This is a genomic window from Nonomuraea zeae, assembly GCF_005889725.1.
In the GTDB taxonomy this organism is placed as follows: Bacteria; Actinomycetota; Actinomycetes; order Streptosporangiales; family Streptosporangiaceae; genus Nonomuraea; species Nonomuraea zeae.
Window position 1 is genome coordinate 1 of the sequence record NZ_VCKX01000080.1, and the last position, 44,464, is coordinate 44,464.

At 70.7% G+C, this 44,464-nt stretch carries 50 protein-coding genes, 1 pseudogene and 1 riboswitch; of the genes and pseudogenes, 30 read left to right on the top strand and 21 right to left on the bottom strand.

Going from position 1 to position 44,464, the window contains the following annotated elements; all coding sequences use genetic code 11:
- Positions 1-1,330 (bottom strand): serine/threonine-protein kinase (locus ETD85_RS24995; protein WP_138692217.1); only part of this gene is annotated, 1,330 nt, incomplete at its 3' end.
- A gap of 134 nt (positions 1,331-1,464) precedes the next feature.
- On the opposite strand from ETD85_RS24995, the gene ETD85_RS25000 reads away from it, so the two are divergent.
- The 3 genes from ETD85_RS25000 (at position 1,465) to ETD85_RS25010 (ending at position 4,778) form a co-directional block, all read left to right on the top strand.
- Positions 1,465-2,193: a class I SAM-dependent methyltransferase gene (locus ETD85_RS25000; RefSeq protein WP_240779402.1), complete on the top strand. Its 729-nt coding sequence runs from the start codon at positions 1,465-1,467 to the stop codon at positions 2,191-2,193.
- A 542-nt stretch (positions 2,194-2,735) separates the two neighbouring features.
- Entirely contained in the window at positions 2,736-4,154 is a 1,419-nt protein-coding gene (locus ETD85_RS25005; protein ID WP_138692218.1) for an MFS transporter, read from the top strand.
- Between the two features lie 216 nt (positions 4,155-4,370).
- A complete protein-coding gene (locus tag ETD85_RS25010) occupies positions 4,371-4,778 on the top strand; it encodes a DUF7144 family membrane protein (RefSeq protein ID WP_138692219.1) in 408 nt (135 codons plus the stop codon).
- 50 nt (positions 4,779-4,828) lie between these two features.
- Here the strand turns inward: ETD85_RS25010 and ETD85_RS25015 are convergent, their stop codons facing one another.
- The 3 genes from ETD85_RS25015 to ETD85_RS25025 form a co-directional block, all read right to left on the bottom strand.
- Positions 4,829-5,662: an NAD(P)H-binding protein gene (locus tag ETD85_RS25015; RefSeq protein ID WP_138692220.1), complete on the bottom strand. Its 834-nt coding sequence runs from the start codon at positions 5,660-5,662 to the stop codon at positions 4,829-4,831.
- Between the two features lie 192 nt (positions 5,663-5,854).
- The gene (locus ETD85_RS25020; protein WP_138692221.1) at positions 5,855-6,517 is read right to left on the bottom strand and encodes a Pr6Pr family membrane protein; all 663 of its coding nucleotides are present in this window, start codon (positions 6,515-6,517) and stop codon (positions 5,855-5,857) included.
- Between the two features lie 44 nt (positions 6,518-6,561).
- Entirely contained in the window at positions 6,562-7,473 is a 912-nt protein-coding gene (locus ETD85_RS25025; RefSeq protein WP_138692222.1) for a LysR family transcriptional regulator, read from the bottom strand.
- A 99-nt stretch (positions 7,474-7,572) separates the two neighbouring features.
- On the opposite strand from ETD85_RS25025, the gene ETD85_RS25030 reads away from it, so the two are divergent.
- Complete coding sequence (locus ETD85_RS25030; RefSeq protein ID WP_138692223.1) at positions 7,573-8,403, top strand: isocitrate lyase/PEP mutase family protein; 831 nt, start codon at positions 7,573-7,575, stop codon at positions 8,401-8,403.
- 67 nt (positions 8,404-8,470) lie between these two features.
- Here the strand turns inward: ETD85_RS25030 and ETD85_RS25035 are convergent, their stop codons facing one another.
- Positions 8,471-9,697 carry a sensor histidine kinase gene (locus ETD85_RS25035; protein ID WP_138692224.1) on the bottom strand — a complete coding sequence of 409 codons (1,227 nt, stop codon included), beginning with the start codon at positions 9,695-9,697 and terminating at the stop codon, positions 8,471-8,473.
- A complete protein-coding gene (locus ETD85_RS25040; RefSeq protein ID WP_138692225.1) occupies positions 9,694-10,350 on the bottom strand; it encodes a response regulator transcription factor in 657 nt (218 codons plus the stop codon). Before ETD85_RS25040 ends, ETD85_RS25035 begins: the two co-directional genes overlap by 4 nt.
- A 151-nt stretch (positions 10,351-10,501) precedes the next feature.
- On the opposite strand from ETD85_RS25040, the gene ETD85_RS25045 reads away from it, so the two are divergent.
- Genes ETD85_RS25045 through ETD85_RS25060 form a run of 4 tightly spaced genes read left to right on the top strand, consistent with a single transcriptional unit; the run spans position 10,502 to position 14,095 of the window.
- Complete coding sequence (locus ETD85_RS25045) at positions 10,502-11,026, top strand: hypothetical protein (protein WP_138692226.1); 525 nt, start codon at positions 10,502-10,504, stop codon at positions 11,024-11,026.
- Positions 11,026-12,156 carry an efflux RND transporter periplasmic adaptor subunit gene (locus ETD85_RS25050; protein ID WP_138692227.1) on the top strand — a complete coding sequence of 377 codons (1,131 nt, stop codon included), beginning with the start codon at positions 11,026-11,028 and terminating at the stop codon, positions 12,154-12,156. The genes ETD85_RS25045 and ETD85_RS25050 overlap by 1 nt, the downstream gene beginning before the upstream one ends.
- On the top strand, positions 12,153-12,875 hold the full coding sequence (locus ETD85_RS25055) for an ABC transporter ATP-binding protein (protein WP_276617273.1): 723 nt from the start codon (positions 12,153-12,155) through the stop codon (positions 12,873-12,875). Before ETD85_RS25050 ends, ETD85_RS25055 begins: the two co-directional genes overlap by 4 nt.
- Positions 12,872-14,095: an ABC transporter permease gene (locus tag ETD85_RS25060; protein ID WP_240779403.1), complete on the top strand. Its 1,224-nt coding sequence runs from the start codon at positions 12,872-12,874 to the stop codon at positions 14,093-14,095. The genes ETD85_RS25055 and ETD85_RS25060 overlap by 4 nt, the downstream gene beginning before the upstream one ends.
- Before the next feature lie 105 nt (positions 14,096-14,200).
- On the opposite strand, the gene ETD85_RS25065 is transcribed toward ETD85_RS25060, so the two are convergent.
- Entirely contained in the window at positions 14,201-14,632 is a 432-nt protein-coding gene (locus tag ETD85_RS25065) for a hypothetical protein (RefSeq protein ID WP_138692228.1), read from the bottom strand.
- 169 nt (positions 14,633-14,801) lie between these two features.
- On the opposite strand from ETD85_RS25065, the gene ETD85_RS25070 reads away from it, so the two are divergent.
- Positions 14,802-15,218 carry an ester cyclase gene (locus ETD85_RS25070; protein ID WP_138692229.1) on the top strand — a complete coding sequence of 139 codons (417 nt, stop codon included), beginning with the start codon at positions 14,802-14,804 and terminating at the stop codon, positions 15,216-15,218.
- Positions 15,219-15,237: 19 nt separating this feature from the next.
- On the opposite strand, the gene ETD85_RS25075 is transcribed toward ETD85_RS25070, so the two are convergent.
- The gene (locus tag ETD85_RS25075; protein ID WP_240779404.1) at positions 15,238-15,882 is read right to left on the bottom strand and encodes a DUF421 domain-containing protein; all 645 of its coding nucleotides are present in this window, start codon (positions 15,880-15,882) and stop codon (positions 15,238-15,240) included.
- Positions 15,879-16,865, bottom strand: a complete 987-nt coding sequence (locus ETD85_RS25080) for a rod shape-determining protein (protein ID WP_138692230.1) — start codon at positions 16,863-16,865, stop codon at positions 15,879-15,881. The genes ETD85_RS25075 and ETD85_RS25080 overlap by 4 nt, the downstream gene beginning before the upstream one ends.
- 325 nt (positions 16,866-17,190) lie before the next feature.
- On the opposite strand from ETD85_RS25080, the gene ETD85_RS64785 reads away from it, so the two are divergent.
- The gene (locus ETD85_RS64785) at positions 17,191-17,346 is read left to right on the top strand and encodes a hypothetical protein (protein ID WP_338087176.1); all 156 of its coding nucleotides are present in this window, start codon (positions 17,191-17,193) and stop codon (positions 17,344-17,346) included.
- On the opposite strand, the gene ETD85_RS25090 is transcribed toward ETD85_RS64785, so the two are convergent.
- Positions 17,333-17,827: a PadR family transcriptional regulator gene (locus ETD85_RS25090; protein ID WP_138692231.1), complete on the bottom strand. Its 495-nt coding sequence runs from the start codon at positions 17,825-17,827 to the stop codon at positions 17,333-17,335. The two genes, ETD85_RS64785 and ETD85_RS25090, sit on opposite strands and share 14 nt — an antisense overlap.
- A 56-nt stretch (positions 17,828-17,883) precedes the next feature.
- Here ETD85_RS25090 and ETD85_RS25095 point away from each other — a divergent pair, with 56 nt between their 5' ends.
- The 4 genes from ETD85_RS25095 (at position 17,884) to ETD85_RS25110 (ending at position 21,783) form a co-directional block, all read left to right on the top strand.
- Complete coding sequence (locus ETD85_RS25095) at positions 17,884-19,338, top strand: MDR family MFS transporter (protein ID WP_240779405.1); 1,455 nt, start codon at positions 17,884-17,886, stop codon at positions 19,336-19,338.
- Between the two features lie 48 nt (positions 19,339-19,386).
- Positions 19,387-19,587 (top strand): DUF5302 domain-containing protein, encoded by a 201-nt coding sequence (locus tag ETD85_RS25100; protein ID WP_138692232.1) that lies wholly within the window; start codon positions 19,387-19,389, stop codon positions 19,585-19,587.
- Between the two features lie 165 nt (positions 19,588-19,752).
- Positions 19,753-19,888, top strand: a riboswitch (cyclic di-AMP (ydaO/yuaA leader).
- Between the two features lie 187 nt (positions 19,889-20,075).
- Entirely contained in the window at positions 20,076-20,834 is a 759-nt protein-coding gene (locus ETD85_RS67315) for a hypothetical protein (RefSeq protein WP_338087175.1), read from the top strand.
- Between the two features lie 103 nt (positions 20,835-20,937).
- The gene (locus ETD85_RS25110; RefSeq protein WP_138692233.1) at positions 20,938-21,783 is read left to right on the top strand and encodes an alpha/beta fold hydrolase; all 846 of its coding nucleotides are present in this window, start codon (positions 20,938-20,940) and stop codon (positions 21,781-21,783) included.
- A 61-nt stretch (positions 21,784-21,844) separates the two neighbouring features.
- Here the strand turns inward: ETD85_RS25110 and ETD85_RS25115 are convergent, their stop codons facing one another.
- The 5 genes from ETD85_RS25115 to ETD85_RS25135 form a co-directional block, all read right to left on the bottom strand.
- On the bottom strand, positions 21,845-22,216 hold the full coding sequence (locus ETD85_RS25115) for a hypothetical protein (RefSeq protein WP_138692234.1): 372 nt from the start codon (positions 22,214-22,216) through the stop codon (positions 21,845-21,847).
- A gap of 27 nt (positions 22,217-22,243) precedes the next feature.
- Complete coding sequence (locus tag ETD85_RS25120) at positions 22,244-22,615, bottom strand: roadblock/LC7 domain-containing protein (protein WP_138692235.1); 372 nt, start codon at positions 22,613-22,615, stop codon at positions 22,244-22,246.
- Positions 22,616-22,647: 32 nt separating this feature from the next.
- On the bottom strand, positions 22,648-23,505 hold the full coding sequence (locus ETD85_RS25125; RefSeq protein ID WP_138692236.1) for a hypothetical protein: 858 nt from the start codon (positions 23,503-23,505) through the stop codon (positions 22,648-22,650).
- Positions 23,506-23,508: 3 nt separating this feature from the next.
- Entirely contained in the window at positions 23,509-23,883 is a 375-nt protein-coding gene (locus ETD85_RS25130; protein ID WP_138692237.1) for a roadblock/LC7 domain-containing protein, read from the bottom strand.
- Between the two features lie 137 nt (positions 23,884-24,020).
- Entirely contained in the window at positions 24,021-24,371 is a 351-nt protein-coding gene (locus ETD85_RS25135) for a winged helix-turn-helix transcriptional regulator (protein WP_240779406.1), read from the bottom strand.
- Positions 24,372-24,425: 54 nt separating this feature from the next.
- On the opposite strand from ETD85_RS25135, the gene ETD85_RS25140 reads away from it, so the two are divergent.
- Positions 24,426-25,028 carry an NAD(P)-dependent oxidoreductase gene (locus ETD85_RS25140; protein ID WP_138692239.1) on the top strand — a complete coding sequence of 201 codons (603 nt, stop codon included), beginning with the start codon at positions 24,426-24,428 and terminating at the stop codon, positions 25,026-25,028.
- Here ETD85_RS25140 and ETD85_RS25145 read toward each other — a convergent pair.
- Positions 25,022-26,278: a DUF4032 domain-containing protein gene (locus ETD85_RS25145; protein ID WP_138692240.1), complete on the bottom strand. Its 1,257-nt coding sequence runs from the start codon at positions 26,276-26,278 to the stop codon at positions 25,022-25,024. The genes ETD85_RS25140 and ETD85_RS25145 overlap by 7 nt on opposite strands.
- A 22-nt stretch (positions 26,279-26,300) precedes the next feature.
- On the opposite strand from ETD85_RS25145, the gene ETD85_RS25150 reads away from it, so the two are divergent.
- Complete coding sequence (locus ETD85_RS25150) at positions 26,301-27,869, top strand: DUF885 domain-containing protein (RefSeq protein WP_138692241.1); 1,569 nt, start codon at positions 26,301-26,303, stop codon at positions 27,867-27,869.
- Here the strand turns inward: ETD85_RS25150 and ETD85_RS25155 are convergent.
- Together ETD85_RS25155 and ETD85_RS25160 are read right to left on the bottom strand one after the other, a co-directional pair.
- Positions 27,866-28,501, bottom strand: coding sequence for a class II aldolase/adducin family protein (locus tag ETD85_RS25155; protein ID WP_138692242.1), 636 nt, complete (start codon positions 28,499-28,501; stop codon positions 27,866-27,868). The two genes, ETD85_RS25150 and ETD85_RS25155, sit on opposite strands and share 4 nt — an antisense overlap.
- Before the next feature lie 37 nt (positions 28,502-28,538).
- On the bottom strand, positions 28,539-29,123 hold the full coding sequence (locus ETD85_RS25160; RefSeq protein WP_138692243.1) for a TetR/AcrR family transcriptional regulator: 585 nt from the start codon (positions 29,121-29,123) through the stop codon (positions 28,539-28,541).
- Between the two features lie 54 nt (positions 29,124-29,177).
- Here ETD85_RS25160 and ETD85_RS25165 point away from each other — a divergent pair, with 54 nt between their 5' ends.
- The 5 genes and pseudogenes from ETD85_RS25165 (at position 29,178) to ETD85_RS25180 (ending at position 32,658) form a co-directional block, all read left to right on the top strand.
- Complete coding sequence (locus ETD85_RS25165) at positions 29,178-30,092, top strand: carbohydrate kinase family protein (protein ID WP_138692244.1); 915 nt, start codon at positions 29,178-29,180, stop codon at positions 30,090-30,092.
- Between the two features lie 12 nt (positions 30,093-30,104).
- Positions 30,105-31,319: an aminotransferase class III-fold pyridoxal phosphate-dependent enzyme gene (locus ETD85_RS25170; protein WP_138692245.1), complete on the top strand. Its 1,215-nt coding sequence runs from the start codon at positions 30,105-30,107 to the stop codon at positions 31,317-31,319.
- A gap of 63 nt (positions 31,320-31,382) precedes the next feature.
- Positions 31,383-31,478 (top strand): annotated as a pseudogene (locus ETD85_RS67900) (RNA polymerase subunit sigma-24); the annotation flags it as partial.
- 59 nt (positions 31,479-31,537) lie between these two features.
- Entirely contained in the window at positions 31,538-31,750 is a 213-nt protein-coding gene (locus tag ETD85_RS67555) for an RNA polymerase sigma factor (RefSeq protein WP_379507973.1), read from the top strand.
- Positions 31,747-32,658, top strand: coding sequence for a hypothetical protein (locus ETD85_RS25180; protein WP_138692246.1), 912 nt, complete (start codon positions 31,747-31,749; stop codon positions 32,656-32,658). Before ETD85_RS67555 ends, ETD85_RS25180 begins: the two co-directional genes overlap by 4 nt.
- Before the next feature lie 2 nt (positions 32,659-32,660).
- Here ETD85_RS25180 and ETD85_RS25185 read toward each other — a convergent pair whose 3' ends face one another.
- Positions 32,661-33,893, bottom strand: coding sequence for an alkyl sulfatase dimerization domain-containing protein (locus tag ETD85_RS25185; RefSeq protein WP_170246827.1), 1,233 nt, complete (start codon positions 33,891-33,893; stop codon positions 32,661-32,663).
- Between the two features lie 148 nt (positions 33,894-34,041).
- Between ETD85_RS25185 and ngcE the strand changes: the two genes are divergently transcribed.
- From ngcE to ETD85_RS25220, 7 genes are all read left to right on the top strand, one after another.
- On the top strand, positions 34,042-35,487 hold the full coding sequence (gene ngcE / locus ETD85_RS25190; protein ID WP_138692248.1) for an N-acetylglucosamine/diacetylchitobiose ABC transporter substrate-binding protein: 1,446 nt from the start codon (positions 34,042-34,044) through the stop codon (positions 35,485-35,487).
- 4 nt (positions 35,488-35,491) lie between these two features.
- Positions 35,492-36,406, top strand: a complete 915-nt coding sequence (locus tag ETD85_RS25195) for a carbohydrate ABC transporter permease (RefSeq protein ID WP_138692249.1) — start codon at positions 35,492-35,494, stop codon at positions 36,404-36,406.
- A gap of 2 nt (positions 36,407-36,408) precedes the next feature.
- Positions 36,409-37,263 (top strand): carbohydrate ABC transporter permease, encoded by an 855-nt coding sequence (locus ETD85_RS25200; RefSeq protein WP_138692250.1) that lies wholly within the window; start codon positions 36,409-36,411, stop codon positions 37,261-37,263.
- Between the two features lie 33 nt (positions 37,264-37,296).
- Positions 37,297-37,572: a 4a-hydroxytetrahydrobiopterin dehydratase gene (locus tag ETD85_RS25205; RefSeq protein WP_138692251.1), complete on the top strand. Its 276-nt coding sequence runs from the start codon at positions 37,297-37,299 to the stop codon at positions 37,570-37,572.
- A gap of 123 nt (positions 37,573-37,695) precedes the next feature.
- Positions 37,696-38,340 (top strand): superoxide dismutase family protein, encoded by a 645-nt coding sequence (locus ETD85_RS25210; RefSeq protein ID WP_138692252.1) that lies wholly within the window; start codon positions 37,696-37,698, stop codon positions 38,338-38,340.
- Positions 38,341-38,392: 52 nt separating this feature from the next.
- Positions 38,393-39,499 carry a low temperature requirement protein A gene (locus ETD85_RS25215; protein WP_138692253.1) on the top strand — a complete coding sequence of 369 codons (1,107 nt, stop codon included), beginning with the start codon at positions 38,393-38,395 and terminating at the stop codon, positions 39,497-39,499.
- A gap of 49 nt (positions 39,500-39,548) precedes the next feature.
- Positions 39,549-39,878, top strand: a complete 330-nt coding sequence (locus ETD85_RS25220; protein WP_138692254.1) for a nuclear transport factor 2 family protein — start codon at positions 39,549-39,551, stop codon at positions 39,876-39,878.
- 23 nt (positions 39,879-39,901) lie between these two features.
- Here ETD85_RS25220 and ETD85_RS25225 read toward each other — a convergent pair whose 3' ends face one another.
- A complete protein-coding gene (locus tag ETD85_RS25225) occupies positions 39,902-40,867 on the bottom strand; it encodes a pirin family protein (protein WP_138692255.1) in 966 nt (321 codons plus the stop codon).
- A 123-nt stretch (positions 40,868-40,990) separates the two neighbouring features.
- Complete coding sequence (locus ETD85_RS25230) at positions 40,991-42,328, bottom strand: serine hydrolase (RefSeq protein WP_170246828.1); 1,338 nt, start codon at positions 42,326-42,328, stop codon at positions 40,991-40,993.
- A gap of 161 nt (positions 42,329-42,489) precedes the next feature.
- Between ETD85_RS25230 and ETD85_RS25235 the strand changes: the two genes are divergently transcribed.
- A complete protein-coding gene (locus ETD85_RS25235; protein WP_138692257.1) occupies positions 42,490-44,226 on the top strand; it encodes a sensor histidine kinase in 1,737 nt (578 codons plus the stop codon).
- A gap of 49 nt (positions 44,227-44,275) precedes the next feature.
- Positions 44,276-44,464, top strand: a 189-nt coding sequence (locus tag ETD85_RS25240) for a response regulator (RefSeq protein WP_170246829.1), incomplete at its 3' end; no start/stop codon positions are given.

The window sequence follows — 44,464 nt, forward strand, 5'->3', positions numbered from 1 at the left end:
CTCGTGGGCTCGGAGATGTGTATAAGACACAGGAGCGGGTGGGGGCGGGCGAGGACGTGGTTTCCTGCGTGGGCTTGGGCGTGGACTTCCGCGTGGGTTTGCCGGTGGGCTTGTGGGTGGGCTTGCGCGCGGTCGACGTCGTGGTCGGCCGCTGCGTGACCTGCGCGGACGGGCTGGGGGAGAGGGCGGCCAGCGAGGCCGAGGTCGGATCGTCGGACCAGGGGGCGAGCCAGACGACACCTCCGACGAGGGCCGCCACGACGACGCCCGCCACACCGGCGGCTACGGGCACGCCGATCGACCCGGACCCGTTCGCCCTCGCCCCAGGCACTGCCCCAGGACCAGGCACCGGCCCCGGCCACTGACCGGGCACGGGCGCCCCGTGAGGGGGCCCACCGCGGACCGGCATCGGCGGCGCCCCCTGCCCAATGCCGTGGGGAGCCCCTTGCCCAGCCCCGTGTCCTGCCCACTGCCCAGCCTCGTATCGCGCCCCTGGGCCGGCACCCATCTGCGGGGCCTGCGGTGCTTGCGATGCCTGCGGTGCCGGACCCGCTCCCCCCAGCAGCCGCAGGAGCACGTCGCGCATCGACGGCCGGGCACGAGGATCCTTGGCCAGGCACGCGTACACGATCGACCGCAACGGATGCGGTAGATCCCCAAGCTGTGGCTCGTTGTGCAGGATGCGGTTGATGATCGCCGGCAACGTGTCGTGCCCGAACGGCGGCGTCTCCGTACCGGCCCACACCATGACCGAGGCCCAGGCGAACACATCCGCCGCCGGCCCCACGGCCTCCCCGGCCAGTTGCTCGGGGGCCATGTAAGCAGGCGTGCCGACGATGCTGCTCGTCACCGTGGCAGCCGCGTCCGCAGCCCTGGCGATGCCGAAGTCGATCACGCGGGGCCCGCCGGGGCCGAGCAGGACGTTCGCGGGCTTGAAGTCCCGGTGCACGACCCCCGCCTGATGGATGGCGGCCAGCGCGGTGGCGGTGGCGACGGCCAGCCGCTGCAGGTCAGCTCCCGTGTGGCGGCCCGCCTGCTGCAGCGAGGGCCCCTCGACGTACTCGGTCACGATGTACGGCTGCCGCCCGAGCGACGCGTCCAGCACCTGTGCGATGCAGAACGGCTCCACCCGCCGAGCCGCCTCGATCTCCTTCGCGAACCGGTCGTCGAACCCCGCGCTGTCCCGCAGCACCTTGACCGCGACCGGCCGCCCGTCGGGCCCCTGCCCGAGATAGACGATCCCTTGGCCGCCCGCGCCGAGACGGCCGAGCAAGCGATATGCCCCTACCGTCGCCGGATCGTCCTCCCGCAGCGGTTCGACATGCGCCATGAGAGAGTGACTCCTGAGACGGGTGCGACGGATCTTTACGTACGATAGCGACTCATTTCCGCATTTGTAGTGAAGTTACCTAGCCGTAGGAAACCTTCCGCCGCTCGCCCCGGCAGGCCGGAAAGGACGAGACCGTGCCCCTGACCACGGATGACGAGCTGGAAGAGTCCTCCGTCGTGGCCAACCGCCTCATGAACCGCGAACGCCGCCTCCCCAGCTACGACCGCGAGCTCGGCATCGACATCGTCGGTCGGCTCCGCGCCGCCGCCGCCCCGCACCGGCCGGCCCGCTGGCTGGACCTGTGCTGCGGCACGGCCAACGCCCTCAACGAGGCCACCACCCTGCTGGGTGACGACGCCGAGATCGTCGGCGTGGACCTGGTCGACTTCTTCGCCTGCCCGCCGAGACCGCCGCGCCTCAGCCTGTTCACCGGCTCGGTCACCACCTGGGCTCCCGAGCACGCGGGCTTCGACCTCATCACCTGCGTGCACGGCCTGCACTACGTGGGCGACAAGCTGGGCGTCCTGGCGAGGATCGCCGGCTGGCTCGCGGCAGGCGGCCTCTTCGTCGCGAACTTCGACGTCCGCAGCATCCGCCTGGAGAACGGCGGTCCGGCGGGCCGCCCCCTGACGGCCGCCCTGCGTGCCCAGGGCCTGGCGTACGACGGACGTACCCGCAGGATCAGCCGGGTGGGCGGGGGCGCCGTCGATCTCCCGTACCGCTATCTCGGCGCGAACGACCAGGCCGGGCCCAACTACACCGGACAGGACGCGGTCGACTCCCACTACACGCGGACGGCCACAGAGCCACGCGCGGGGGCCGGAAAACCGATCGCGCGGCCGATCGGACACCCTCTAACCTGAGCCGGTTGACCACGGACCCGAGGAGGCCCGCCATGGACCGCGACGAGATGTCCTTTTGAGCCGACCAGCAAACGCCGCCGGGGGTTCCCTCTAGCGAGACGCACGTCAAGCGCGGCGACCGGCACGTCGGGCAGGACAAGGAGCTGATCGAGAAGCTCGGCGGCGACGACCCGTGCCCCTGCGGCTCTGGACGGCGCTTTCCGCCGCTGCTGCCGCCGAACCGGCCGGTACGACGACACCCTCGGCCACTACTACGTCCGCGACCGCTGACCACCCACCCCCGGGCCGAACCCCCACAAGGGCTCAGCCCCGGTGGGCGTCGTCTTCGGGTGGGCGTCGCCTCCAGATGGACGTCGCCTCCGGACAGACGCCGTCTTCAGGCGGACCTGCCCCTGAGCGGACCTGCCCCCGAGTGGACGCCGCTCGGGGGTGGCCGGGGGACCGTCAGCCCGACCGGGCTGCGGCAGATTGTCGGTGGGGCCTGGCAAGGTAGCCACGGATCACCCCACCACCCAGCCAGTCGGCGGAAGGCGGCCCGGCCTGTGAGCTCGATCGCGACGATGTTCTCGCCACTGACGGTCCGAGACTTCCGCCGCTACTACGTGGGCCAGACCGCATCCGCGTTCGGAGACTCCCTCACACCCCTCGCGATGGCCTTCGCCGTCCTGCACCTGACGGGATCGCCGATCGACCTTGGGATCGTGGTGCTGAGCACCCGCCTGCCCGTCATCGCGCTGACCCTCCTCGGCGGCGCGATCGGCGACCGCTTCTCGCGCCGGACCGTCATGCTGCTCGCCGACATCGCCCGGTTCCTGGCCCACGGCATCACGGCGGCGCTGCTGCTCACGGGCACCGCACAGGTCTGGATGCTGGTGCTTCTCCAACTCGCCGCCGGAGCGGGGTCCGCCTTCTTCAATCCGGCCGCAACGGGGTTGATCGCCTCGCTGGCCGGCCGGGGGCGTCTGCAAGCGGCCAACTCCCTCGTCTCCATCTCGCGGAGTACCGCGTCGATGCTGGCCCTGGGCGCGGCCGGGGCACTGGTGGCCTTGGTCGGCCCGGGCTGGGCCGTGCTGATCGACGCGCTGACGTTCCTCGTGAGCGCGGCCTTCCTCTACCGGCTACCCCGAGCAGTCGCAGTGGAGCGGCCGCAGTCGGGCAGCGGGCTCCTGGCGAGCATCGGCGGCGGGCTGGCGGAGGTGCGCAGGCGCTCCTGGTTGTGGATCTGGACCATCCATGCCGCAGGCGTGAACCTGCTCGTGGTCTCCCCGATGCTGGTCCTGGGCCCCTATGTCGCGGACCAGCACCTCGGCGGCGCTCCAGCCTGGTCGGCCATCGGCATCTCCTACGCCGTCGGCGGTCTCGCCGGGGGCTTCGTCAGCGCTCGCTGGCGGCCCTCCCGCCCGATGGCCGCAGCAGTGGCGTTCGCGTTCCTGACCGTCCCGCTGCCTGCTCTGCTCGCGCTGCCTGCCGGCGTCTGGCAGCTGATCCCGGCGGGGGTGGCGGCCGGCCTGCAACTGGTCGTCTACAACGTGCTCCAGACCACAGCCGTCCAGCGAAATCTGCCCGAGAGCTTCGTCGCCCGTGCGACGTCCGTGACCACGATCGGCGCGCTCGTGGCAGCACCGCTCGGCATGGGGCTGGCCGGTCCGGCGGCGGCCGCGTTCGGCACCGGCCCCGTGCTGGCCGCCAGCGCCGTGGTGGCGGTGCTCATCGGCGCCGCCACCCTCTTACTGCCCCCGGTATGGCACCTCCACGACGCCCCTTCCACCGGATACGCCGTCCCCGTCCCGGGCTCCGTCCCCGTCCCGGGCTCCGTCCCCGTTCCCGTCCCCGGACCAGACGCCGACGCCGACGCCGACGCCGACGCCGGAGAAGCCAAGGACGCCGCCGACGCCGCTGCCGCCGAGGATGTCGTCGGCGTGAGCGATGCCCTCAACGCCCTCCGGGGAGTGCGACGCTGAGCCGGTGAGCGCCCCCGCGCCAGGGGTCCAAAGCGTCCGGATATCCCGGCCCTCGGGAAGGTTTTGGGCTTTTGTGGCATTGGCGTGGCCCGTGCGAGGGAAGTGCCGTTTTATGGCAGATCTTTCCTTTCTGGGACGCAATGATCTTGATGGCGGTCCCTGAAGGAGATCGGCCCTTCACGGGTCCGTCCGTGAAGTGAAGGAGGGGGTTCGAGCATGGCTTATCAGACCAAGCACGTGACGGGCTGGGTCGGCTGGGTGTGGTTCGCCGGCCTGCTCATGATCATGTCCGGCGTGTTCAACGTCATCAGCGGCCTGTACGCGGTTCTCAACAGCGACATATACGTCCGGATGCCGAACCGGCTGCTGTTCTTCGACGTGGGGGGATGGGGCTGGGCCCATCTGGTGTTCGGCATCGTGCTGTTCGTCGCCGGATTCGCGGTGAGCGTCGGCCAGGCCTGGGCCAGGGTGGTCGCGGTCATCCTGGTGATGCTCAACGCGATGACGCAGCTCACCTGGATCTCGGTCAACCCGTGGTGGTCGCTGGCGGTCATCGCCGTCGACGTGCTCATCCTGTACGCCCTGATCGTCCACGGACGGGAGGCCAAGGTTCTCAGCAGCTGATCGACAAATCGCGACAAGCCCGCGCCCTCGGAGGACGACACGGGAGCGGGTCAGGGAGTCCAGACGCCGCTGGCGGCCGTGGCCCTGACGTAGTCGGTGAAGTCGCGCGGCTCGCGGCCCAGGACGCGTCGCACGCCGTCGGACAGGTGGGCGTTGTGCCCGTCCCTGATCCAGCCGAACAACGTGTTCAGCAGCTCCACGTGCTCGCCCTCCTCCCCGCGCCCGGCCAGGTGGGCGGCGTACTCGTCCGGGGAGACGGGGAGGTAGGCGATGTCGCGCCCGCTGGCGCGAGCGATCTCGGCCACCGCCGTGCCGAAGGACAGCAGCCGTGGCCCCGACAGCTCGTAGATCTGCTCCGCGTGGCCGGGCTCGACGAGCGTGGCCACCGCGACGTCGGCGATGTCCTCGGCGTCGATGAACGGCTCGACCCCGTCACCGGTGGGCAGCACGACCTCGCCCGCCATGATGGGGTCGGACAGGAGCGGGTCCTCGCTGAAGTTCTGGCCGAACCAGGTGGGCCGGAGGATCGTCCACCCCGCGCCGGACTCCTGGACGGCGCGCTCGCTGGCGAGGGACTCCTCTCCGCCGGAGGTCGCCCAGTCGCGGGACGACAGCAGCACCAGCCGCCGCACTCCATGGGCCGAGGCGACCTCGCCGAACGCGCGCAACTGGGCCGGCGCGTCGGCGCCCTGGGAGTCGATCAGGAAGGCGGCCGACGCCCCGCTGACGGCCGGGGCCCACGTGGCGGGGTCGTACCAGTCGAAGCGCGTCGGGCCCCTGCGCGAGGCCGGGCGGACGTCCAGGCCGCGCTCCCGCAGCCTGGTGGTGATCCGCCGGCCGACCTTGCCCGTCGCGCCCACCACCACGATCGGCTCCGCCGTCATCCGCCGCTCCTCATCCGTGTGCCGCGTCCAAGAGTCCGTACCGTATGAGCCGGACTCGACTCCGTAACCCATCGCCGGTCCCGTCCAGGGCTGGCAAGCCCCCATGCCGGGAAGCCCCCATGCCGGGAAGCCCGGCGCCGGGGGCCTGGCGCCCGTATGCCGACCGTACCGCGCCGATCGCCGGCGTGATCCTCAGCCGGAAGAGGCGGTCGCCGGGGCCGCGGCGCGGGGGCGCAGGGACGCCAGGCGGTCCAGGCCGATGACCAGCGCGCCCAGCGCGGCGAAGCCGAGGCCGAGCAGGACGAGCCACAGCGCGACCCACCCGTAGCCGTGCTCGGTCGGGTCGAGGAAGAAGTACGGGTACCGGTTCGGGACCTCGGGGAACGCGATCGCCCGCGCCACGGAGGACAACCCGTACCCGAGGGGAAAGCACAGCCATAACGGCAGATCGCGCCAGCGCACCACGCGGTGCGGCCCGAACGCGAGCCAGTCCACCAGCGCCATCACCGGCACCACGTAGTGGAGCAGGAAGGTCGATCGATTGGCGAGCAGGGCCGCCGGATCGCCGTCCAGCAGGCCGGGCAGCGGATTCTCGCCATGGTTGGTCACGAAATGCGCGACCAGCCCCGTGATCAGGATCCACAGGGTGACCGCTCCGCGCAGGCGTGGCGCGGCGGGGTCGGTCGTGCCGCGCCGGACCATCCAGTACAGGACGCCCGCGTAGTAACCGAGCACGATGATGTTGCTCTGGCTCGTGTAGAAGACGATGCGATGGCTGCCGGTGAGCAGTCCCAGCACGCCGACGGCGACCATGGCGGCCCGCCACCAGAGCTGGGGCCGCGTGTAGACGTTCATCGCTCTCCTCCACCATGCACATCGCTCGCTAGAAGGACCTTAAATCAGCCGCGCAGGCCGGGCGTGTGCTCCTTCAGCATTGTCAGGAAGGCCGTCGCCGGCCGGCTCTGGTATCCGCGCCGCCGGCGGACGGCGACCACGGGCAGGCCCGCGTCCAGGCTCTCGACCTCGATCGCCCGCAGGCTGCCGATGCGCAGCTCCTCGCGGACGCTGCTGGCAGGCATGAGCGCGACGCCGAGACCGGCCTCGACCAGCCTCTTCTGCGCGGTGAGGCTGTCGATCCGGGTGATCGCGGGACCGCCCGCGGGCAGCTCGCGTTCGAGCAGGAGACTGAGGGAGCCGGACTGGCCCCGCTGGTGCGGGAAGGCGAGCCACCGCTCGTCCCGCAGCGCACGCAGGTCCGGCAGGCGGCGGGCGGAGACCGGGTGCGCGGCGGGCACCACGACCAGGAGCCGCTCGGTGCCGAGCGGGATCGACTCCAGCTTGGGGTCGTCGTCGGGGAAGTAGCGAAGGCCCAGGGATGCCTCGCCGCCGCGCACGAGCGCGCTCACCTCACGGCTCGTCGCGGTCCGCAGCTCGACGGAGACCTCCGGGAGCTCCGACTCGAACCTGCGCAGCGCGCCGACGAGATGCGAGTCGGCCAGGGTGCCGACGATGGCGACGCTGAGCGTCCGCGCGCCGCCGGGCTCGTTCGACAGGTCTCGTACGGCCCGCTCGCCGTCGCGGATCGTCGCGAGGACGGCCTCCGCGTACGGCAGGAGCGTCCGGCCCGCCTCGGTCAGCGTCACCCGGCGTCCGGCCCGCTCGAACAGCGGCGCGCCCAGCGACCGCTCCAGCTCGCGGATCCGGCGGCTGATCGCGGGCTGGGACCGGTTCAGTCTCCTGGACGCCTCCGTGAACCCGCCCAGCTGGGCGATGCAGACGAACGCCTCGACCTCCTCGACCGTCACATCCATCAGTATTCCTGATGCGGCTCATCCCATCTATGCATTTGACTGATTACCGAGAGTGCGGCCAAGGTCGAGGGGACATCACGCCGACGAGCGGAGCGCATCATGACGGATCAGCCGGCCAAGGCGGCTCGCTTCCGCGCCCTTCACGAGCGGCCGGAGCCCTTCCTGCTGCCCAACCCCTGGGACGCGGGCACGGCACGGCTGCTGGCCGGCCTCGGTTTCGAGGCCCTCGCCACCACCAGTCTCGGCGTCGCCAACGTCCTCGGCCGCACGCGGGCCGGCCGGCAGGACGTCCTCGACAACTGCCGCGTCATCAGCGAGGCGACGGAGCTCCCCGTCAACGCCGATCTGGAGAACGGCTTCGCCCACGAGCCCGCGGAAGCGGCCAAGATGATCGAGGACGCCTGCGCGTGCGGCGTGGCCGGGGCGTCCATCGAGGACGCCTCCGGCGACCCCCGCACGCCGATCTACGACTTCGGGCTCGCGGTCGAGCGGGTGCACGCCGCCGTCGAGGCGACGCGCGGGCTGCCCGTCCCGCTCGTGCTGACCGCCAGGGCCGAGAACCTCCTGTACGGCGTGGCCGGCCTCGACGACACCATCAGGCGGCTGCAGGCGTTCGAGGCCGCAGGCGCGGACGTCCTGTACGCCCCCGGGCTGCGCACCCTCGACCAGATGCGCGCGGTCGTCTCGTCCGTCGGCAGGCCGGTCAACGTCGTGATGGGCTTCGCGGACCCGGCGATCACGCTGGAGCAGCTGGCCGAGATCGGCGTGCGCCGGGTGAGCATCGGAGGCGCGCTGTCCCGGCTGGCGCTGCGCTCGTTCCTGGACGGCGCCCGGCAGATGCGGGCGGGCCGGTTCGGGTTCGTCACAGAGATGGCCGCGCTCGCCGAGCTCCATGAGGCATTCGAGCCCGGTGGCGCCACACCCCGGTAGATCCGGTGGCGCCACGCCACACCCCGCTGGATATGCGGTGCCACACCCCTATATATAGGGAGCGGCCTCAAAGCGGCAGGGGCCGGTCGTCGAAGCGGTCCCGGTCGCGCGGCAGCGAGGCCGTCACGACCAGCCCGCCGCCCTCACGCGGCCGCGCCCGGACGGTGCCGCCGTGCGCGATCGCCACCGACTGCACGATCGACAGGCCGAGGCCCGCGCTGCTGGCCGTGACCACGCGTACGGCCGCGTGCCGGTGGAAGGGCTTGAAGAGCATCGGGACGTCGTACGGCGGCACGACCGGCCCGGTGTTGCTGACCTCCACCTCGACCTTCCCCTCCGACACGGTACGGCTGACGACCCGCACCCACCCGGTGCCGTCGTCGAGGTTGTAGCGGATGCCGTTCTCCACCAGGTTGTGCACCAGCCGTTCGAGCAGCAGCGCGTCCCCGGTGGTCGGCGCCGGCTCGGCGACCTCGTACACGGTGGTCTTCCCGGCGTCCGCGTGCGCGACCACGTGGGTCACCACGTCGGCCAGGTCCACCGGCGACCGGTCCGCGATCTCCTGCTCGGACCTGGCCAGCAGCAGCAGGCCGGAGATGAGGCGTTCGTGGCGGGCGTTGATGTCCAGCAGGCTCTCGCCCAGCTCCTTGACGTCGGGGGAGGCGGAGCGGCGGTGCATGGCCAGCTCGACCAGCGCCCGGTTCAGCGTCAGCGGCGTGCGCAGCTCGTGGGAGGCGTTGGCGACGAACCTGCGCTGCCCGTCGAAGGAGTGGTCGAGCCGCTCGACCATGGTGTCGAAGGTGTCGGCCAGCTCCTTGACCTCGTCCCGGGGCCCGTCCAGCGCGATCCGCTCGTGCAGCCCGCGGTCGGCCATGGGCGCGGCGGCGATCTTGCGGGCCGTGGCGGTCACCTGGTGCAGGGGAGCGAGCACCCGGCCCGCGACCACCCAGCCGAGCCCCGACGCCGCGCCGCCGACCACGACGAGCGCGATCACGCCCTGAGTGATCAGCGAGGTGCGGGCGCCGCTGCGCAACGCCAGCTCCTGCTGCCGCATCCACTCCATCGCGTCGTCGCCCGTGAGCGTCACGCCGTCGACCTTGAAGATCATCTGCTTGGTCTTGCCGGGCTCCGCGCCGAAGCGTTGCTCGAAGGTGTCCGTCAGCTGCTGGTTGAACAGGACGTAGGTGACGCCGAGCAGCGTCAGCCCCGCCAGGAAGAAGACGGCCCCGTACACGAGCGTGAGCCGCAGCCGCAACGTGGGCTGCGGGCGCACCCCCGCGAACCGGCTCTTCATGGGATCCGGTACCCCACTCCGGGCACGGTCTCCACGATCGGCGGATCGGCGAGCTTGCGGCGCAGCTTGAGAATGGTCAGGCGGACCGCGCCCGTGAAGGGATCCGCGTGCTCGTCCCACGCCTTCTCCAGGAGCTGCTCGGCCGAGACGACGCTGCCGTTCACCCGCATCAGCTCGGTGAGCACCGCGAACTCCTTCTTCGACAGCGGTACGAACCGCCCGTTCCTGAACACCTCCCGCCGAGCGGGGTCGAGCGTGATCCCGGACCTGCGCAGCACGGGCGGCACGGCGGGCCGCGAGCGCCGCCCGAGCGCCAGGACGCGCGCGGCCAGCTCGGGGAACGCGAACGGCTTCGGCAGGTAGTCGTCGGCCCCCATGGACAGCCCGGTCACCCGGTCGTCGAGCTGGGCGGCGGCCGTGAGCATCAGCACCCGGGCGTCGCACTCCGAGGCGACCAGCTCCCTGCACACCTCGTCGCCGTGCAGGCGTGGCAGGTCGCGATCCAGCACGACCACGTCGTAGTCGTTCACCGCGATCCGCTCCAGCGCGGCCTCGCCGTCGTGTGCCAGATCGACCGCGTGGGTCTCCTCGCGCAGCCATTCGGCGATCGCGTCGGCGAGCATCCGCTCGTCTTCCACCACTAACACCCGCATGGCGTATCTCAGGCCCTTCGTCCGGCTACAGGACCGAGTGTCGCGCAGGGAGCATTTGGTGAAAGTAAGCCGCGGACGGAAACGCTGAGGAAACAGCGGTCCCTATTGCATCTCCTCTCGAACGAGGTTCATCCGACGGAGGAGATGTTTCATGCGAGGACGAGTCCTCAGCGCGCTGATCGCGGCGTCGATCGCAGCCACCCTGTTCCTGTCGGGCTGCGGCTCGGACGACCCGGGCAAGGACGTGGTGTCGGTGAGCGGCACCGGAGACAAGGCCGCGGCCAGTGCCGCCCCGAGCGAAGACCCGTACCAGAAGTCGCTCAAGTTCGCCCAGTGCATGCGCGAGAACGGGATCGACATGGCCGACCCCGAGCCCGGCAAGGGCATCATGATGAAGCTCGACAAGAACACCCCCAAGGAGACGATGGACAAGGCCCAGGAGGCCTGCAAGCAGTACGCCCCGAGCGGGGTGCGGCAGGGCGGCGGCGACCCCAAGATGGCCGAGAACCTGCGCAAGGTCGCCCAGTGCATGCGTGACAACGGCGTGGAGAACTACCCCGACCCCGAGGGCGGCGCCATGCGCATCACCGGTGACGTCGGCGAGGACCCCGACTTCAAGTCGGCCCAGGAGAAGTGCCAGAAGGAGCTCGCCGACGCCGGTATGGGAGGTCTTTGATGGGCGTAAGCACCATTGACGGCAAGGCCGCCCCGGACGCGACACCCGCCAGGCGACGCCGCCGCGGGCGGGGCAAACTGGTGGCCGGGCTACTGTTCGCGGTGGCGGTCGCGGGCGGCGGGTTCGTCGCCGTGAGCAGCGCGGGCCTGCTGGAGGGCGGCTCCGGCCCCACCCGGTCGGCCAGTGCGCTGCCGCCCGCCACCACCACGGTGACCAAGCAGACCCTGAACGACACCAGGGACGCCGACGGCGAGCTCGGCTACGGCCCGGTGAGCACTGCTATGAACAGGACGCCCGGCACGATCACCTGGCTGCCCGACAGCGGCGCACAGATCACCCGCGGCAGGTCGCTGTACCGGGTGGACAACGAGCCGGTCATGCTCATGTACGGCTCCACGCCCGCCTACCGCGACCTCAAGGTCGGCTCGGAGGGCAAGGACGTCGAGAGCCTGGAACGCAACCTCCGCAAGCTCGGCTACGACGGCTTCACCGTCGACGACGAGTTCACCTGGGACACGGCGCAGGCGGTCAAGGAATGGCAGGAGGACCGCGGCCTGGACGAGACCGGCGTGGTCGAGCTGGGCCGCGTCGTCTTCGCCCCGGGCAAGATCCGGGTGGAGAGCCTGGAGGCGGAGGAGGGCCAGCCGGCCAGCCCCGGCCAGAAGATCCTCACCTACACCGGCACGTCCAAGGTGGTCACGGTCAAGCTCGAAGCCGAGGACCAGCGGATGGCGAAGAAGGGCGCCAAGGTCGAGGTCACGCTGCCCGACGGCAAGAGCGTGAAGGGGAAGATCACCGAGGTCGCGACCGTCATCGAGCCCGGCGACGGGCAGAACGCCGACCCGGAGACCCGCGTGGAGGCGCTGGTCTCGATCGGCGACAGCAAGTCGGCCAAGGGGCTCGACAAGGCGGCGGTGGACGTGACGTTCACGGCCTCCAAGCGGCCGAACGTCCTGACCGTGCCGGTCGCGGCGCTGGTGGCGCTGAAGGAGGGCGGGTTCGGCCTGGAGGTCATCGAAGGCGGCAGCTCCCGGTACGTCGCGGTCGAGACGGGACTGTTCGCCGGCGGCCGGGTCGAGGTCACCGGTGACGGGCTCACCGAGGGCATGACCGTGGGGATGCCGAAATGACGGCGTACCCGATGATCGCGCTGACGGACGTGTCCAGGACGTACCCCGGCGGGGTGGCCGCGCTGAGGTCGGTGTCGCTGCAGATCCAGCACGGCGAGCTGGTCGCCATCGTGGGGCCGTCCGGCTCGGGCAAGTCGACGATGCTCAACGTCGTCGGCACCCTCGACCGGCCGTCCACGGGAACGATTCACATCGACGGGTACAACGTGTCGAAGCTGTCCGACGGGCAGCTCTCGGCGCTGCGGGCCACCACGATCGGGTTCGTCTTCCAGTCGTTCCACCTCGCGGCGAAGATTCCGGCGCTGGACAACGTGGCCGACGGCCTCATCTACACCGGTCTGAGCAGGTCGGAGCGCCGCCGCCGCGCGGCGGCGGCGCTGGAGAGGGTGGGGCTCGGGCACCGCATGGACCACGAGCCGCACGAGCTGTCCGGCGGCGAGCGGCAACGGGTGGCCATCGCCAGGGCGGTGGCGGGCGACCCGCCGCTGCTCCTGGCCGACGAACCGACCGGAGCCCTGGACTCGGTGTCGGGGACAGGGGTGATGGAGCTGCTGCACGAGCTGAACGCCGGCGGCACCACCATCGTGATCATCACGCACGACCGGGAGATCGCCGCCAGCCTGCCCCGTCAGGTGAGCATGCGCGACGGCGAGATCATCTCGGACTCGCAGGCCCGGCGTGAGCCATGGCCCCAACCCCTGGAATCCGGAGTGTCATGATGGCCGTCATCGAGGTGGAGCGGCCCAAGCCGGCCCCGGCCCGGATGCGTCCGCGCGACGTGATGCGGGTCGGCGCGATCGGCCTGCGCACCCGGCCGCTGCGGGCGTTCCTGTCCGCGCTGGGCATCGCCATCGGCATCGCGGCCATGGTCGGCGTGGTCGGGCTCTCGTCCTCGTCGGGCGCCGAGCTCGACCGCCAGCTCTCCGCGCTGGGCACCAACCTGCTCACCATCTCGTCGGGCACCACGCTCATGGGCGAGGCCGCCCAGATGCCGGTGGACGCGGAGGCGATGATCGAGCGGATCGGGCCGGTGGAGGCGGTCTCGTCGATCGGGAAGGTGGGCGAGGCCAAGGTCTACCGCTCCGAGCAGATCCCCGAGGCCCAGACCGGCGGCATCAACACCTACGCCGCCCGCCTCGACCTGCCCGCCACCGTGGGCGCGACCCTGCGCAGCGGGACCTGGCTCAACGCCGCCACCGAACGCTACCCGGCCGCCGTCATCGGCTCCTCGGCCGCCCAGCGGCTCGGCATCGGCTCGGCCGGGCCGGACACGCAGGTGATCGTCGGCGGTGTCAGGTTCACCGTCGTCGGCGTGCTCAACCCGGTGGCGCTGGCCACCGACCTGGACGCCGGCGTGCTGGTCGGCTGGCCGGTGGCGGAGCAGCGGCTCGGCTTCGACGGGCATCCGACCACGCTCTACACCCGCGCGGAGGAGGCCAGGCTGGAGTCCGTACGCGGGGTGCTGGCCAGCACGGCCAATCCCGAGGCGCCGAACGAGGTGGACGTCTCCCGGCCGTCCGACGCGCTGGCCGCCAAGCAGGCGACCAGCCAGGCCTTCACCAGCCTCCTGCTGGGCGTGGGCGCGGTGGCCCTGCTCGTGGGCGGGGTCGGGGTGGCCAACACGATGGTCATCTCGGTCCTGGAACGCCGTGCGGAGATCGGCCTGCGCCGCTCGCTGGGCGCGACCAGGGGGCAGATCCGCACCCAGTTCCTGGCGGAGTCGCTGCTGCTGTCCGCGATGGGCGGGGCCGGCGGGATCCTCCTCGGGACCGGTGTCACCACGGGATACGCGTACTACAGCGGCTGGCCGTCCGTGGTGCCGCTCTGGGCCACGATGGGCGGGCTCGTGGCGACGCTGATCATCGGCGCCGTGGCGGGGCTCTATCCGGCCATCCGCGCCGCACGCCTGTCCCCGACCGAGGCGCTCTCGACGCCCTAGCGGTCTCTTCCCGGACGCGCGCGCTCATCGGGGCGCGCGCCGTCACCGCTCGCTGCTGAGCCGTCACCGCTCGCTGCCGCGCCGTCACCGCTGGGCCGCCGCGGCTCACTGCTGGGCCGCCGCCGTCTCCTGGATGGCGTAGCAGGTCGTCTTGCCGACGACGCGGACGCCGGGCTTCTCCCCGGCGAGCACGGTCAGCTCGAACGTCAGCCGCGTCTCCGGATTGCGCAGCACGGACACGTCCGGCTCGTCGTCGCGCAGGTCCAGGTCGTCGACCACCTTCGTGTAGCCCATGGCCTGGAGGCGGTCCAGCAACCCGGTGGAGGCGCCGGCCTGCTCGCTCTCGGCCCGGAAGAACCGGCGCACCTGGCCGGGCACGCACGAGTCGTCGTCCACCCGCTCGATGGCCGACAGGCCCAGCTCGACCGCTTCGATCAGGCTGTCCGCGTCGGTGTCGAGCTGCCTGGCGGCGTCCTGGAGGGTGGGCGGCCCGGTCACGGTCGCGCAGGCCGTCATCGCCGCGGTACAGAAGAGCACCGCGGAAACAATGTGACGGCGGGCGCGCACGATCGGACTGTATCTGAGATCATGACTGACTTTCGGTCAAATCACATAAAAAGCACAGAAATGCCATCACGCGCTTAGCTGTCGAGCGCGTCGCTCCGGCCCTTTAGTTTACGACCGTTCGGTTGCTAAGGTGCCGGGCATGACCGACTTACGAGAGTTGCAGCGGGCCGTCCAGCAGGCCTGGAGCGGCCAGCGGTGGGACGCGTGGCGCGCGACGTGCGCCGACGGCTACACGTTCGATCCGGGCATCGGGGTGCCGCTCGATCTTGAGCAGACGATGCTCTGGAACATTGCTACTTTCACCGCGTTTCCCGATTTTTCGGAGGTGGTGCGGCACGTCTACATAGATGGCAACACGGTGATCACGGAGGTGCTCGGGCAGGGCGGCTCGGCGGGGGAGTTCCGCCTGTTCGGCAGCACGCTGATCCCGGCCACCGGCCGCCGCTTCGAGCTCTCGTACGTCAAGGTGCTCGTCTTCGACGAGCGGGGCCTCGTCATCGAGGACCGCCAGTACCAGGACTGGGGCTCGGTCCGCGCCCAGCTCGGCGCGGTCTAGGAGCCGATGCCGCGACCCGTCACCGGGAGCCCCCGCCCAGCTCGTCGAGCTTGCGTTCGATGCGGTCGAGCCGGGCGTGCAGCTCGTCCACGTCGCCCCGCTCGGCGTTCTCCTCCTCCGGGCGCAGCCGGACGAGCATCGCACCGCCCGGCTCCAGCCGGACGAGGGTCGTGTCGGCCACCGTCGAGCCGCCCCTGAGCTGGATCGTCACGTCCACGTCGGCCCGCCGCAGGCCCAGCCGCCGCAGCGCCGACGTGAGGTAGTGCCCGTCGCGGGCCAGCACGATCGGGCGGCCTTCGACGATCTTGGCGACCATCGGGACCGCCGCGGCCACCCGCACCACGACCGCGTTGAACGCCATCAGGACCACCAGCCCCGCGAGCCCGCCGACCAGGGAGTTGTCCGGGCCGATGATCGCGTTCTGCACGACGTTGCTCATCAGCAGCATGACCACCAGGTCGAAGTTGTTGAGCTGGGCGATGCCGCGCTTGCCGGCGATCCGCAGCAGGGCCGCCACCGCGAGGTAGACGGCGATGGTCCGGAAAGCCTTGTCGGCGAGCGAGACCCCGGCGTCGAACAGGTCCCCGTCGGTGAGCGTGACCCCCGCGTAGAGCAGGTCCCCGCCGGCGAACGGGAGGCCGGCAAACGGGAGGCCGGCGGTCATCGCCGGCGGAGCTTCGCCGTCAGCCCGAGGTTCTCCATGCATCGGCCGAGCCCGAGGGCCAGGGACTCCAGCGGCCGCTCGGACCTGCGTACCGGCATGCACAGCTCGGCCCGCAGCCGCCGCCCGAGCCCGCGCAGCAGCGCGCCACCCCCCACCAGCACCGCGCCGCGCTCCCCGAGGTCGGCGGTCAGCTCGGCGGGGCAGCGCTCCACGGTCTCCACCGCCGCCCGCACGATGGCCTCGACCGGTTGCCTGGTCGCCTCGTAGATCCCCTGTACGGGCAGCGGCACTGAACGCTCGCGCCCGGTTTCCGGATCGTGGCCGTGCACGGTCACGTGGCGGTCCAGCGGCTTCCACTCGGTGCCCGCCCGGAGCTTGGCCGACTCGGCCTCGCCCTCGTCGATCAGCAGCCCGTACTCGGATTCGACCAGGCGCACGATCGCCCGGTCCATGGCGTGGCCGCCGCCCGGCACCGTCGTGGTGGCCACCACGGACTCGCCCGACAGCACCGCGATCCTGGTGGAGTCGCGGCCGATGTCGATCACCATGTGCCCGGCGCAGTCCTTGACCGCCAGTCCCGCGCCGAGCGCCGCCGCCAGCGCGTGCGGGATCATCACGATCCCCCTGGCGTCCGCGTCGTACGCCACCTCGCGCAGCGCCTTGCGCTCGATCGGGGTGGAGTCGTCGGGCAGCGCCATGACCATGCGCGGCCTGGAGAACGGATGCCAGTGCACCTTGCGGATGAAATGCCGGATCATGCGCCTGGCCAGCTCGCCGTCCACCGGCAGCCCGCCGCTGACCGGCCAGCACGTCTCGCCGCCCGTGCCGCCGGCCGCGTCGGCGCCGTACCCGATGACCTTGCCCGTGCGGAGGTCGCGCACGATGACCGAGGGCTCGTCGAGCACGATGCCCTTGCCTCTGATGTAGATCCGCGTGCTCGCGCCGCCCAGATCGAGCGCCAGATCGCGTCCCAGGAGACTCATCGCGTGACCGGGGGTTTGACCGTCATGCCGGGTTTCATTTCCGGGGCCATTCCAACGCAACACCAGGAACGGAACGGTTCCCCTTTACCTCCGGCCCGCGACCGGCGGCGTATCTTGGCTGTCGGCGCCGTCAGACCTTCGGAGGTTCGGCCCGTGCTCGACTACGACCTCGAGGCCGGCCGCTACGACGAGACCCGCGGCGGGCCCGAGCGTGCCGAGGCGGCCGCCGACGCCGTGCGCGGCCTGGTGCCCGGCGGCACGCTGCTCGACGTGGCCTGCGGCACCGGGCTGGTGACCAGGGGAGCTGGCCCGGCGCGGGCTGCACCTGCTCGACGACGCCCGCCCGGTGATCGCGGAGGCCGCCCGCGTGCTGCGGCCCGGCGGGGTGTTCGTGACGACCGTGGACAAGCGGGCCGCGCACGGGCCGGGTGGCCGCGCCGCGCCCGGCAGGGGCGGCGGCGCGACGGTCAGTCGCGTTTGAGGTCGGCGAGGGTCTCGTCGGCCCATTCGATGCCGCTGCGGACCTGCCGCAGGCCCAGCGCCCGCGCGTATTTGCCGAACCCGGGCTCGGTCAGGCACTCCAGCACCGCCAGCCGGGCCTGGTAGCCGTCCCTGATCCGCTCCACCGCCGCGATCGCGTCGTCCTTGCCGAGCAGCGGGAGCAGGAACGCCTGGAGCGCCACCTCGTTGCGCACGGTCGCCACGGGCGGGTGCTCCACCAGCCACGTGTGCAGCTCCTGAGCGCCCGCCGGCGTGATCGTGTAGAGCTTGCGCCCCCGCGGGCCCTCCGACTCCGCCGAGACGAGCCCGTCGGCGGCCATCTTCACCAGCTCCGGGTAGATCTGCGTGTGCCCGGCCTGCCAGACGTGATTGAGCGAGTGCTCGAACTTCTTGGCCAGGTCATAGCCGCTCGCCGGGCCCACACCCGACAGCAGCCCGAGCAACGCGATCCGCAGGGACATGCCCGCGAGTATATCGAAGACTTGACATGTCGAGACTTACATATCAATCTTCACATGTGACTAATGACATGAAGCCGCGAGGCAACGGACTCGTGCTCCTCGCCGTGCTCGGCGGGATGTTCCTGGCGATGCTCGACCAGACGATCGTCGGCACGGCGCTGCCGCGCATCACGGCCGAGCTGGGCGGCACCACCCTTTACACCTGGGTGGTGACGGCCTATCTGCTCACCTCCACGGTGACCGTGCCGCTCTACGGCAGGCTGTCCGACCAGCACGGCCGCAAGCCGTTGCTGCTCATCGGGATGATCGTGTTCGTGGGCGGCTCGGCGCTGTGCGGGGTCGCGCAGGACATGGTGCAGCTCATCGCCTTCCGCGCGATCCAGGGGCTCGGCGCGGGCGCGCTGCTGCCGCTGTCGATCGCGCTGGTGATGGAGATGTTCCCGCCCGGCTCGAACGGCGCCCGCGTCCAGGGGGCGCTCGGCGGCGTGATGGGGTTGACGTACCTGGCGGGGCCGTTCCTCGGCGGCCTGTTCACCGACCACGCGAGCTGGCGCTGGGCCTTCTACGTGAACGTGCCGCTCGGCCTGGCCCTGATCGCCATCGTCGTGCTGCGCCTGCCGAATCGGCCGGGCGTGGGCGGCGGCGGCCGGCCCGACTACGCGGGCATCGCGGTGTTCACCGTGGCCATCAGCGCGCTGCTGCTGGGACTGACGGAGAAGGGGCTCGACGGCCACACCTGGACCGACGTGACCGTGGCCGGGCCGATCGCGCTCGCGGCGGCGTTGCTGGTGGTGTTCGTGCTGGTCGAGAGGCGTGCGGCCAGCCCGATCATGCCCATGCACCTGTTCGGCAACCGCACGTACACCCTGGTGAGCCTGACCTCGTTCAGCACGGCCTTCTGCATGTACGCCGGAGTCGTCTTCCTGCCGCGCTACTTCCAGGAGGCCCTGGGGGTCAGCGCCACCGAGTCCGGGCTGCGGATCTACCCGATGACGCTGGCGATGGTGGCCGGCAGCGTCCTCATGGGCGCGCTCATGTCCAGGACCAAGCTCTACAAGCCGTGGCTCGTCGTCGCGCCGTTCCTGCTCGCCGCCGGCGCCCTGCTCTGCGCCAACCTGACCCTCGGCACCTCCGGTGTGGTGCTCGCGGGCTGGATGCTGCTGCTGGGGCTCGGGATGGGGCCGATGCTGTCCGGGCTGACGGTGGCCGCGCAGCAGTCGGTCGAGCCCCAGTACATCGGCACCGCCTCGGCGAACCTCACCTTCTTCCGGCAGATCGGCGGCTCGGTCGCGCTGGCGATCGGCGGCACCCTCTACACCTCGACGGTCACGGCCGAGGCGCCCGTGCACGGCCTGGCCGCCGCGCACGCCTCGGCGGCCGCCGCGGTCATCCCGGCGCTCGGGGTCGTGGGGGCCTTGATCGCCCTGGTGGCGCTGGTGGCGATGCCGGGCAGGAGGCTGGAGGTCCCCGCCACGCCGCAGAGCAAGGTCGAGGCCGGTTTCGCGTCATAAGCAGCCTCGTGCGAAGCTGTGATTGTCCCCAAGACCACGGAGGTCCTCATGGCTGAAACACCCGAGCCGGAAATCGACGAAACTCCCGAGGACGAGATGAAGCGAAAGTTCCGGGAGGCGCTGGAGCGCAAGCGCAGCCAGCATGCCGGTGCGGACGCTGGTGGCAGGGGCGTCGACCCATCGAAGATCCACGGGGCGCACGGTCCGGCTGCGAGTAAAAGATCGTTCAGGCGCAAGAGCGGCGGCTGAGGCTGGAATTAGCAGGGGGTACGGCATGCCGTACCCCCTTTCTCTTTACCTGGGTAGGTAGATCTTCGCCCGATTCATGACGATTCGTTTGCGTTTGTCCGGAATTCGTGGTTACAGTGTTGAACCGTTACCAGCCGGTGGCGTGGACCTTACCCAGGAGGGACCAGCCGGCTGGCGCCGAATCCCGATTCATCGGGAACCGGGGACCCATCGCAATTGGGGTGAATCCGACCGTGTGTCGGTAGGGCATCTCCACGCCCGAACCCGTCAGCTAACCCGGTAGGCGAGATGGAGAGGACACCTTTCATCGCCATGCAAGACCGCGTCGTACCCCCAGACAGAGTAGTGCCGGTCGCCCGCTGAGCGGCCCGCTTTCCCCCGGCTCTTTCCGCGCTCTCGCGTAGCGATTCGCCAGGCGTCCTGCTCTGCTGCGCCTTTTCCTAGCGAGCGCATTCCCCCTGTCTCCTCGCGAAGGACTTCACTTCTTCATGTCTCGATCTGGCCTGCGTGCCCTCATTCTGCTCACTGCCTCCGCCGTCGGCGCGTTGACCATCGCCGGCACCGCGGCCCACGCCGACTCCGACACGGACGAGAAGGTCATGCTCAAGGGCTCGACCACGGCGTCCTACTTCTGGGACGACTCCTCCGGCCGCGCCGGCGACACCGGGCTGCCCGCCAGTGGCAAGCCCATGCAGAAGGGTCTGGCCGCCAGCCCGAGCTGGCCGCTGATGACCGAGGGATACGTGGTCTACAAGGGCAAGAAGATGCCCTTCTTCGTCGGTGACCGCGGCCCCGGCGAGCCCTCCAGCCGCGGCGTCATGCTGGACCTCGACGCCAAGACCTTCGCCGCGCTGACCGGCGGGCGGTTCAACTCCAGCACGCTCGGCGTGGACGGCGTCGGCGGCCAGGGCCACATCGAGGTCGACTACGTCATCACCAAGTGGGGCAGCGGCGTGGGCAAGAAGAACTACCCCGTCGCCTTCTCCACCGGCGCCTGGTCCGAGCGCGACAACAACCCGGCCGAGCCCCCGCAGCCCGAGGAGTCCTCCCAGGGCGGCAAGTCCGTACCGGCCGCGGACGAGAACGCGGACGGCAGGCTCGTCCAGGAGGGCAACGGCACCGAGACCGAGGGGTCCGGCAACACCGTGGGCACCACCATCCTGGCCGGCGCCCTGGCGGCGGCGGGCGGCGGCGCGGTGCTCGGCGGCGAGCGCATCCGCGCCCTCGTCCGGAGCCGCCTGCACTGAGCGGCGCCACCCTCGGGAGCCACCTCGGGAGCCGCGCCGCACCTGGCGGCGGCGCGCCGGGCGAACCTTTACTGAGCGGCAACAGAATGTCATTCTGGTGCGCGTGACCACCCGCGTAGCCGCAAACGGCATCGAAATCGCCTACGAGAGCTTCGGCTCGCCGGATGGGCGGCCCCTGCTGCTCATCATGGGGCTCGGCGCCCAGCTCATCCACTGGGACGAGGGGTTCTGCGAGCTCCTGGCCGAGCAGGGACACCACGTCGTCCGGTTCGACAACCGCGACGTCGGCCTGTCCACGCACTTCCACGACGCCGGCGTCCCCGCGATGGGGACGTCCTCGGCGTACCTGCTGGACGACCTGGCCGACGACACCGCCGGGCTCATGGACGCCCTCGGCTGGCCCGCCGCCCACGTGGTGGGCGCGTCGATGGGCGGGATGATCGCCCAGACGCTGGCCATCCGGCATCCGGCACGCGTGCTGACCCTGACCTCGATCATGTCCACCCCGAGCCCGGCGGCGGCACCGCCGACCGAGGCCGCGACCGCCGTGCTCATGGCCAGGCCGCCCGCCGACCGCGCGGCCGTGCTCGCGCAGGCGGTGCAGACCTGGTCCGTCATCGGCTCGCCCGGCTACGAGCTGGACCATGAGCGGATCACGGCGCTGGCCGGGCTGGCCTACGACCGGTGCTTCGACCCGGCGGGGACCGCCAGGCAACTCGCCGCCATCATGGCCTCGGGCGACCGTACGGCGTTGCTGGCCGGCGTGACCGTGCCCACGCTCGTGCTGCACGGGGAGGCCGATCAGCTCGTCCCGATCGCGGGCGGGCAGGCCACGGCGGCGGCCGTTCCCGGCGCCCGGCTGGTCTCCTATCCGGGCATGGGGCACGACCTGCCGCGCCCGCTCTGGCCCGACTTCGTGGCCGAGATCACCAAGCTCACCTCTGCCTGACGCCGCCCCCGCGGCCGTGGCCGCCCCGATCGCGCTGCGCCGGGGTGGCCACGGTGTCGCGTCAGACCTCCAGCTTCTCCTCGATGCTGCGGAGCTGGTGCCTGGCCAGCGCCAAATTCGCGCGCCCGCGATCGAGCGCCAGGTAGAGGAACAGCCCCTTGCCGCCGCGACCGGTGATCGGCCGGATGATGTGGTACTGACCGCTGAGCGTGATCAGGATGTCCTCGATGTTGTCCTTGAGACCCAGGGAGTCCATCGTGCGGAGCTTGGCCTTGACCACCTCCGTGTTGCCCGCGGCGGCGATCTGGAGGTCCAGGTCCTTGGAGCCGCCGAGCGCGCCCAGAGCCATGCCGCTGCCGTGATCGACGATCGCGGCCCCGATCGAGCCGTCGATCGTCATCATCTCCTTGAGGGATACGTCCATGCCCGCCATGTCTCCTGCCTTTCTGTCAGGGATGGGTCAGTGCTTGCGTGCTGCGACGGCGGCCACTCCGGCAGCCGTCTTCCTGCCCTCCAGCCGCAGCAGCCCGACGTTCGTGCCGGGCCCGGCCAGGACTGTGAGGACGATGGTGGGACCGGCGGCGTAGAAGGCCACGAAACCGGCGGTGCCGGAGATGAGCGTCTCCTCCATCGCGCCCTGCCCGGTCATGATCAGCATCCGCCGGCTCATCGCGAGCAGCGCCGCCGACAGGGCCGCGGCCTGCTCACCGCCGTCCTGCATGTCGCAGGCCACCTGGAGGCCGTCGACGGTGCAGGCGACGCTCCCGGTCACGTCCGGTGTGCGCTCGCGCAGGAGCGTCATCTCCTCCAGAACCTCTTGCCGCAGCTCCACCGGTGGCCTCCTCCTCCTGAGCGAGAGGAACCTCACGACAGCTCCTCAAGGGCCTTCTTCAGCCGCATCAGCAGCGCCAGATCGGACGGATCACCCGTCGTGACCGGGCCGAGCCCCGGCCCCGACGCGCCGGGATCGTGCGGCGGGCGCGCGTACACCTGCCGCTCCCGCCTCGGCAGCTCCTCTCCGGTCTGGGCGCTGTGTTGCCCCGGTGCGGCTGCCTTCCTGGCCGGTACGGCGGGGTCCGGGTCCGGCGGGGCGAGCAGCCCGGCCGCCGCCAGCCGCCGGACCGCCAGCAGGACCGAGTACGCCGAGCGGCCGATCTGCTTGGCCAGCTCCAGCGGCGTGGCCTTGTGATCGGCCCGGACGATGACCTCCCACTGGATCCGGCTCAGCGTCACCCCGTGGCCGGGCAGCCGCGGCACCGGGCGCACCGGCAGGGTGTCCACCTCGGCGGACGGCCAGGTCTGGGCCAGCTGCGTGCGCCGCCGCGCGCACTCCCGCACCAGCCCGGGCACGTCGAAGAACCAGTGCCCGCCCAGCCAGTGCTGCTCGCCCGGACGGAACTTGGGCCGCGTCCCGCTCATCGGCAGCAGGAAGAAGGCCGCGTCCAGGACCACGCCGAGCACCGCGTACTGGAGCTCGCCGAGCGTGATGGGCCCGTCGGCGAGCAGCCGCTCGCAGCCGCCGTCGGACTGCAGCCCGCGCAGCGCCGCCTCGGTCACCAGCCCCCGCGCCGCGAGCAGGCGTTCGACACTCGGGGTCTGGGCGCACTCCATGTACGTCACACGCCCCTCGGACAGGAAGATCGTGCCGTTCCTGCCGAGGCGGAGCGCGCCCGTGGACTGCTCGCGGGCGAGCCCGGCCAGGAGTGTGTCGAGCCTGGTCATGGGTCACGTCGTCAGGCGGCTGGAGATGGACTGGAGGCGGTGCCGAGCCAGGGCGATGTTAGATCGTTCCAGGTCCAGGCGTACGTAGATGACCAGCGGCCCTTCGAAGACCGTCTCCAGCGGCCTGAGCAGGTGGTGACCCTTGTCCGTGGTGACGAGCATGTCGTCGATGCGCACCACGTCGCCGGGGCACGAGCGGGCCAGGCTGTCGGTGGTGGCGCGCAGCGCCTCCGTCAGAGCCGCCGCCGACCGGTCGGCGTCCACGCCGGAGGAGCTGCTGAAGGCCACCGCCATGCCGCTGGTGTGATCCACCAGCATCGCGTCGAGCGCGCCTGGTATGGACATGACCTCGGCCAAGCAGGTGTCGATTCCGAGCACGTGTCCTCCCTCGCCGTACTGGGACGCAGCCAGCGTAGGGGGGAGGGAATAGTGCGAATTTGATGGATTGCTCGGCCGTTAAGCTTTTATACGGCTACGACGGAGAAAACCACCACTGCTGCGGATAAATGTTTGATTCATGAAGCTTTTTCGCGGCAGCGGAGGATTTCGCTGACATTCTCCTCGGCCCATCGGGCCACCACCGAGACCGGGCCGTGCAACGACCGGCCGAGCTCCGTCAGCGCGTACTCCACCCGCGGCGGCACCTCGGCGAACACCTCCCGCGTCACCAGCCCGTCGTGCTCCATGGCGCGCAGCGTCTGCGTCAGCACCTTGGGCGTGACCCCGCCGATCCGGGTCCGCAGCTGGGTGAAGCGCAGCGGCCCGCCGTCGAGGCTCAGCAGCACCAGCACCGACCACTTGTCCCCGATCCGATCCAGGACCAGCCTGGTCGGACAGTTCGGGTCGAAGGCATCACCAGTATCCACAAGGTACTTATAGCACGATGAAGTAACCAGTATCATTTGGATACTGTGGAGCCCATGAAGATCCTCGTCTTTGGCGCGACCGGCATGATCGGGCAGCGCATTGTCACAGAGCTGACCACCCGCGGGCACGAGGTGACCGGGGTCAGCCGCTCGGGTCCCGTCAAGGGAGACGTCCACGACTCCGCCACGCTGGCCAAGGGATACGACGCCGTCGTCTCCGCCATCGCGCCGCCGCGCGACGGCACCGAGCCCGAGGCGCCCTTCGTGGCCGCCAACCGCGCGCTCATCGACGGCGTGCGCGCCGCCGGGGTGCGCAGGCTGATCGTCGTGGGTGGCGCGGGCAGCCTCCAGGTCGCGCCCGGCCTCGACCTGGTCGACACGCCCGACTTCCCGGACGCCTACAAGAAGGAGTCCCTGGCGGCGCGGGCCGCCCTCGGTCTCTACCGGGAGGTCCAGGACCTCGACTGGACGTTCGTCTCGCCGGCCGCCGAGATCGCGCCGGGCGAGCGTACCGGCGTCTACCGGATCGGCGGCGACACGCTGCTGACCGACGACGAGGGCCGCAGCTTCATCTCCGCCGAGGACTACGCGGTGGCGATCGCCGACGAGGTGGAGCTGGCGGCCCACCCGCGCCGGCGCATCACCGTCGCCTACTGAACGGCCTCGTCTGCGGCCTCGTCTGCGGCCTCGTCTGCGGCCTCGTCCGGGGCCTCGTCGGGCAGCAGCGCCTTCTCGTCGGGCTTGTGGACCAGCACGTTGTCCACGTACGACTTCACGGCCTCGGCCAGGCCCACGTCGGAGCCCGCCTCCTCCGACAGGTACCAGCGGTGGTCGAGGATCTCGTGGAAGAGCTGCGCGGGCTCCAGCTTCCCGCGCAGCTCGGCGGGGATGGCCTCGACCGTGGGCTGGAACACCTCGGCCAGCCAGCGGTGCGCCACGATGGCCTCGTCCTCGTGGCGCAGCCCCTTGGCCACCCGGTAGCCGTCGAGGTCGTTCAGCAGCCGCCGCGCCTGGTTCTCCTCCACGTCGAGCCCGGTCAGCCTGAGCAGGCGCCGCTGGTGGTGCCCGGAGTCCACGACCTTGGGCCGGACGATCAGGCGCCCGGTGCCGACCTTGCGCCGCACCATCATCTCGGCCACGTCGAAGCCGAGCAGGTTGAGCCGCCTGATCCGCTGCTCCACCCGGTGCCAGTCCACCTCTTCGATGATCTCGCTCTGGGTGATCTCGTCCCACAGGCGGTGGTAGCGGGTGACGATGTCCTCGGCGGTGTCCATGGGGTCGATCGACGGGTGCAGCAGCCCGCCGGCCTCCAGGTCGAGCATCTCGCCGAAGATGTTCGTGTGCGCGATGTCGATGTCGCCGAGCCGCTGGCCCTCGCTGATCATCGGATGCATCTCGCCGGTCTCGGCGTCCACCAGGTAGGCCGCGAACGCCCCCGCGTCCCTGCGGAAGAGCGTGTTGGACAGCGAGCAGTCGCCCCAGTAGAAGCCGTTGAGGTGCAGCCGCACCAGCAGCACGGCCAGCGCGTCCAGCAGGCGGGTGAGCGTGTCGGGCCGCAGCGTGCCCGACATGACCGCGCGGTAGGGGAGCGAGAACTGCAGGTGCCTGGTGATCAGCGCCGCGTCCAGGCCCTCCTCGCGGCCGGTGACGTACGCGACGGGCTCCACCGAGGGCGCGTCGAGCCGGGCGAGGTCCCACAGCAACTGGTATTCGCGCTTGGCGAAGCGCTCGCTGATCTCCTTGATCGCGTACACCTTGCCGGACAGCCGGGCGAACCTCACCACGTGCCGGGAAATGCCGCGCGGCAGATCGACCAAGTGATACTGCGGCCAGTCTTGAAGCGGGACCTCCCACGGGAGGCGGATCAGGTCAGGGTCGCCTAGCGCGCCGGTGATCTGCAGGGGCATTTGCACAGGATAAGGTGCATCGGTGGACGAGTTTCTCAAGTGGTACTTTTCAGACCGTCCGGTCGTCGCCAGCTCCCTGGGGGCCGACGGTTACGATCACACTCTCGGTGACTTCACCGCCTCCGCCTGGACCGCCCGCGAGCGGGCCGAGGAACGCTGGCTCGAACGGCTGTCGGCTACCGAGGCCGCGTCGGTGGACGACGCGATCGACAGGGATCTCGTCCTCTCCCAGCTGAGAGGCTCGATCGCGCTGGCATCCTGGCCCGAGTGGCGCCGTGACCCGGTCGTCTACCTCTCCGCGATCTTCGTCTCGATGTACACGCCGTTCCAGCGGCGGCTCAAGCCGGAGCCCGAGCTGGTGGCCTCCGCCGTCTCCCGGCTGGCCGAGGTGCCCGGCGTGCTGGCCGCCTGCCGGGCGAACCTGGACCCGGAGCTGGCCGCGCCGCTGCTGGTCACGCGCGGGCTCGGTCAGGCGCGCACCGGCCGCAACTTCCTCACCCGCACGATCCCGTCCATGATCGAGGACCCCGGGCTGCGCGCGAAGGTGGCCGAGGCCGCCGAGCCCGCCGCGCGGGCCTTCGACGAGCTCGTCGCCTTCCTGGAGGGTTTCCAGTGCGGCGGCACCTGGCGGATGGGGGAGCGGCTCTACTCCACGCTGCTGCGCGAGCGCGAGCTGCTCGGGTACGGCGCCGCCGAGCTGCACGAGAAGGGCAAGGCCGCCTGGGCGGAGCTGGACGGGCGCATGCGCGAGGTGGCGCGCCGGATCAACGGCTCCGGGGACTGGCGGGCGGCCATGGAGTCCCTCATGGACGACCACCCGCCGACCCTGGCCGACATGCGGTCCGAGTACGAGGCGGAGACCCAGCGGGCCCGCGCGTTCGTGCGGGAGCGGGACCTGGTCACCTTCGCGGAGGGCGAGGAGTGCCAGGTGCTCCCGTCGGCCGAGTACACCCGCCCGATACTGTCCGTGGCCCACTACCTCGCGCCGCCGCCGCTGACCAGCTCGCGGACCGGCATCTTCTTCGTCCCGTACACGCCTGACGACTTCACCCCCGAGCAGGTGCGCCAGCGGCTGCGGACGAACTCGCGGGCCCAGATGCCCTCGATCGCCGTCCACGAGGCCTACCCCGGCCATCACTGGCACCTGTCGTACATGGCGGGCAGCACCAGCACCCCCAGGAAGGTCTTCAGGACCCCGTACTTCACCGAGGGCTGGGCCCTGTACGTCGAGAAGCTGCTGCACGAGCAGGGCTACTTCGACACCCCGGCCACCGAGCTGGCGCACCTGGACTGCCGGATCTTCCGCGCCGCCAGGATGGTCGTGGACACCGCGCTGCACTGCGAGGACATGTCCGTCGAGGAGGCCGAGACGTTCATGGCCACGAAGGCGTCGCTCTCGCCCGGCACGGCCCAGGGCGAGGTGAACCGCTACTGCGCCTGGCCCACCCAGGCGCCCTCCTACCTCACGGGCGCGATCGAGATCGACCGCATCCGCGAGTCCTTCCAGGGCTCGCTCAAGGAGTTCCACGACCGGATCGCCGGCTCCGGCGGCCTGCCGCTGGGGCTGGCCGAGCAGGCGGCGCTCGGCTAACCCTTCCTGGGGAAGGCGGGCGGGTTGAGCGCCCGTTCGACGACGGCCGCGAGCTGGTCGTCCGTCAGGATGGCCGGCTTGCCGACGCCGAGCGCCCTGACGTACACCTCGCACAGCCACTCCAGCAGGCGGGTCGCCTCGAACGCCTGCTCCAGCGTCGCCCCGATGGTCACCCCGCCGTGGTTGGCCATCAGGGCGGCCTGCTTGCCCTCCATCGCGGCGCGGACGTTGGCGGCCAGCTCGGGGGTCCCGTACGTGGCGTACTCGGCCACCTTGACCACCCCGCCGAGCAGCAGCGCGTTGTAGTGCACCGGAGGCAGCTCGGTCATCGTCGTGGCCACCACCGTCCCGAACACCGAGTGCGTGTGCACGATCGCCGTGGTGCCGGTGGCCTCGTACACGGCCAGGTGCATGGGGGTCTCGCTGGACGGCTGCAGGTCGCCTTCCACCAGGTGGCCCGACGTGTCGACGATCGGGCACATCTCCGGCGTCAGCCGGTCGAGCGCGACCCCGGAGGGCGTGACCGCGACCTGGTCGCCCTGGCGCACGCTCAGGTTGCCCGACGTGCCGATGACCAGGCCGAGCTCGATCGCGCGCCGCCCGTACTCGCACAATTGCTCACGCAGGCTCATGTGCTGGGAATGTAGTCGGTCGTCCGAAATGCGGCAATCACAGGCGGTCGAGGGCCTGGAGCATGAGGCGTTCGAGGTCCACCCGGGTGAGGCGGCCCGGATAGAGGAGCAGGTGCAGGCTGAGGCCGTCGACCAGGGCCAGCAGGTACTCGGTGAGGTCGTCCAGGTTGTCGTCCGTACGCAGCTCGCCGGCCGCGCGGGCCTGCCCGAGCAGGTCGCGTACGGCGGCGCGCAGCTCGCCCGCCTCGGTCCGCTGCACCTCGGCCAGCCGCTCGGAGGCCAGGCTCCGGCTCCAGAAGCTGACCTCCAGCCGGGTCTCCTGAGTACGCTCGGCGTCCAGCGGCAGGTTGTCCAGCAGCAGCTCGCGCAGGGCCGCGAGCCCGGACACGCCCTCGACCTTGCCGCTCAGTCTGGCGCGGATGCGCTGGTGCGACTGGCGCAGCGCGGACAGCAGGATCTCGTCCTTGTCGGCGAAGTAGTGGGCGAGCACGCCGTTGGAGTAGCCGGCCTCCTTGGCGATGGCCCGGGTGGTGGCGGCGTCGATGCCGTCCCTGACGATCACCCGGCGGGCCGCTGACAGGACCTCGCGCCTGCGCTCGTCGTGATCGACGATCTTGGGCATCCGCTGCCTCCCCTTGGCATTGACTTTTTATTCGGACGTCTGTCTATTTAGACTATGACCGTCGTCACCGTCGGCGTCCACATCGTCGACATTCTCGCCAGGCCCGTCGAGCACATCCCCGAGGGCCAGGACACCGTGCTGGTCGACCAGATCCGACTCACCGCCGCGGGCGCCGCCGCGGGCACGGCGGTGGACCTGGTCAAGCTGGGCCACGACGTGGTCACCATGGGCGCGGTCGGCGACGACGAGCTGGGCGACTTCCTGCTCGCCGTGCTGGCCAAGCGTGGGGTGGACGTCTCGCGCCTCGTACGCAGGACGGGGGAGCAGACCGCCGCCTCGATCCTGCCCATCAGGCCCGACGGCGGGCGCCCCAGCTTCCACGTGCCGGGGGCGAACCTCGGGGTGACCTTCGCCGACCTCGACGTCGACGTGCTGCGCGGCGCGCGGGCGATCCACCTGGGCGGCATGGACGTCACGTTCGGGCTCGGCGACCCGGCCTTCTTCGAGCTGCTGGACTCGGTGCGGTCGGCGGGGACGATCGTCACGATGGACCTGCTGTCGGAGATGCCCGACCTGCTGGGCATGGCCCGCGCGTTCCTGCCGCACGTGGACTACGTCCTGCCGAACGAGTCCCAGGCCCGGCTCATGACCGGCGCGCCGGACGCCGAGGAGGCCGCCGCCGCGCTGCTGGCGGACGGGCCGCGCGGCGTGCTCGTCACCCTCGGCGAGTCGGGCAGCCTCGTCGTGACGGCCGGCGGGAGCGAGCGGGTGCCCGCGCTGAAGACGGACGTCTCCGACACCACCGGATGCGGTGACGCGTACTGCGCCGGGTTCCTCACCGGCCTGCTCCACGGCCAGGACGTGCCGGCCGCCGCCAGGTGGGGCACGGCCGCCGCCGCCCGGGTCGCCACCGGGCTCGGCTCCGACGCCGGCCTCACCGACCTCGAATCCACCCTCGCCCTCCTCTAAGGACCCTCTCCGATGACCGACGCAGATCTCCGCCGACGGGCCTTGAAGGTCGTCCCCGGCGGCATGTACGGGCACCTCAACGCCGCGCTCTTCGCCCCCGGCTTCCCCCAGTTCTTCGAGCGCGGCGAGGGCTGCCGGCAGTGGGACGTGGACGGCCGCGAGTACATCGACTTCATGTGCAGCTGGGGCCCCGTCGTGCTCGGGCACCGGCACCCGGGCGTGGAGGCGGCCGCCGCCCGGCAGGCCGCGCTCGGCGACTGCCTCAACGGCCCGGGGCCGATCATGGTGGAGCTGGCCGAGCTGCTCGTGGACACCGTGCCGAGCGCGGACTGGGCGATGTTCTCCAAGAACGGCACCGACGCCACCACGCAGGCGCTCATGGTCGCCAGGGCCGCGACCGGGCGGACCAAGGTGCTGATGGCGCACGGGGCCTACCACGGGGCGGACCCGTGGTGCACGCCCTCGCTCTCCGGCACGACGCCGAACGAGCGGGCCGACCTGGTGGAGTTCGCCTACAACTCCCTGGAGTCCCTGGAGGCCGCGGCGGCGACCGTGGAGGGGGACGTGGCGGCGATCATCGTGACCCCGTTCAAGCACGACTCGTTCGAGGACCAGGAGCTCGTGGAGCCGGCCTTCGCCCGCGGCGCCCGCGCCCTGGCCGACCGGCTCGGGGCGGCGCTGGTGATCGACGACGTGCGCGCCGGCTTCCGCGTCGACCTGCGGGGCTCGTGGGAGCCGTACGGGGTGCGCCCCGACCTGACGGCCTGGTCCAAGGCCATGGCGAACGGCTACCCGATCGCGGCGGTGACCGGCACGGACGCGTTGCGCGGCCCCGCGCAGACGCTCTACTCGACGGGGTCGTTCTGGTTCTCGGCGGTGGCCATGGCCGCGGCCAAGGCGACCATCGAGATCCTGCGCGACACCGACGGCATCGGGGCCATGGAGCGCGCGGGCACCCAGCTGCGCGAGGGCCTGTACGAGCAGGCGAAGTCGCACGGGTTCGTGGTGAACCAGACCGGGCCCGTGACGATCCCGTGGCTCAGCTTCGACGGCGACGCGGACCTGTCCACGGCCATGTACTGGAGCGACGCCTGCCTGCGGCACGGGGTGTACCTGCACCCCTGGCACAACTGGTTCATGTCGGCCGCGCACACCGAGGCCGACGTGGCCAGGGCACTGGAGGGCACGGACCAGGCGTTCGCCGAAACGCGCGCTCATTTCGCCTGACCTGTAATGCATCTGGCGTTCCGGACATGTGGAGGTTGTTGCTGCCCCACATAAGGAGACCGGATGGGAGTCGATCCAGCGAGCCGGTTCGAGGAGATCTACCGCTCCTCGTACGGCCCGCTCCTCGGATACGCGTTACGCCGGTGCCCCGATCCCGATGACGCGGCCGACGTCGTGGCCGAGACCTTCACCGTCGCCTGGCGGCGGATCGCGGGCGCGTGTTCCGGCGCCTGCCGGACGACGACGGGGAGCTGCTCTCCCTGGTCGCCTGGGAGCGGCTGGACCCCGGCCAGATCGCCAGAACGCTCGGCATATCCCGTAACGCGGTAAGAGTCAGGCTTTATCGCGCCCGCAAGCGCTTCGCCCGTGGCCTGGCCGAGGCCGGGATCGAGCGCGCGCAGGCCGTCGCGATCGAAGGGAGCGCGCTGTGAACATCGCCGATCTCGCCCGCGTACGGGACGAGGACCTGGCCGGGGACCCGGTGGGACAGCCGTCCGGCGCGGGGGCGCGGGCGCTGATGGAGTCGATCATGGCGGAGGAGCCCCCGCCCGCGCGCCGGCCCGCCGGGCTGACGCTGCGGCGCGGCCTCGGGCTCGGCGCGCTGGCGGCGGGACTCGCCGCGGCCCTCATCGTCGCCGTGCCCATCGTCGGCCCCGTCACCGAGTACGCCAACGCGGCCGTCTCCGTGAAGAGCGGCGCGGACTTCATCGACGTCGTCATCAATGACCCCGAGGCCGAGGCGGAGGCGTTCACGGAGGCGTTCCGTGCGGTGGGGCTCGACGCCGAGGTGAAGAAGGTCCCGGTGGACCCGCACCACGCGGGCGAGCTGATCGGTCCCGCCACGCCGGGGGAGTTCCCGCCGGGAGCGGGCGTGACGATCTCCTACTCCGGCGACTGCGCCTCCGCCTGGTGCGGCAAGATCACCATGCCGGTCCGCTACACCGGCAAGATCATCTTCGGCATCGGCCGGCCCGCGGAGCCCGGGGAGAGATACGCCAGGTCCGTGCAGCTGATCCCCATGCCCCCGCCCGGGACCCCCGACGCGTTCGAGGGCAACCAGGGCTACGACGGCTATCACCGGCCGGTCTCCGAAGTCCGCGCGGAGATGGAACGGCGCGGCATGCGGATCTCCTATGTCCTGGCGTGGTTCCAGCCGGACGGCAGCGGCAACGGCTATCGCGTCGACGCTGCCCGGATCAAGGACGACTGGCTGATCGAGTCGGGGCGCCAGGTGGCCTCCGACGCCGTCGAGCTGACCGTCGCCGCCCCCGCGGAGGTCCCCGCGGACTCGGTCCCCCGGGCCGAGCTCCCGCTCCCGCGCGGATGGTGGGAGGACTGACGTCATGAGCGTCGCCTGGACTCCGATGCGGCCCAGGTGAAAATGCCCTTCGCCATGAGCGACTGCTCGCTGGCCGCCCTGGCGGAAAAGACTTCCGCGCGTACGCGGTGCACCCCCGCGTCGCCGGGAGCCGCCAGGGCGGCCATTTCCGCCAGATGCCCGGCCAGCCGTTCGTCGCCGCCGGAAAGCGCCTTGAGCGCGGCGTCCGCGAGGGCCGTGGCGCCGCCCGCCAATTCGGCGACCGAGCGCGCGAGAACCGCTTCGGGAGCGGGTTTCAGATGGGCCGGATTGCCGTCGTACCAGCCGCCGTAGAGCCGCCACAGATTGCGTACGACGAATTCCGGCTCGTCGTATCGGGCCCGCAGGTAAGGGCGGTCGGAAAGGCTTTCCGGCGGTTTTACCGCATGCATGATCTCGTCGAGCCGCGCGCCCGCGTTGAGCAGGTCGAGCGTCTGCGTGATGAGCGATTCCAGCCATTGTGCGGTTTCCAGCAGCGCGGTGCGGATGCGGTCGCGGCCGAAGACGGGCGCGCCGTGGCTGGGCAGCATGATCTCGGCGTCCACGGCGGCCATCCGGTGCAGCGCGTGCACCCATTCCCTGGGATAGCGCTGCACTTTCTGCGGGTTGCCGCAATTGGGGGTCACCCAGATGAACAGGTCGCCGGGGAGCAGCAGTTTGTGCTCGGGCACGTAGCCGATGGTCGCGTCGTCGGTCTCGCCCTTGGCGTGCGAGAGGTCGAGCGTCAGCCCGCCCCGCCGTACGGTCAGGTCGTCGGTGTAGGTGACGTCGGGGTGCCGGTAGGACGTGGGCCAGCGGAGGTTCGGGGCCTGGAACTGGCGCTGGTTGATCACCGCGTTATAGCCATTTGTCAGCAGATAGCGCTCAAACCGGTCGATCACCGCTTTATGGGCATAAACCGTGGCGCGTTGCCCCTCCTCCTCGAAGGGCCCCAGCCCGGACACGTGGTCGATGTGCCCGTGCGAATAGACGGCGGTCGTCAGCGGCGCCCGGCTCCAGCGGCGGACGTCCTCATGCAACTGTGCCGCCGAGAACGGACTGCTGGTGTCGAACAGCAGCAATTCGCCCTCGGTCTCGAAGGCGATCACGTTTCCGAACCCTGACCACCAGCCCAGCCCGTCCGTTATGGTCTGGACGCCCTTGCCCTCCATGCCCGCGTCCACGATGCTGTCGTCTGATTCACCGCGCCACACGCGGTCGGCGTACTCGACAATCATGTGCCCCACTGTGCTTCTAGAACGCGATTCTAGGCAAGGGATCACGCAAAGGTCACGTCTCGATTGCGCCCCCTTGACGCGTGTCGGGGGCCGTTCGTACGTTGCGGGCAAACGTTTAGGAAACTTTCCTAATTTACGGGAGCCCCCCATGACCCACCCGGGCGAGATCACTCGGCGGCAGCTGCTGCGCCGGATAGGCCTGACCGCGTTCGTCGCCGGCCCCGGCGCGGGCCTGCTGAGCGCCTGCGCGACCGCGGGGACCGGCGGCGAGCCCTCGGCCGCGCCCTCGACCTCGATCGCGGCCTCCACCAGCCCCCAGAACCCGTTCGGCGTCGATGCGAAGAAGCCGCTCGAGGTGGTCATCTTCAGCGGCGGATACAGCGACGCGTACGCCAAGGACCTGCACGAGGAGCTCTACAAGAAGGCGTTCCCCGGCGTCACGGTCAAGCACACCGCCACGCAGCAGATCGGCACCCAGCTTCGCCCGCGCTTCGTCGGCGGGGACGTCCCCGACGTGCTCAACAACTCGGGCCCCGAGTCGATGGACCTGGCCGCGCTGGCCGCCGAGGGGCACCTGGCCGACCTGAGCGTGCTGTTCGACGCGCCATCCGTCGACGACCCCGCCAAGAAGGTGCGCGACACCGTCACGCCGGCCGTGCTCGACAACGCCCTGATCAACGGCAAGGACCTGGTGCTCAACTACACCGTGTCCCACCGCGCGCTCTGGTACAACGCCAAGCTGTTCGAGTCCAAGCAGTGGGCGGTGCCGACGACGTGGGCCGAGTTCACGGCGCTGGGGGAGACGGCCAAGAAGGAGGGCATCCTGCTCTTCGCGTACCCGGGGCAGAAGGGGCCGTACTACCAGCTCTGGAACGTCCTCTACACGGCCGCGAAGATCGGTGGCAACCAGGTCATCATCGACCTCGACAACCTGGTCGACAACGCCTGGAACGCCGAGCCGGTGAAGCAGGCGGTCGCCGCTTGGGCGGACATCCAGGCGAAATATGGCGATAAAGCGTACTTCGGTCTCGACCACACCCAGACCCAGGTCAAGCAGCTCCAGAACAAGCTGCTGTTCTACCCCGTCGGCTCCTGGGTCGAGAACGAGATGGCCAAGGACAAGCCGATGGACTTCGAATACGCCATCGCCCCCATTCCCGACGTCACCGGCTCCGACAAGATGCCGTACGGCGCCATCCAGGTGGGCGTCGGAGAGAATTTCGTCGTCGCCGCCAAGGGCAAGAACCCGCAGGGCGGGCTCGAATACCTGCGCATCATGCTGTCGAAGGAAGGCGCGCGCGGATTCACCGAGAAGACCCAGAACCTCACCGTCGTGAACGGCGCGGCCGAGGGCCTGGACCTGCCCGCCGGGCTGATGAGCGCGGCCCGCGCCCAGGACAAGGCCGGCCAGAACATCATCACCGACGCGCGTTTCGAGGGCTGGTACAAAGAGCTGTTCGACTACGGCACCGAGCAGATCAACGTGGTCATGGCCGGGCGCATCACCCCGGAGAAGTTCTGCGCCAACATGCAGAAGAAGGCCGACGGCATCAAGAAGGACGACTCCGTCGCCAAGCAGACGCGGAACCAGTAAGCACATGGAGCGGTTGCGCAAGTACGGGTTCGTCGCCGGTTTTCTCATCGTCCCGCTCACGCTCTATTCGGTCTTTGTCATCAGCCCCTATGTCCAGGCGTTCCAGCTCTCTTTGACGAGCTGGAACGGATACAGCTCGATCGTGCGCTACGTGGGGCTGGACAACTTCGGCCGGCTGTTCGAGGACGAGGTGTTCTGGCAGGCACTGCGCAACCACGGGATCCTCCTGCTCGTGCTGCCGCTCGCGACGATCGCCATCGCGTTGTTCCTGTCCTTCCTGCTGAACCTGGGCGGCGGCACGCGCGGCGCGGGCATGCGGGGCGTCTGGGGGTCGAAGTTCTACCGCGTGGTGTTCTTCTTCCCCCAGGTGCTCGCCGTGGCCGTGGTCGGGGTGCTCTTCCAGGCCGTCTACCGTCCGGACGCCGAGGGCGTCATCAACGGGGTGCTCGCCAGGTTCGGCGTCGATCCCGTCGGCTGGCTCATCGAGCCGGACCTGGCTCTGTGGTCCGTCCTGGCCGTGATGATCTGGCAGGGGGTCGGGTTCTACGTGGTGCTGTTCTCCGCGGGCATGGCGGCCATCCCCAAGGACTACTTCGAGGCGGCGGCGCTGGACGGGGCCGGGCGCGTGCGGCTGTTCTTCTCGATCACGCTGCCGCTGCTGCGGGACACCATTCAGGTCGGCTGGATCTATCTGGGCATCGCGGCCTTCGACGGCTTCGCGCTGATCCAGGTACTGGCGGGGGACAAGGGCGAGCCCGACGGGGCCACGACCATCCTGCCCGTCACGATCTACAAGACGGCCTTCTCCTACCAGAAGGTCGGCTACGCGTCCGCGATGGGCGTGGCGCTGTTCTTCCTCACCGTGACGTTCGCGGTGCTGACCTTGCGTACGACCAGGCGTGAGAGGGTTGAGCTCTAGAGATGGCCTCGCGTGACATGGGCCGGCCCCGCCCCGGCGTGCTCAGTGGGCTTTCGCACGTGGCGCTGGCGGTCTGGGCGCTGCTGATCATCGCGCCGCTGCTGTGGACGTTCCTGGCGTCGTTCAAGAACAACACGGAGATCTTCGGTGATCCGCTGCAACTGCCGGGGGCGTTGCGGCTGGACTCGTGGGGGCGAGCGTGGGGCAAGGCGCACATCGGCCAGTACATGCTCAACACGGTCGTCGTCGTCTTCTTCGGTACGGCGGGCACGATGTTGTTCGGGTCGATGGCGGCGTACGTGCTGGCCCGCTACCGGTTCGTCGGCAACAAGCTGATCTACTACTTCTTCGTGGCCGGGCTGGCGTTCCCGGTCTTCCTGGCGCTGGGGCCGCTCTTCTTCGTCGTCAAGCAGTTCGGCCTGCTCAACTCGCACGTCGGGCTCGTGCTCGTGTACATCGCGTACTCGCTGCCGTTCACGGTCTTCTTCTTGGCGGCATTTTTCCGGACATTGCCGGAAACCGTGGCCGAGGCCGCCAAGATCGACGGCGCCTCCCACACCCGGACGTTCTTCCAGATCATGGTGCCGATGGCCAGGCCGGGGCTGATCAGCATCACGATCTTCAACGTGCTGGGCCAGTGGAACCAGTACCTGCTGCCCCTGGTGCTCCTCGCCGGAGACCCGGACAAATGGGTGCTCACCCAAGGCATCGCCAAGATCTCCACTTTGGCCGGGTACGAGGCGGACTGGCCGGGCCTGTTCGCGGCCCTGAGCATGACGATCCTGCCGGTTATGATCATCTACATCATCTTCCAGCGGCAGATACAGTCGGGGCTCAGCTCCGGGGCGCTGAAGTAACGTGGACCGGGAGCACCGGACCCGGGAGGTCTCATGGACGTCGGAAGCAAGCTCAACGACCTGCCCGAATGGCGGCTCGAAGGCGACGAGATCCGGCGCACGGTGACGGCGCCCGACTTCCCCGCCGCCATCCGGATCGTCGACGAGATCGCGGTCAGGGCCGAGGAGCTCAACCATCATCCCGACATCGACATCCGCTGGCGTACTCTCCATCTGGCCCTCACCACCCACGACCAGGGCGGGCTCACCGACCTCGACTTCACGCTGGCGGCGATGATCGACGACATCGCCGCCAAGCACGGCGCCTGACCCCGGCGCGATGCCTTGCTCGGCCGCGTGGTCGAATACGCGCCGTGACGGGCCGGTCACTCGTTAGAGTGGGTGCCCTCTCCGAGCTCCCATCCCGGCGGGGCTCGACCGATGGGGGGTCTCATGCGCGTGCCCGCGCTCCTGCTCGCTCTGCTCACCGCGTCCTTCGCCGGCGCCTCCGGCTGCGCGGGCCCGCCCGCCCCGCTCCAGGACGCGTCCGGTCCCGGCAAGCCGGCCGCGACCCCGACCGGCCCGGTCAGGCTGTCCGGCGGCGGTGAGTTCGCCGCCGCGAAGACCCCGGGGGAGACCTCCCCTGGCAGCTCGCCCGACGCCTCCGAGGGCGCTCCCTCCGCGAACGCGGCCGTCGTCTACGACCGCAAGCTGGTCCCGCAGGGCGCCCAGGCGAGCCTCACCGCCGAGTCCACCGACGGCAAGACCCGTACCTCGCTCGTGGTGGAGGGCCTGCTGCCCGACCGCCGCTACGGCGCGCACCTGCACACCAAGCCCTGCGGCCCGAAGCCGGACGACTCGGGTCCCCACTACCAGCACCACCCCGGCCAGATCGATCCGGCCAGCGAGGTGTGGCTCGACTTCATGACCGACGGCGAGGGCTCGGGCCGGTCCACGGCCCGCAACGACTGGGCGCTGGACCCCGCCGACCTGCCGAGCTCGCTGGTGCTCCACTCCCAGGCCACCAAGACCGCGGGCCCGAAGGTGGGGACGGCCGGGGACCGCGTGGCCTGCCTGACCCTTAAAAAGGTGCCGTAAGCCGCTGGATGGGGGCATAATTACACAATTACATACAGAAGGGTGAGCGACAGTGACCAGCCGCCAGTGGCAGCCGCCCCGATTACGGCTGTTCGAAGCCGTGCAACGCCGGGCCACCTGGCTGGAGCTACTGTACGACCTGGTCTTCGTCGTCGCCGTCGCGGAGCTGGCCGCTGTGCTGGCCGACGGTGCGGATCTCGGCAGCGTGCTCGCCTTCGTCGGCTTGTTCGTGCCCGTCTGGTGGGCGTGGGCCGGATACGTCTTCTACGCCAACAGGTTCGACACCGACGACGTCAGCCACCGGCTGCTCGCGTTGCCGCAGATCCTGGCCGTCGCGACGATGGCGGCGAGCGTGGGCGACATCGCCGGGCGCTCGGCGCTCTTCGCCGTCTCGTACGTCGTGGCCAGGGTGCTGCTCATCGTGGCCTACGTCCGCGCCGGACGGCACGTGCCCGAGGCCAGGCCGCTGACCGTCCGCTACGCCGCCGGGTTCACGGCCGCCGCGCTCATCTGGCTGGCCTCGCTCGCCGTGGACCCGCCGCAGCGCTACGCGTTCTGGGCCGTGGCGCTCCTGGTCGACCTGGCCACGCCGCTGCTCGCGCGGCGGCACCAGAGCAAGCTGCCGCCGCAGAGCGAGCACCTGCCCGAACGCTTCGGGCTCTTCGTGGTGATCGTGCTCGGAGAGGTGGTCGCGGCGGTCGTCACCGGGCTGAAGGGGCACGACGTCACGCCGGGCGCGCTGCTCGTCGCCCTGGCCGGAGTGGCGATCGCGATGGGCTTCTGGTGGCTGTACTTCGGCCACATCGACGAGTCCGTGGTGCTGCGCACCCAGCTCGCGGGGCAGGTCTGGGTCTACTCGCACCTGCCGCTCTCGCTGGGGCTGGTGGCGTTCGGGATCGGCATCGAGCACGCCATCGTGCATCCGCCCGCCACGAGCTGGTCCATCGGGGTGCCCGCCGCACTGGTGCTGGCCGTGCTCGGGCTGCAGCACCTGTGCTCGCGCGACCGGCGCGCGGGCGGCATCCGCCTGGCCGCCGCCGCGCTCACGCTCGCCGCCTCGGCGCTGCCCGTGGTGGCGGCGCTGCCGGTCATCCTGCTGCTCGCCGCGGCGCAGGTGGCGTACGACCTGACCCGGCCGCTCCCGGAAGGCGCCGGATGACCTTCAGGAAGAGCGCCGTGCCGACCTCACCCCCGGAAAGAGGTGCCGGATGACCACCCGAGACCTGTTCGACCGCCAGCTCGCCGCCATCGCGGACCAGGACCTGGAGTCCCTGCTCGCCCAGTACCACGAGGACGCGACCGTCGTCCGCTTCGACCGGGTGGCCAGCGGCCCCGCCGAGATCAGGGAGCTGTTCTCCGCCTACCTGTCGGCCAAGCCCCAGGTGGACGAGATCGTCTCCCTTCAGACGACCGACGACGTGATCTTCTACCGCGCGCTGATGACCATCGGCGGCAACCGGGTGAGCACGTACGGGACCATGGTGGTCAGGGACGGCCGGATCTGGCGGCAGACGGCCGCCGCGCAGCCGGTCGCCTGACCGCCGGGGGTCGGCAGAGGTCGTCACACGTGCCCGGCCGGGATGGTGCCGAGCCGACCGGCCTGGAAGTCCTCGAAGGCCTGGACCAGCTCGGCGCGGGTGTTCATGACGAACGGCCCGTAGTGGGCCACCGGCTCGCCGATGGGCTCACCGCCGAGGACGATCACTTCGAGCGTGTCCTTGGCCGTGATCGTGAGGCTCTCGCCCGAGGTGAGGAGCCCCGGCCGGTTGCCGAAGCCGTCGAACACGGCGAGCTGCCCCGAGTGGAACGGCCGCCGCCCGGCCCCCACCGTCCCGCGCCCGGACAGGGCGTAGGCGAGCGCGTTGAAGTCCTTGCGCCACGGCAGGACCAGCCGGGCCCCGGGCGAGACGGTGGCGTGCAGCAGCGTGATGGGCGTCTGCGTGCTACCGGGCCCGACGTTCCCGGCCAGGTCGCCCGCGATGAGCCGGACCAGCGCGCCACCGTCGTGACTGCTCAGCAGCGTGACGCTGGCACTCCCGATGTCCTGATATTTCGGCGCGATCATCTTCTTCGCGCCGGGCAGGTTCACCCAGAGCTGGATCCCGTGGAACAGCCCGCCCTGCTGGACGAGCCACTCGGGCGGCGCCTCCTTGTGCAGGATTCCCGCGCCGGCGGTCATCCACTGCGTGTCGCCGTTCGTGATCGAGCCGCCGCCCCCGTTGGAGTCGAGGTGGTCCATCACGCCGTCGATCATGTAGGTGACCGTCTCGAACCCGCGATGCGGGTGCCACGGGGTGCCCTTCGGCTCACCCGCCGCGTAGTCCACCTCACCCATCTGATCCATCATCACGAACGGGTCCAGGTACGCGGGCTTGATGGCCGCCAGCGCCCTGCGTACGGGGAACCCCTCGCCCTCGAATCCGCTCGGCGCGGTCTCGACGGCGAGCACTTCACGCTCGGGGCTCCCGGCCGTCGGCTCGGGCAGACGGGGGAGGCTGAGCGGGTTCTCAACGGTCACGGCAGGCATGTCGTGCTCCTTCCAGCGGGTCTGCCCGGCTCAACTCAATTTACTTTTCAACTATTCCACGGGATCGCCCACCCGCATAGAGCCGTTCGAGATCCACGAGCCGAACCCATGAGAACCGCCGGCTCAGGAGCCGCCGGCGAGGGTGAACGCGCCCCGGGCCAGGGCGAGGGCCTCCTGGCCTGCCTGCGGGTCGATCGGCGCCCCCGGGTCGATCGACATCGAGGTCACGACGTACGTCCTGCCCTTCGCCGTACGCGCGAGGAAGCTCATGTCCAGCACGCCCGGCTCCGAGCCGCCCTTGTGCCAGACCGTCGTCCATCGGCCCGGGTCCAGGCCGAGCCCGGCGTCGGTGATCGAGAGCACCTCCCCGACCCGCTTGTCGCGCAGCCCGGCCAGCCCCGCGTACGCCTCGCAGACGTCGGCGGGCGAGCCGAACCACTCCAGCGTGTCCAGCTCGCGAGGGGAGGTCCACGCGGCGATGCCGGACAGCGGCACCTTGGCGACGACCTTGTCCAGATACGCGCGCCGCTCCTTCACGCTCATCGACAGGTAGCGCTTGGCGTGCCGCGGGTACTCCGCCCCCTTGAGCACGAACAGCTCCCGCGTCGTCAGCGACGGCACGTTGCGCTTGTCGTGATTGCCCCACTTGTGCATCGTGCGCTCGACGGCCTTGCGTCCCACCTTGTGGACCAGCAGGTCGGTGGCGGTGTTGTCGCTGATGGAGATCATCAGCTTGGCCGCCTCCAGCACGGACACCTTGCTGCCGTCGGGCCGGTCCTGGAGCTGCCCGCTCGGCAGGCTCTTGAGCTCCGGCGTGATCGTGAGCAGGGTGTCCCAGCCGAACGCGCCGCTCTCGATGCGCTCGGCCACCGCGCCCAGCACGTACAGCTTGAACATGGAGCCGAGCGGGCGCGCCTCGTTCGCCGCCACGGCGTGCACGGGCCGGCAGTCGCCGCCCCTGGTCACCTCGGCCGCCAGGAACGACGTCCGCGCCGCCGTCCTGCTCAGCCGCCCGTCCAGCTCGGCCCAGCTCTTCGGCTCGGGCACGCGGAACCGCAGGCCGTTCATCAGGCCCGTGCCGTCCACCGACACCAGGACCTCGAACGCCGTGCCACCGGCCGTCCCCAGGGCGATCAGCGAGGTGTTCTGAGACGTGAGCACCTGCTCCAGCCGCAGGCCCTTGAAGGTCGCGAACACCTGGTTGACCTGGGTGGCCGGGACGGACTTCAGGAAATCGGCGGTGAAGTGCGCGCTGATCTCGCGCTCCGCGACGGGCGGCCGGGAGAGCGCGTCCAGCAGCCAGCGCAGCTGGGCGCCCGCCGGCGTGCCCGGGATCTCCGGCGCGCTGCGCACGGCCGCCGCCGTGGCCTGTACGGGAGCGGGCTGACCCACGCAGGCCGACATGGTGACCGCCACCGCGGCCGCCGCCAGGATCCGCACGGGCTTGGACGGAGTGCTCATGGGACTTCTCCTTCGGATCGCGGAACGTGCGTTCCAGCCAACCGGGGCGCGGGGGCGGGGCCCACCCGGCGGGCCACCGTTCTCGCAGGTGAGGGTGGCCGTAGTAAATATGCGGATAACCTCATAGACGCGCTCTTGATCCCTCATGACGATGGGTGCTTATGAGTTCGAGGCTGGTGGCCGGGCTGCTGGCGACGATCGCCGGCGCAAGCATCGTGGCGGGCATGTTCGTCGCGACCGGCTGGCCGCCTCCACCGTCCGAGTGGGCGTTCGCGATCTTCGGTCCCGTCCTGTCCGCGCTGGGCTGGCTGCTGGCGGCACGCCGGCCCGAGCTCCGCTTCGGCTGGCTCCTCATCGCCTGCAGCCTGTGCCTGGGCCTCGGCCTGATCGGCTTGGGGTTGACCTTCCGCGGCGCCGCCAACCCGCTCGTCTCTTCCCTCTACGCGGCCACCGCCGCGTTCTACGGCCTGACCTGGATCTTCGTGCCGCTGCTCTTCCCCGACGGGCGGCTGCCCTCGCCGCGGTGGCGGATCGTCGCGTGGATCTCGGGTGCCGCGATCGCCATGCACGCCGCCGGGGTGGTGCTGATCCACCACAACCGGTACGACCTGGCGGGCCTCCGGCTGAGCGCCGAGGAGCTGGCCGTGTCGTTGCTGGCCGGCACCGGGCAGTTCGTCACCTGGGTCATGGCCGTGGTCGTGTTCTGCGGGCTCGTGGTGCGCTGGCGGCGCAGCGCGAGGACCGAGCGCGGGCAGTACGCCTGGATGGTCGGCGGCACGGTCGCGACCCTGGCCGGCGGCGCGCTGATCATGATCGACGCCTTCGGGGGCGAGGTGTCGGCGTCCGGGGCGGTCGGGGCGCTGGTGATGCTCGGATCGCTGCCGGCCGCCATCGGGGTGGCGGTCGTCCGGCACCGCCTGCTCGACGTCCGGGTCGGCATCAGGGGCTCGCGCCTGCACCTGGTGTTCGACGTGCGCCCGACGGTGGACGAGGTGCTGTCCGACCTCGGCACGGCACTCGACGAGACCCCGGAGCCGGTGGAGCAGCTCGGCCGGGTCGCCGCGGCCGTGCGTACCGTGCTGGACACCCGGTGGGCGGCCGTGACGCTGGAGGACGGCACGCGCGTGGTGGCGGGCAAGGAGGAGGGCGCCGCGGCGCTGGCGGTGCCGGTGCGCGGCGGACTGGGACGGATCGAGTGCGGGCCCAGGGACACGGGCCCGCTGACGCGGGTGGACCGCAGGCTGCTCGAGGCGCTGGCCGTGCCCGCCGGGCTGGCCATCCAGAGCGCCGGCCTGGTCTCCCGCCTGGTCAACGCCCAGGAGGCCGAGCGCAGGCGGATCGAGCGCAACATCCACGACGGCGTGCAGCAGCAGCTCGTCGCGCTCATCGCCGGGCTGGAGCTGGCCCGTGCCACGGGCGCGGGCCCGGAGCTGCTCGCCCAACTGCGCGAGCAGGCCCGGCAGACGCTCGCCGACCTGCGCGAGCTGGCGGCCGGCATCCACCCGTCCGCCCTCGGGCAGGGCGGCCTGGTGGAGGCCGTCGAGGAGCGCTGCGCCCGACTGCCCGTGCGCACCACGGTCACCTCGCCTCCCGCGCTGCGGGCCAGGCGCTTCTCCGACGAGATCGAGGGCGCGATGTACTTCACCGTGAGCGAGGCCGTGGCCAACGCGCTCAAGCACGCCGGCGCGGGCACCATCGAGGTACGCCTGTCGCACGCGGAGGGCCGCCTGCGCGCCACGGTCGCCGACGACGGAGCGGGCTTCGACCCGCGGACGACGGAACGCCGGGGGCTGGCCAGGCTGTCCGACCGCCTGGACGCCCTCGGTGGGAACCTGGACGTCCACAGCGAGCCGGGAAAGGGGACACGGATGAACGCGTGGGTGCCGGTCGATGGCTGAGCCGACGTCTGGGTCGATGTCTGGGCCGACGTCTGGGCGGATCCGCGCTGTGGTGGCCGACGATCACTACCTGGTGCGCGAGGGCACCCGGCAGCTGCTGGAGATGTCCGGCGAGGTGAGCGTCGTGGGCGCGGTCGGCAACGCCGACGAGCTCCTCGACGCCGTCCGCAGGCTGGGCCCCGACGTCGTGATCACCGACATCAGGATGCCGGGAGGGGAGTGGCGGGCGGGCTTCGAG

What these genes read in the sequence shown, in the direction of transcription:
- ETD85_RS25060 (WP_240779403.1), top strand. Translation starts at nt 12,872, where the DNA reads ATGATGGCCGTCATCGAGGTGGAGCGGCCCAAGCCGGCCCCGGCCCGG.
- ETD85_RS25050 (WP_138692227.1), top strand. Translation starts at nt 11,026, where the DNA reads ATGGGCGTAAGCACCATTGACGGCAAGGCCGCCCCGGACGCGACACCC.
- ETD85_RS25040 (WP_138692225.1), bottom strand. Translation starts at nt 10,350, where the DNA reads ATGCGGGTGTTAGTGGTGGAAGACGAGCGGATGCTCGCCGACGCGATC.
- ETD85_RS25185 (WP_170246827.1), bottom strand. Translation starts at nt 33,893, where the DNA reads ATGATTGTCGAGTACGCCGACCGCGTGTGGCGCGGTGAATCAGACGAC.
- ETD85_RS25030 (WP_138692223.1), top strand. Translation starts at nt 7,573, where the DNA reads ATGACGGATCAGCCGGCCAAGGCGGCTCGCTTCCGCGCCCTTCACGAG.
- ETD85_RS25100 (WP_138692232.1), top strand. Translation starts at nt 19,387, where the DNA reads ATGGCTGAAACACCCGAGCCGGAAATCGACGAAACTCCCGAGGACGAG.
- ngcE (WP_138692248.1), top strand. Translation starts at nt 34,042, where the DNA reads ATGACCCACCCGGGCGAGATCACTCGGCGGCAGCTGCTGCGCCGGATA.
- ETD85_RS25070 (WP_138692229.1), top strand. Translation starts at nt 14,802, where the DNA reads ATGACCGACTTACGAGAGTTGCAGCGGGCCGTCCAGCAGGCCTGGAGC.
- ETD85_RS25015 (WP_138692220.1), bottom strand. Translation starts at nt 5,662, where the DNA reads ATGACGGCGGAGCCGATCGTGGTGGTGGGCGCGACGGGCAAGGTCGGC.
- ETD85_RS25210 (WP_138692252.1), top strand. Translation starts at nt 37,696, where the DNA reads ATGCGCGTGCCCGCGCTCCTGCTCGCTCTGCTCACCGCGTCCTTCGCC.
- ETD85_RS25200 (WP_138692250.1), top strand. Translation starts at nt 36,409, where the DNA reads ATGGCCTCGCGTGACATGGGCCGGCCCCGCCCCGGCGTGCTCAGTGGG.
- ETD85_RS25170 (WP_138692245.1), top strand. Translation starts at nt 30,105, where the DNA reads ATGACCGACGCAGATCTCCGCCGACGGGCCTTGAAGGTCGTCCCCGGC.
- ETD85_RS25025 (WP_138692222.1), bottom strand. Translation starts at nt 7,473, where the DNA reads ATGGATGTGACGGTCGAGGAGGTCGAGGCGTTCGTCTGCATCGCCCAG.
- ETD85_RS25055 (WP_276617273.1), top strand. Translation starts at nt 12,153, where the DNA reads ATGACGGCGTACCCGATGATCGCGCTGACGGACGTGTCCAGGACGTAC.
- ETD85_RS25220 (WP_138692254.1), top strand. Translation starts at nt 39,549, where the DNA reads ATGACCACCCGAGACCTGTTCGACCGCCAGCTCGCCGCCATCGCGGAC.
- ETD85_RS67315 (WP_338087175.1), top strand. Translation starts at nt 20,076, where the DNA reads ATGTCTCGATCTGGCCTGCGTGCCCTCATTCTGCTCACTGCCTCCGCC.
- ETD85_RS25045 (WP_138692226.1), top strand. Translation starts at nt 10,502, where the DNA reads ATGCGAGGACGAGTCCTCAGCGCGCTGATCGCGGCGTCGATCGCAGCC.
- ETD85_RS25235 (WP_138692257.1), top strand. Translation starts at nt 42,490, where the DNA reads ATGAGTTCGAGGCTGGTGGCCGGGCTGCTGGCGACGATCGCCGGCGCA.
- ETD85_RS25225 (WP_138692255.1), bottom strand. Translation starts at nt 40,867, where the DNA reads ATGCCTGCCGTGACCGTTGAGAACCCGCTCAGCCTCCCCCGTCTGCCC.
- ETD85_RS25195 (WP_138692249.1), top strand. Translation starts at nt 35,492, where the DNA reads ATGGAGCGGTTGCGCAAGTACGGGTTCGTCGCCGGTTTTCTCATCGTC.
- ETD85_RS25020 (WP_138692221.1), bottom strand. Translation starts at nt 6,517, where the DNA reads ATGAACGTCTACACGCGGCCCCAGCTCTGGTGGCGGGCCGCCATGGTC.
- ETD85_RS25035 (WP_138692224.1), bottom strand. Translation starts at nt 9,697, where the DNA reads ATGAAGAGCCGGTTCGCGGGGGTGCGCCCGCAGCCCACGTTGCGGCTG.
- ETD85_RS25125 (WP_138692236.1), bottom strand. Translation starts at nt 23,505, where the DNA reads ATGACCAGGCTCGACACACTCCTGGCCGGGCTCGCCCGCGAGCAGTCC.
- ETD85_RS25230 (WP_170246828.1), bottom strand. Translation starts at nt 42,328, where the DNA reads ATGAGCACTCCGTCCAAGCCCGTGCGGATCCTGGCGGCGGCCGCGGTG.
- ETD85_RS25205 (WP_138692251.1), top strand. Translation starts at nt 37,297, where the DNA reads ATGGACGTCGGAAGCAAGCTCAACGACCTGCCCGAATGGCGGCTCGAA.
- ETD85_RS25160 (WP_138692243.1), bottom strand. Translation starts at nt 29,123, where the DNA reads ATGCCCAAGATCGTCGATCACGACGAGCGCAGGCGCGAGGTCCTGTCA.
- ETD85_RS25140 (WP_138692239.1), top strand. Translation starts at nt 24,426, where the DNA reads ATGAAGATCCTCGTCTTTGGCGCGACCGGCATGATCGGGCAGCGCATT.
- ETD85_RS25115 (WP_138692234.1), bottom strand. Translation starts at nt 22,216, where the DNA reads ATGGCGGGCATGGACGTATCCCTCAAGGAGATGATGACGATCGACGGC.
- ETD85_RS25145 (WP_138692240.1), bottom strand. Translation starts at nt 26,278, where the DNA reads ATGCCCCTGCAGATCACCGGCGCGCTAGGCGACCCTGACCTGATCCGC.
- ETD85_RS25090 (WP_138692231.1), bottom strand. Translation starts at nt 17,827, where the DNA reads ATGTCCCTGCGGATCGCGTTGCTCGGGCTGCTGTCGGGTGTGGGCCCG.
- ETD85_RS25075 (WP_240779404.1), bottom strand. Translation starts at nt 15,882, where the DNA reads ATGACCGCCGGCCTCCCGTTTGCCGGCCTCCCGTTCGCCGGCGGGGAC.
- ETD85_RS25155 (WP_138692242.1), bottom strand. Translation starts at nt 28,501, where the DNA reads ATGAGCCTGCGTGAGCAATTGTGCGAGTACGGGCGGCGCGCGATCGAG.
- ETD85_RS25010 (WP_138692219.1), top strand. Translation starts at nt 4,371, where the DNA reads ATGGCTTATCAGACCAAGCACGTGACGGGCTGGGTCGGCTGGGTGTGG.
- ETD85_RS25165 (WP_138692244.1), top strand. Translation starts at nt 29,178, where the DNA reads ATGACCGTCGTCACCGTCGGCGTCCACATCGTCGACATTCTCGCCAGG.
- ETD85_RS25080 (WP_138692230.1), bottom strand. Translation starts at nt 16,865, where the DNA reads ATGAGTCTCCTGGGACGCGATCTGGCGCTCGATCTGGGCGGCGCGAGC.